This window comes from Nonomuraea sp. NPDC005650 (assembly GCF_040605375.1).
GTDB lineage: Bacteria > Actinomycetota > Actinomycetes > Streptosporangiales > Streptosporangiaceae > Nonomuraea.
This window is the reverse complement of sequence record NZ_JBEXCR010000050.1, coordinates 56,422-99,137: the sequence shown is the minus strand read 5'-3', so window position 1 is coordinate 99,137 and position 42,716 is coordinate 56,422. Positions and strand designations below refer to the sequence as shown.

Genomic DNA, 42,716 nt, shown 5'->3' with positions numbered 1-42,716 from the left:
TGTGACCATCCAGACCCGCGACGGAGGTAGCCGCAGCTCCTCTGATAGACATCAACAATCCAGGTCAGACAGTCCCTGAGCGCGAGCTACACCCAACCGCGTTCCTGGAGTTCGGGGCTGAGCCAGCGGCCCGCTCAGCACCTCGAACAGGCGCTGCATCGGCGCGCCGCCGACTCTGCGGCGCAGGTCACGCAGCGCTTTGGCGGTGGGTGTCACGGCAGGCAAGGCGGTCAGCGAGGTTGTCAGTTTCTGCCAGACCAGCAGGTAGCCGACCTCGGAGAACAGACACATCGCCAGCAGGAAGTAGACCCCGACACGCGAGGGCAGAGCGCGCAGACGGCGCTGAACGCCGCGGGTCTCCTCCAGGACCGCATCGACGAGTTCGACCGGTACGAGCGCGGTCAGCTCCCCCAAATGCTCGGGAGCGAACAATCGCCCGGCCGCTGGGCGGGACGAAGAGTCCGTCTCGACAGCGCGGGAAACAGCAGAGCTGGCATACTCGGCAATCAACGGAGATCCAGTTCTTCGACGGCTGGTTGTGGAAGATCACCGTTCTACTGGATCTCCGTCCTTATGTCCTGAGAACACGTCTTGACAGCACCGCGAAAGCCTTAACTACCTGGCCTTGGGCCTTCCCCCTGAGGTGTGGACACCTTGAATGCCGGATGATGGACATCCGGAGGCAAGGAGTTCCACGTGGCGATGAAGTCGTATCCGCCGGAGTTCAAGGCGGACGTCGTCGCGTTGTACCTGTCTGACCCGTCCCGCACCTACGCGTCGGTGGGCCGGGACCTCGGCGTGCACCCCGAGACGCTACATCTATGGGTGCGCGAGGCCCGCGCGAACGACACCGCCGGAGCCAAACAGAGGAAGAGGCAGGCCAAGGAACCGGCTGGCGGCCCGCTATCCTCCGACGACGTGCTAGAAGCCGAGAACAAGCAGCTCAAGGCCCGGATCCGGGAACTGGAGCTGGAACGCGACATCCTCCGCAAGGCAGCCAAATATTTCGCGGGCGAGACGTGCGCCGTGAGGCGTTGACGGTCCGTACGAAGGTGCAAGACCTTCGTCGTCCGTCCTGTCGTGGCAGGGCGGGGAAGCTGAGGGCAGCTCGATCCGGGTGATGCTGGGGAGGGCGGCAAGCGGCCCTGACAAAGCCGGGACGTGCCAGTACTGCCAGATGGTGCGGGTCCGGTGAGCAAGGCGGAAAGGAGTACGCGAGGAACCGTCGTCATTACGTCCCTCAACGCGAGACCGGCTCGAACCTGGTGGATAGGGGCCGGGAGCGGTGCGCACCCGCCTGTGCGGTGCCAAAAACTTGTCCATGGCATCTGGCCTGGCCTTCTATCCTCGGCACTCGTGTTTCTACGCCTGCTGTATCTGCTGATGGTCCGGTTGTTCGGCTGGTTGACGCTTCTCACGCGGGACGACACCTCCAAGGACGTGCAGATCTTGGTGCTGCGTCATGAGGTCGCCGTCCTGCATCGTCAGGTCTCCCGGCCACGACCAGACTGGGCCGACCGAGCGCTGCTGGCCGCGCTGGCGCGACTACTGCCCACGCAGCTACGTCTCCATCGGATCGTGACGCCGGGCACCTTGTTGGCCTGGCACCGACAGCTGGTCAGCCAACGCTGGACCTACCCGAACGCGACCGGGCGTCCGCCGATCCCGGACGAACTGCGTGAGCTGGTCATCCGGCTGGCCAGAGAGAATCCACGATGGGGGCACCGGCGGATCCAGGGCGAACTGCTCGGCCTCGGCCATCGGATCGGGGAGGGCACCATCCGCCGCATCCTCACCGCGGCCGGCCTCGGCCCAGCGCCACGCCAGACCTCACCGACCTGGCGACAGTTCCTCACCTCCCATGCCTCCGGCATCCTGGCCTGCGACTTCCTGCACATCGACACCGTGTTCCTCAAACGCCTGTACGTCTTCTTCGTCATGGAGATCGAGACACGCCGCATACACCTACTGGGCCTCACCTCCAACCCGACCGGCGCTTGGACCACCCAGCAAGCCCGGAACCTGCTGATGGACCTGGACGAGCGCGCCGACGCCTTCAGGTTTCTCATCCGAGACCGTGACGGCAAGTTCTCCCGCTCGTTCGATGAGGTGTTCACCGCCAATGGCGTGCGGGTCATCAAGACGCCCGTCCGGTCGCCACGAGCGAACGCGTTCGCGGAGCGGTTCGTGGGAACGCTACGCCGTGAGTGCCTCGATCACCTACTCATCCATGGTGAGCGGCACCTGCGTAAGGTCCTGGCCGAGTACGAACACCACTTCAACCATCATCGCCCGCATCAGGGCCGTTCGCTTCGCCCGCCGTTGCACGATCCCAGCAAGGTGATCGACATGACTTCCCGGATCCACCGTCGAAGGACCGCCGCAGGCCTGATCAACGAGTACCACAGAGCAGCCTGATCACCCGGCAAACGCCCAGCTCAGCAGCAGTGTCCGCGTTTTGGCACCGCACAAGCTCCCGCCTGCACGCCGACCGCGACGGCAGCCCCATCGCGCTGCCCGGCATCCCGCCCGGCGTCATCTCCGCGCTGTCCCTGGCGCCTGACGCCTCCTTCGCGGTCGTCCTGATCAACTCCGCGGCGAGGCCGGCGGAAATAGCGGTCCTGGATCTAGCCCGCCACGAGTTCCGCTACCTCACCGACACCCGCCCTCCGGCACTGCACGTCATCGACCCCGTCGCCCCCGAGCTGATCACCTACCCGGCTCGCGACGGACGCGACGTCCACGCTCTGCTCTACCGGCCGGACGGCCCCGGCCCTCACCCGGTCCTGCTGTCCATCCACGGCGGTCCGGAATCCCAGGAACGCCCGCTCTATGCTCGCTCTGGTCTCTACCAGCATCTTCTCCATCAGGGCATCGCCATCCTGGCCCCCAACTTCGCCGGATCCACCGGCTACGGCACCGCGCATCAGAAGCTCATCTACTGCGACTGGGGCGGCATCGACCTTGACGACCTGGACCACGCCGTCAAGTACCTCCACACCCTCGACTGGACCGACCCGAACCGCCTCGCCGTCATGGGCGCTTCCTACGGTGGTTTCGCTGCTCTGTCCTGCCTGGCCCGTCTCCCCTACCCCTGGGCTGCGGGCGTCTCCATGTGCGGTCCGAGTAACCTACTCACCCTGGCGAAGGCGTCGCCCCCCACCTGGAAGACCTTTGTCGCCACAGTCCTCGGCGCCCCTGACACGCGCGCCGAACACCTCCTGGCACGCAGCCCCGTCACCCACGCCGACGGCATCAACGCTCCCCTGTTCGTCCTCCAAGGAGCCCATGACCCACGCGTCCCCCAAGCCGAATCCGACCAGATCGTCGCCCAGCTGCGCGAACGCGGCGTCGAAGTCCGCTACGACATCTACCCCGACGAAGGACACGGCTTCACCAACCGCGCCAACGAACTGACCGCGTACGAGGCCATCAGCGCGTTCCTCCACAACCATTTGATCACCACCACGGCCGACCGCCCCGAACCGCTCCATGTGGGCTGAAAGCTCCAGATAGAACAGTGCCCACCCGTAAGACCGGACGGGCACCGCTGCGAGTCCTCCTGCAAGGGAGGATGAGCCTGATCGTGTTCCGCCTAAGAGCTGTTTCTTAGATCTGCTGACTGATCGTGGCGATGTTGTCACGATCAGTTCATGGGACGTGGTGACTTAACGAACGCCGAGTGGGAGCGACTCCAGTCGCTGCTGCCCGAGGGCGGCCAACGGGGCGGGCGATCGAACGACCACCGCACGACGATCAATGGCGTGCTACACCGGGCCCGCACCGGGCTACCCTGGCGGGCCCTGCCCGAACCGTTCGGCTCCTGGATCACGGTCTACAAACGACACCGCCCGGCGTCCAACGCGTATTCCAGGCATGCCATCTGCTGCTCGGTCAACCGACACGGCGACCGAAAGCCCCCGCTCCTCCGTAGGCGACTTCGACGTAGTACCAGCCGTTTTGTCAGGGCAGGGAGCCGAGACGGTAGTGCGGCCGGCTTGACACCAATGGTGTTTCGGCGCATATGCCACTTACGCGCGCGGGTTGGTCAGATACGCGTTAGATTGCCACGAACGGGCTGTGATACGCCGACAAGGGCGCCGGAATCGCTAAAGGATGGGTATGGCTGGCGAAGATCTTCCTGCACTGGTCGGACAGATATGGCCGTACGTAGGCTCCGCCGTGGGGGCCTACGGAGCTGCCGTCCTGGCCAGAGCTCAAGAGCAGGCAGCGGACAGCACCGTGAGTTGGGGGCAGAGAATGCTCCGACAGATCTTCGGCTCCCGCCAGCAGGAGGAGACCCCGCCCGAGATCGTAGAGCTTGGAGACAATCCGGAGGATGAGGATCTCCAGGCAGCTCTACGGGTGCAGATACGCAGGGCTTTGGGAGCAGATCCGGAGCTAGCTGCAGAGATTCGCCAGATGCTGCGCGAAGCGGAGGCTCCTGAACGGGTTCACGTAAAGGCATCCCACGGTGGCGTGGCCGTAGGCGGGAATGTCAACGCGCCCTTTACGACGGGTGCGAATTCGCCGATCGACAACCGTCACATTCATGCGGAGATCAGATCGCCAGCTGAGGTGGAGGCGCGGGATGTCCGCCCTTTTGAATGGCCCCGGTCAACGGTGTTCGTTGGCCGGGACAATAATCTCGATGAACTGGCCGAGGCACTAAGCACCGCGGGCAGGGCAGCAGCGGATGTCCGGCCGATGATCGCGCAGCAGGTCATCTACGGTATGGGCGGCATCGGCAAGTCGGAGCTTGTCCGCCAGTACGGTGCCCGTTATCGAGACCGGTATGAGGTGATGGTGTGGATCACCGCCGATACGCGCACCCGGATCCTGCAGGGACTGGCAGGGCTAGCGGAGACCTTGCATCCGCCGATCACACTGGCTAGTGACACGGAGCATGCGGCCAGGTGGGCGGCCAGATGGCTACAGATGCATGCCGGCTGGTTAGTGGTCTTGGACAATCTGGAAGATCCTGCCGACGCAGAAGAATGGCTCGACCTACTCACCCATCCCAACGGTCACGTAATCATCACCACCCGCCGCGACGCATACTGGGCAGGCGCCCATGTGCATACCCTAGACCTACTCAGTCGCGAGGCGGCTACCCAATTAATTGTTGCGGTGAGTGAACGGACAGACGCAGCAGAGATCGTATATGCCGAGCAGATCGCCCACGAACTGGGATATCTACCATTGGCGCTAGAGCAGGCCGCCGCATTCATCTGCCAGGAACGAACATTTAGCCTAAAATACTACCTACAACAGCTGCATGAGCAGCCTAACCGAATGTACACTCAGACAGCGTTCGGAACGAGAGCCGAGCGGACAATCGCGCGCTTATGGGAACTACATTTGGTCGCACTCCAATACTTAGACCGAACCCATAATCTGAATACCGAACACGTGTTGCGGATTATAGCGCATCTTGCACCAGACAATGTCCCGCGTGTGGTGCTGGAACATGCCGCAACAGAAGAGATCTCAGAAGAGCTGCGGATCCTCACCTCCTATAGCATGATCAGCCGTTCAGGAGAAGGACACACGGAAACAGTCAGCATCCATAGGCTTCTCCAAGCAGTTGTGCTCCTCCGGTTTACCTACGACAACTCCTGTCAGGAAGAAGCCAGGGAGGCCGCCCTTTACGGCCTGATCGATAGTGTGGCCGGCAATTCCGCAGATGATCCGTCCGGATGGCCGCTCTGGAAGAAGCTGATACCGCATATCGACGCTCTGTGCTCCAGGTTTGAAAGCGGAAACGAACCCGAGGGATTAGGTGTTCTCCTTAACGGGGCAGGGATTTTTGCCCTCAGATCCCAGGGCCACTATCAGCAGGCTTACGCCTACGCCACCCGGGCACTAGCCATCGCTGAGGCGATACTTGGTAGCGAGCACCCGAAGCTGACGGTCTGTCTGGGAAATCTCGCTGAAACCCTACGCATGCTGGGAAGACCGGCAGAGGCGTTAGCCATGGCGAGGCGAGCCATGGCAATCACCGAGACCGTATTCGCCTCCGATCACACGGAGCCTGTGGTCTTACTGCTGCGTCTCGCTGCGATCATGCGCGACCTCGGTAGGCCAGGCGAGGCGTTGCCCTTGGAGCAGCGGGCACTCGTCATCACGGAGAAAACGCTCGGTCCTGACCATCCGGATGTAGCAGGGCCCATTGGAAATCTTGCCACGACTCTACGCATGCTGGGACGACCGGGAGACGCAGTTCCCTTGTTTACCCGTGCACTCACAATCAAGGAGGCCGCGCTAGGCCTTGAGCACCCGAGTGTGGCGGTGTGCCTAATGAATCTTGCTGGCAGTCTTCGAGAGTTGGGCAGGCCCGGAGAATCAGTGCCATTAGAAGAGCGAGCGCTGACCATTTTGGAGAAGGCGCTCGGCCCTGATCATCCAGATGTGGCAGGATGCCTAGGAAACATGGGATTAAGCCTGCATAGCCTAGGCAGGGTACACGAGGCGGTCCCACTGTTGGCACGCGCACTTGCCACAACCGAGGCAGCGCTAGGGCCTGAACATCCACGCGTAGCGCTCTCTCTGGGGAATTTGGCGGTAAGCCTTCGAGAGTTGGGTAATCTTAGCGAGGCGGTGCCGCTGGAGGAGCGAGCGCTAAGTCTCACCGAATCGGCCCTAGGCTTCGATCACCCACGGGTTGCTATCCGGCTAGGCAACCTGGCGTTGACTTTTTATGAGCTAGGAATGCCAGAAAAAGCGGTGCCATTAGAGGAGCGGGCCCTAGCCATCATGGAGGCTGCACTTGGTCCTAGCCATCCATCAGTCGCTATCCGGCTGATGAACCTAGCGGCAAGCTTGAGGGATGCAGGTAGACCAGAAGAAGCAACACCACTGTTTCTGCGGGCGCTCGCCGTCTCAGAGGCGACCCTTGGCCCCGACCATCCTCAAACAAGAGCCGCGAGGGATTGGCTATCGCCTTGACGTACTCATCGGTGAGCCAGGGGCACACGTCTTGCCCGGAGGCCATTCCCGTCTTACATGGATGAAGGTCGGTGGAGCGCCGGCGTGGTTCCACAGGGGGTACCGCAGTGACACAGCAGCTCGTACGGTCATCACCGACCAGCACTCCGTTAAGAACGGAACCATGATCTACAGCGGACGGCTACCACGGTTGTGAAGTATCTCCGCCGGGTTCAATTCCGAAGCGTTCTAGTAGGTCGGCTTCCTCAGATCTTCCATTGTCTTCTAGAAGCTTCTTCAATGCGCTCAGGGCATCCGCCCGGCCCGCTACAGCAGCGTGACGCAAATCTCTCTCTATGATATCTAGGTCACCCTCGACCTTGTATCGAGAAACTAGATGCACAAGAGCAGAGACGTTGCCAGCCTCTGCAGAACGACGCAACCATGTCTGAGCGTCGCTAAATCGCCCCATATTCTCAAGATTCGTAGCCATGTCTTTAATGGCAGCGTCGTAGCCTGCGTCGGCAGCCCGGCGCAACCACGACTCCGCTTCCTCGGCACTGCCACTCTTTTCAATCCGCTTAGCCAGGAAGTACATGGCGTTCGCGTCACCAGATACCGCCGAACGACGTATCCAATTTTCGGCTTCATCACTATGTCCTGTTCGGTCCCACATACCCACTAGACCCCAGAGAGCATCAGGCACGAGCTCCCCTACGCGTCTCCACAACGTTTCCGCAGCTTCGGTGCGTCCGGCATTCTCCGACGCAATAGCTGCACCTATCATTTCCAAATAGTCCATGCGTTCAACAGGCGGCTTTGAGTCGACCACCTTACCCCACCAGATCTTAGCTTCATCTGTCCTCCCAGTTGACTCCAGTAGATTGGCTAGCTCAGATTGAGCATACAAATCACCGATGTCCGCGGCACGTCTTAGCCATTCCTCGGCCTCACCTATCCGACCCAGCCCTCGCAACCTCTGAGACAGAGAGACCATGTCGAGCGCACCGGAGACGCGAGTAGCGCTAATAGCACGACGGACCCAGTAATCCACAACATCATCATTTCCTTCGTCCACCATAAAATCGGCTAGATCCCACATTGCGAATACTTTTCCCGATTCAACCCATCGGTACCAGATTTCGAGATCGTCCTCCACCGATCCATGCCGATCCATCATTGAGGTTAGCTGCCACCTCAGGCCGACTTCTCCCTCCTCAATGGCCCGGTGCAGACAGGCTTCAGCTTCCATAATTCGACCAGACCTCTCCAGGAGATCAGCAAGTTTGGCAATAGCGGAAGTCTCACCAGAATCGACCATCTCGAACAGCCGCTCTATAGCATCTTCGTTTCGCCCAATTTTCTCCAAGATTTTGATTAGATCCCGAGCCGCATCAGTATCTCCACCGTCAGCCGCCTGACGCAGCCAAACGATAGCTTCCTCAATTCGCCCGATTCTTTCGAGATGTACAGCAAGCTCACGCGCGGCGAACGGATCTCCACTCTCCGCAGCGAGCTGATATAGTCGAGCAGATACCTGGTACAGCCCTCGATCAGCGGCCGAACTCGCAATTCGAATCTGATCCTGAGAGTTCGTTGTGTGTTCGATGAGGGCAGTCCACATGCCAGCGGGAACAATCAGCGAATCACGCGCTTCAGTACCGTGTTGTTCAAGATAATCGGCCAAACGATAACCTGAGATCCCCATGCCCGCCGGAGGCGGAACTGGTTCAAGTGCACGAATCGCACCCTTAAGCGCTTTTCCGGCATAGGACAGAGCAGGTGAAAACCAGTTAGTTGGAGCACCGGCCCGTTGAAGATCGGTGAGATAGTTCTGCGTGGCGGCATCGAGGAGCTCGACAGAGAGCAGCCCCTCGTACCCGAGTCTACGCGCATCTATGGCCGCCGTGATCAACGCACGGCCGTATGCATCCCCACCTTCATCATAGTAGTGCTTAAGGAGGTCGGGTGCCCCCGCAAGGGCTTGAATAATCTGATTAGACGCCCCCTCCCTATGCGCCGTAGTGGTCGCTTTAGACAACACGATATCCGTTCTTGCCAGCTGCCTCAGCCTAGCCATTTCTGCTGCTGTGAACTCATTTGCAACCCTAATTGGCTCCACTCCCCTGAGCATAAGGCGCGGGCGCAAGTATGGATCTGGGCTGCCCGGATCGGGCTCGTTCATGATCCGAGTCCAGTAATCTGGCCAAAGTGTTGTTATGGGGATGATCTTGGCCCCCTGCCGGAGCACGTTGAATAGACGTCCAAACGCCTCGCAACCGATGGGCTCTTCGATGTAGTGGCGGAGCTCGTTAAGCCAAAGGACTGTTCGGGATGGAATACCTTGATCCAGCACATCCGAAAGGTCTGCAGCAGTACGGGGATACAACAGGTTCCATTCAGGAAGCTTGGCCATCACAGCCTCGTACGCCGAGCGTGTCTTCCCGGTGGAAGAGCCTCCTTGGATTACCACCAGTCGCCCGGAGGAGTTCTGCGCATCGAGTCGATTGCGAATTTGTTCGTCATGGTCACGCGGGATGTACTCGGGCAGCGGCCCGCCTCCAATTGCCTGATGTATCCCGAGTTCCGCCGCATCCCAGTCCGTTATAGGTGGCGCAGATAGCCGAAGCTTTCGATCAAAAGCCTGGCGAGCGGCCCGCAAACCCGAACGGTCAGCGTCCAGTTGCTCCAACAGCTCCAGATACGCTGTCCTCCAGCCCTCCAGATCGGCCAGTTCTTCAGCCACGGGGTGACCATGCTCTTTGGCATGACGGAGGCAGGTCAGGATGAAAGCGGTGACGTTGCCCCATTCCGGACGTGTTGGCCGCTTCTCGCTGATCATCCCAGCGATAGTGCCTCGACGCAGCGGGCCTGCAGGTTTTCCGTCCAGGCCCATGGTCGTTGCACTCAACCGTTCCAGCCCCCGTATCGAGAGCTGGGCAACCCGCAGCAGCGCACGCAGCCGGCGAGCGAAGCTCAGCCGAGGGTCACCAAGGCTGCCATCCATCGATTACTCCTCCGTCGGTCTAGCTTGCTGTCTGGGAGTGTCCGGCGTCACCGGACACTGTGATCGGGCAGTGTAGGGCGGCACCTGCATGGTGACCATGGCCCGTCCGGATGTGTCTTGGGTGTTCGCCGGTCAACCGCAACCTCCTCCACGCTTGAAGCATGGAACCGAGCCTCCCGCCCTCCTCACATAGCAGGTGGGTATCTATGACTGCCGCTGGCACGGCCGCCACCGCGACAGCGGCTGGCTGGTGGGCGGAGCCCCGGATGGGCCTTGCCATGTTCTTCGTTGAGATCACCATCATTTTCGTCGTGGGCGGAGCCGCACTATTCGGTTCTGAGCGTGTTAGTGAGCGCGCCTTTCGCCTGCTACGCTTTGCCGCCAATCGTTCCGAGCCAACCTCATTGCCGGGTCGTCGCAGACCTCTTCGGAAGCGATCATGAAGCGCCATCGTCATAACGTCGTTTGCCAGAAGCTGATCATGTAATGCTTACAGATTCGGGCAAGGATGATCTCTATGCACTGATAGACGCAAAGTGGCCCAAGGCGACAGATACAACCCGTGCGGTATCCGGTCATAAGACTCCAGGCCGCCCGGAAGCTCGGGTCCGCTTGCCACCGAGTGACGTGATAGCCAGCCTCCCCAGTTGCGGGGATATATGCGGGATGATCTTTGAGACAGCGTAGGCAGCGTGAGCTATCCGCCCAGTTCAAACTATGCAAGCCAGCCGTAGAGCCACCACTCTCCCAATGCGCAGGTCATCTACCTGCATGAACATCGGAGCGTGACATTATCCATCACCGTCCGAGATGGAGCGCCGCGGACTTTTGATCCCCAGGCACGACTCCCCGCGCATCGTCGCTCGCATCCTGTATGCCACCATGACCGTTGCCCCCGCCCCGAGGGTGCCCCTGCCGATCGAGGACGATGAGTGTGCACCGGATATGCATGCTTTGTCCGGTAATCATGGTCGAACCTTTGCTTCGTCTGCTGTCCGAATCAGGGCCTGATCACAGGTATTTAGAAAGGTGACAGGGATCAGGTGGCCCGGGTGATCGGGCCGTACCAACATGACACCACCTCGCCACAACGCAACACCACCGAACGACATCATCGGCCGTGCATCGCGACCGCGGGCCATACCGTCTAGCACGACCGACGGCGCTCAACTGCCGATCGATGAGACCCATCAGCAGCGACCGCACGGTCATTCCGGGCCGACGTGCTGAAACGGCTCTCTCATCTCGCCTGCACGGGTGGGTGCGTTCCTGCGCGCCAGATCCGCCCTTACTCGGTGGCGCCTCCGAGAAGCAATACGCGGTGAGATGGCGGCGACGCCGCGTGGAGACCGCCGGCGCCCCGGCCCGGCGTCGACCGTCGGATTCGGCCTTGACCGTCGCCATCCAGGTGGGCGTCGATACGCCCTGTCCGGCGCGGCCATCAGTGCGGCGGGTGACGACCACAGGCGTGCTCGCCCGATCACGCCACCGCATCGGCCACGCCGGACGGGAACACGACGACCCCGGCGCTCCACGCCATACAGGCGGCGGCACGGGCAACAGGATCGCCGTGCGCCCGTGTCCAGCGATTGTCGGGGCCGTGGCTGAGCGGGACATCGCGGGATGAGTGCTCGGAACAGGACATCCAAATGCGCGCCCTTTGACCAGGGCGACCAGTCCTTCACCAACCGCTTGGGACGGGGGCAGCAACCCTGCGCCGTGCGCCACCCCGCTCCCCCTGCTCACCGCCACACCAGCCCTACCCAACAGCACCGAAGAGAAGAGGACAGGCACCACGATGGCCGAGGGACGCACGTTCAAACGCTGTTCCTGCCGCGACAGCGACGGCAAGGCGCTCGGGCAGAAATGCCCCAAGCTGCGCCGCTCCGACGGCGGGTGGAGCTACCGGCACGGCATCTGGAACTACCAGATCGAACTCCCGCCCGGACCCGGCGGCAAGCAGCGCGGGCCGCTGCGCCGCGGCGGCTTCGCCACCCAGGACGCTGCCAAAGACGAACTCGGCCACGTGCGTGACCTGCTCGCGCTGGCCGACCCGCGTGAGCCCGCCACCCGCACCCAGATCGCCGACCTGATCAAACGCACGCTGGCCGAGAGCGACACCCTCCCGAACGCGGAGACCATCCGCCGCAAGATCAAGACCGGGCAGCATCTGACCCAGGAGATCACCGTCGAGCAGTGGCTGGCGGAGTTCCTCAACCGCAAGCGGAAAATCGAGGAGACCACCCGCCGCTCCTACGAGGGCCACATCCGCCTCTACCTCACGCCTTATCTCGGGCGGCTGCGACTGGATCAGCTCAAGGTCAGCGACATCGCGTTGATGTTCGAGCAGATCGAGGAGTTCAACGACACCATCGCCGAACGCCGCGCCGACCCCGACCCGACGGTCCGGGCGAGCGTCAAATACCGGCGGCCGATCAGCATCGCCACCATGCACCGCATCCGCGCCACCCTCCGCCACGCGCTCAACATGGCCATGCGGCAAGACCGGCTGATCGACTTCAACCCCGCTGCCGTGCTGGAGATGCCCGCCCACACCCGGCCCAAGCCGCTGGTGTGGACCGACGACCGCGTCCGCGCCTGGCAGCAGGACTACCGCAGGTACCGGGAGAGGGAGAAGCAACGCCGGGGTGGACGGCGGGTCGATCCGATCGACGCCTACACCAGCGTGACCCGTCCCTCCTCGGTCATGGTGTGGACGCCCGCCCAGACCCGCCTGTTCCTCGAAGAAGCACGACGTCACCGCCTGTTCGCCCTCTACCAGCTCATCGCGCTGCGCGGGCTACGCCGGGGCGAGGCGTGCGGGCTGCGCTGGAAGGAGGTCGACCTCGACGGCCAGGCCTTGACCGTGAACTGGCAACTCGTCCAGCTGGCCTGGGAGGTTCATGAGGGCACCCCGAAAACCGACGCCTCGGTCCGGACCATCGCACTGGACACCGACACCGCTCAAGTGCTGCGCGCCCACCGGCAGCAGCAGCTCCAGGAACGACTGACCATGGGCGAGGCGTGGACCGGCAGCGGGTTCGTCTTCACCCAGCCCGACGGCAGCCGCCTGCATCCCCAGCACGTCTCCGACCAGTTCCTCTGGCTGGCCTACCTGGCCGGCCTGCCACCCATCCGGCTCCATGACCTCCGCCATGGCGCCGCCTCGCTCATGCTGGCCGCCGGAGTGGAGATGAAGGTGGTACAAGAAACCCTGGGACACACCTCCAGCGCCTTCACCGCCGACACCTACACCTCCGTCTACCCGCAGGTGGCCACGGCTGCGGCCGAGAAGACCGCGGCCTTGCTGTTCGGCAAGGAAGACCAGGCCGAACCCGGGCAAGTCATCTCGCTGAGGAGCTGACAGTCGGATTAAGCATCCGGCCCCGCAATCGCCACCTGCTCGTGGCGAGGCGGGGCCGCTGCTCTTCCCGCAGCAGTCGGAGACGGTGAGTGGATCATGGTGTGTGCGGGGTTGGTGCGCGCGAGCACGCACGGAGCACGCAACCGCTAGACGAAAATTCTAGAACGCATCCGATCCCGCAAAACCGCAGGTCAGGACATGATCAAAGCGCGCCCTGTAGGATTCGAACCTACGACCTACGGATTAGAAGTCCGGTGCTCTATCCAGCTGAGCTAAGGGCGCTCCCGCCTTATTGTGCATGATCCGGCGACATGTCACGCACACGTTTTCGTCGTGTCAGCCTGTCAGCCCGATCACACCCCACATGAACAGCGTCCCCAAGACCGTAGCCGCAAGGGTCCAGCCGGTGGATCGGCGGGGTGTGTGGGCCTCTGGGAGGATATCGGAGGTGGCCAGGTAGAGGAGGAAGCCGGCGAAAAGGCCCAGGTAGGCGCTCAGGACGCCGGCTGGGATGGTGATAAGGGAGGTCAGGGTGGCGCCGGTCAGGGGGGCCAGGGCGTCCAGGAGGAGGAGGGTGAGGGCGCGGCGGCGGGCGTTGCCGTAGAGGGATGTGACCGTGTACGTGTTGAAGCCGTCCGTGAAGTCGTGAGCGATCACTCCTGTCGCCACAGCCGCCGCCAGGGAGGCGTCCGTCTGGTACGCGGCGCCGATGGCGGCTCCGTCCAGGAGGCTGTGGACGACCAGGGCGGCGCCGGCGGCGAGGCCGACGCCGGCGTGGGCGTGGCGGTGGGTGGCGTAGTCGGTCTCGTGGGCGTCGTGCATGGCCATCGAACGTTCGGCGATGTGGATGGACAGGAACGCCAGGGCGAACATCAGCATCGGCAGCGGCACGCCGAACACCCGCAGCCCGTCGTGGGCCAGGGCCTCCGGGAGGAGGTCGAAGGAGACCACGCCGAGCATCACGCCCGCGGCGGCGCCGAGGACCAGGTGGCGGCGGGGACCGACGCGGGCGGCGACCAGACCGCCCAGGAGGGTCACGAGGAACGCCGCCAGAGCGAGCAGGATCGGCATGGGAGTCCACGTTAGAGGGCCGGGCCGCGTCACACGAGCTGCGAAAAAGGCCGGGCGGGGGTAGGGCAAAAGGGTCTAAGCTCTCGTGGCATGGTCGCGACGCTCCTGCATGAGATTCCACTGCAGGGCGGGGACGTGACTGACGGGGTGGTACGGGTCGGTGACACCGTGCGTAGACCGGCCAGTACGTCGACACCCGCCGTGCACGCGCTGCTCCGGCACCTCGAGGCCCGCGGGTTCGAGGGGGCGCCGCGGGTGGTGGGGATGGACGGGCTCGGGCGCGAGATCCTCACGTACGTGCCGGGCACGACCGGGTTGCGGCTCGAGAGCGTGAGCGATGACGCGCTGGCCGGGCTTGCGGTGTTGCTCCGGGAATATCATGACGCGACCGTCGGGTTCCCGCTGTCCCTGAAGGGCTGGGAAGGCGGGTCAAATGACGACAAAGCGCCAGAAGTCATCGGACACTGCGATTTAACGCCAGAAAACGTGATATTTCGCGATGGCAGGCCCCGCGCGCTGATCGACTTCGATCTGGCCCGACCCACCACGCGCCTCTTCGACATCGTCACCACGCTGCGTCACTGGGCCCCCATCGCCGACCCCGTCGACCGGCCGCCGCTCCTCCGCAACCTCGACGTGGGCGAGCGGCTGAGGCTGTTCTGCGACGCGTACGAGGTGCCGCCCCGCGACCGCCGCCGCCTCCTCGACCTGTCCAGGATCCGCTTCCACCGCTCCTACGAAGTCATGCGAACCCGCGCCTCGGCGGGCGGCAACTGGGCGAAGATGTGGGCGGGCGGCGCCGGCGAACGCATCCGCCGCGCGGCGGCCTGGCTCGACACACACGAAGACGAGCTCCATGCCCACCTGGTGTGACCCGCTGGGGCTCGCCCTCGGGGTGGCCCTCGACCGGCTGATCGCCGACCCGCAGAGCGCCGCTCATCCGGTCGCCGTGTTCGGGCGTGTCGCCGCGAGCGTGGAGAAATCCCTGTACGCGGACAAGAAGGCGCATGGAGTGGCACATGTCGCCATCTGTGTCGGGGGCGCGGCCGCGCTCGGTGTTCTCGCACAGCGGATCCCCCACGCGCGTACCGTCGTCACGGCCGTCGCCACCTGGGCGGTGCTCGGCGGCACCACGCTCGCCCGCGAGGGCGAGTACATGGCGGACGCCCTCGAACGCGGCGAACTGGAACGCGCCAGGGCCCGGCTCCCCCACCTCTGCGGCCGCGACCCCTCCCACCTCGAGGCCAAGGAACTCGCCAGGGCCACGGTCGAGTCGCTGGCCGAGAACACCTCCGACGCCGTCGTGGCGCCGCTCCTCTGGGGCGCGGTGGCGGGCGTGCCGGGGCTGCTGGCGTACCGGGCGATCAACACGCTGGACGCCATGGTCGGCCACCGCTCCCCGCGCTACGAGCGGTTCGGCTGGGCGGCGGCCAGGCTCGACGACGTGGCGAACTACGTACCGGCCCGGGTGACGGGGCTGCTCACGGTCCTGACCGGGCCGGACCCCGGGCGTGCCCTGGCGGTGCTCAGGCGGGACGGCCACCGCCACCCCAGCCCGAACGCCGGCAGGTGCGAGGCCGCGTTCGCCGGGGCGCTCGGCGTCACCCTGGGCGGCACGAACGTCTACCAGGGCAGAACCGAGCACCGCCCGACCATGGGCGACGGGCCCGAGCCTGACGTCAAGGACATCCGCCGCGCGGTACGCCTCACGCGCGCCGTCAGCCTGGCCGCCGCCGGAGCGGCCGTGCTGACGGCTTGGGCCCTACGGAATCGCCGCAAATAGGTCGTCTGGGTCGCCGGGAGGATTGCGAACGGCCGCGCAATTGCTATTGATTGCTTTTCACATTACGCGGTTGAGATTGAGCACCAGCCAGACCACGAATATCGCGAGGACGGTGATCCCGAGCATCGACCTCGCGGCGTTGTTCGCGACTACCTTCCTGGCTGTGACCTGCTTGGCGCTCTGCTTCCAGACCTGACGCATGATGATCATCGTCTGGAAGCGGCGACCGAGGGCGAACACGGCGAGCGCGATGATGATGAATAGAATGACGCGACCGTCTGCAGGTTCCACGGAGATCCCCCCTGTGGGCCGTGAAGCTACTTAATCCCCCGAGACATTTGAGAAAACAGGATACTCGGACGGGCGCGGTTTGTAATTAGAATTATGGGCCGTCCGTGATCCGGCCGGCCTCCTGGAGGCGGGGCCCGGGCGGGGTGGTTCGGCTGGGCGCGCGTCGCCTGCGTGCCGTCCGCACTTCGGGCTTCCACCCTTTACGCTCACGGCGGCCGGCCCCACCCTCCGCACATGGCCAGGCTCTGTCCAGGGAGACGGTTACGAGGTGTGCGGGGCCGGGCGCCGTTACGCCGCCCTCTGGGCCGACGGCCGGGAAACCTCGTGACCGGTCGAACCCGGAAGAAGCCGGGCGGTCATGCGTCGAGCCGCCCGGTGGGACGGGAGCCGGGTCAACTGCTGGTCCAGATGCGCCCACCGAGGAGCTTGCGAAGCTGCGGCGCCTTGAACTGGACGATGGTCCTGGCGGTCTTGGGCGGGTCATGCTCCCACAACGCCTCGATCCGCCGGCCGACGGCACGTACGGGCCGGGGCGCGGGGCGGGGCAACGGGCGAGGCGAGGGGCGGGGCGGATGCGTGGATCCGAGCCGGAAGCTATGCACTCCTTTGGGCTTCCGACCGGGCGGTTCGCGGTACGAGTGCATCAGCGTCCGACCGGCCGGGTGGCGGCACGCCCTGCACCGCGATCCGGCACGAGCGGCCTGCCTCGCTTCACTCCTGGGGGAAATCATGATGGACGAGTCAGAATTTTCCGAACCGCTCACGCGAGACCTGTGCGGCACGATGCCCGTACACCGCCGGTTGCTCAACGAGAGCATGTCCTACCGCGCGCGGCGAGCGTCCATCGAGAACCAGGCGACGCAGTACAGGCTCGGCAACCGCATGGTCAGCCGCACCGGCGTGATCAGCATCCCCGTCGTCGTGCACGTCGTCCACAACCCGGCCCGCCCCGAGCAGAACCTCGGCGCCGACCAGATCCACAGCCAGATCGAGATCCTCAACCAGGACTACCGGGCCACCAACCCCGACGTGACGCAGGTGCCGCCGGTCTGGAAGTCGCTGGTGGCGGACACGATGATCGAGTTCCACCTCGCGACCCGTGGCCCGAACGGGGAGCCGACGGACGGGATCGTCCGCGTGGAGACCCAGCGGATGGGCTTCACCCACGACGACCTGGTGAAGGCGAGCGCCACCGGCGGAGCCGACCCTTGGCCCAGCGACCAGTACCTCAACATGTGGGTGTGCCAACTGACGGGTGGGCTGCTCGGCTACGCGCAGTTCCCCGGCGGGCCGCCGGACACGGACGGCGTCGTCATCCGCCACTCCGCCTTCGGGAGCACGGGCACCGCGACGCCGCCCTTCCACCTGGGCCGGACCGCGACGCACGAGATCGGCCACTGGCTGAACCTCTTCCACATCTGGGGGGACGACGGCGAGGGGTGCAGCGGTGACGACAAGGTGGCCGACACCCCGAACCAGGCCGGCAACAACACCGGAATGCCGACCTTTCCCCATATTTCATGCAACAACGGCCCCAACGGCGACATGTTCGTGAACTACATGGACTACACCGACGACCCCGGCATGATGATGTTCACGAGCGGCCAGTCGCTGCGGATGAACGCCTGCATGGAGGGCCCGCGGGCGTCCTTCCTGGTCCCGCAGTTGGCCGGCCGGGCGGAGGAGCGCGTCCCCGTGGGCGTCACCTCCCCCGGTGAGACGCGGCTCACCGGGAACGGGTCGCAGCGCGACCTGGAGCAGCTGCTCCGAGAGGTGCTGAAGGACACCCGCGCCGCGCTGAACGTGGTGGCCGGCGACCGGCACGTCCGGTGAGCGTCATCACGATGAACGAGGAAGCGCCGAACGTCGTCGGAGCCTGGACGCACTCCTTCGAGGAGGACACCGACGCGGTGGCGGTGTACCGTCCGGACGAGTACCCGTTCAAGCCGTCGCGGCAGCCGCGGCGCGGGATGGAGTTCCGCTCCGACGGGACCTTCGTCGAGTGGCTCCCCGGGCCGGACGACCGGCCCAGGAAGATCATCGGCCACTGGGAGCGCCAGAGCGCCGACCGAATCCGGATCACCTTTCCCGGGGGTTCGGGCCGGCCGTTCGTCCTGACCGTCGTGTCCCGCGAGGACGACCAGCTCGCCTTCGCGAAATGAGCCCCCGCAAATGAGCCCGCGCGAAACGAGCCTCCGCGAACGAGCCGTCGCGAAACGAGTGCTCAGGAAATGAGTCGTCGCGAAACGAGCCCTGGAGGACACCGGTGAAGTACGGCAAGGTCGCGGCCGGGGAAGTGCCCGGCCTCGAATGGGCCCGGCTGGGCGACACCCTGCTGTGCTGGACCGAGGACGACGACCGCTGGCCCGCCGGGCTAGCCCTGGAGGAGCCGGCCGCGCAGGCCCCCGGCCTGTATCTGGTGACCCAGGTGGGCCGGCTGTTCCAGCGCGCGCATCCCGACATTCCCGTCCTGGTCGACAAGGGCCGCTACCTCGTGGTCGGGCCGGACCCGGAGCGGGCCGGGGCCGTGCCGTCGCGCGAGGACGTCTGCTACCGGATGCGCCCGCTGACCGGCGGGACCACGGTGTACCGGACCGTGACCCCGGCCCGCCGCGCGCCGGACCCCGCCGTCCGGGACCTGGTGAAGCTGGTGGACGAGGACGCCTACCGGGCCAACCTCCAGGCGCTGGTGGCCCTCGGCACCCGCCACTCGCTGAGCCCCGCGTTCAGGACCGCCGCGGAGCAGGCCCGGGACCTGCTGCACGGGCTCGGGTACGCCACCTCGCTCGTGCCCATCACCGTCGGCTCGGGGTCCAGCCTCAACGTCGTCGCGGAGCGGGCGGGAGAGGGCGCGGAGCCGCGGGGCCGCGTCCTGGTCACGGCCCACATCGACTCGGTCAACGCCGTGGACGGCCCGGCAGCGTCGGCGCCCGGCGCCGACGACAACGGCAGCGGGGCCGCGGGCCTGCTGGAGCTGGCCCGCGTCTTCTCCGGCAGGCGGACCGGGCACGACCTGTGCCTCATCCTCTTCGGCGGGGAGGAGCAGGGCCTCTTCGGCAGCCGCCAGTACGTCAAGGCGCTGGCGCGGGCCGACCGAGACCGCATCCGCGCGGTCATCAACATGGACATGATCGGAACGCTCAACACGCCCGCGCCCACCGTGCTCCTGGAAGGCTCGGAGACCTCACGAGCACTCATCGACGACCTGGCCGCCGCCGCGGCCACCTACACCTCGCTCGCCGTCCAGACCTCGCTCCACCCGTTCGCCAGCGACCACGTCCCGTTCATCGACGCGTCGATCCCGGCCGTGCTGACCATCGAGGGGGCCGACCGGGGCAACGGGAACGTGCACACGGCGAACGACACCCTCGCGCACATCGACTACGGCCTGGCGCTGGAGATCGTGCGCATGAACGTGGCGGCCGCGGCCGCCCTCGCGGAGGTCTGAACGGGCATGCCACGCCGCGTCAAAGTCGAGGGGGACCGGTTCCACGGCCGCGTCCCCGAGGGCGCCGAGTACGTGGGGCGCGAGTTCCCCGGTCATCGGCGCAGCCCGTTCGCCAACCCGCACAGCCTGTCGGAGAAGGGCTGCCGGGTCTGCGGCGGCCGGGTTCACCAGCGGTCCCAGGTGATCGAGCTCTACCTCGCCCATCTCCGCGAGCACCCTGAGCTCGTCGAGCGGGCCCGCCGCGAGCTGCGCGGGAAGGACCTGGCCTGCTGGTGCGACCCCGACCAGGAATGCCACGCGGACGCGCTACTGGCCGTCGCCGCCGGCACAGAGCCGTAACCCAAGGGCCGCAGCCCAAGGGCCGCAGGTCACGGCCGTTCGACGCCCACGGTGATCTCGTTGCCGAGCCGGCGCCCCATCAGCAGCTCCAGGTCGTCACCGCTCCAGAACTTGCCCGGGTCGTACCAGTTGGGCCGGCGACCGCTCGGCAACAAACCCATCTCCTCGTACGTGACCGCCACCACCTCGGCGCAGTACGCGCTCTCCAGCGTCTCCTCCCGGCGGCGCCGCCGGGGCACCCGCCCCCTGGCCCAGCGGGCGGCCAGCCGGGCGGTGGAGGGGAACGGGGTGCCGTCGAGCCGGGCCACCGTGCGCAGGGCCGCGTCCTCCATCTCGGGCGTGGCCTCCGGCTCCAGCTGGCGCAGCCAGGGCCGCTGGCCGTAGCGGCCGACCCATGTGGTCACCGCCTCGCGCAGGTCGTGCAGCTGCACCCCGCGATGGTGCGTGCCCGACCACAGGTCGAGCAGCGACTTGCCCAGCTCGGCGTGCCACATCATCGGCGGCAGGTCCTCGGTCACGATCGCCATGCCCACGTGGTTGACCGGGCTGTTGGTCATCGTCTGGATGGCGCGGTCGGGCACCGAGCGGCCACGGAAGATCCAAAGATCGCCGGTCCTCGTCACAGCAACGGCCTCATCGAGAGTCAGCACACCGCTAGCCTAGGCACATGCGCATGCGCTGGTGGAAGATGCTCGGTCTGGCGGGAATCATGGGCGTGGCGGCCACGGGAGTGGTGATCGCGCGCGCCGAGCGCCGCCGCCGGGCCTACACGCCCGAAGAGATCAGGGTCCGGCTGCGCGAACGCATCGAGGGCGCGCCGCCGCCTGGAGGAGCGGCGGGAGCGTAGCGACCGGAGCGGGGGAAGGCTGCGGCATCCAGGGCGAACGCGTCCAGAGCAGTCAGCCGGAGGGCCGCAGGTCGTAGACGAAGACCACGTCCGGGTAGGCCGGGTTGTCGGTGTAGCCCTGCACCCCGCCCTGGTAGGCCCGCTGATAGTTGACCACCCACGGCACCGCCACGGCCGCCCGCTGGTCGAGCACCCGCTTCGTGGCCTGTTCGTACTGCCGCTGCGCCGCCTGCCTGTCGGTCACGGTCAGCTCGGGAACGGTGTCGAGCATCGCGTCGAGGCCCTGGTCGCGCAGGTAGGTCAGGTTGAACACGGGCGGGTTCCCGCTGTGGAAGACGTTGCCGAAGTAGGAGTAGCCGTCGGCGTAGTCGGGCCACCAATACATGACGAAGATGTCCTGGCCGCGCTTCTTGCCCAGCTCCCACTGGGCGGTCCACGGCATCGGCCGGGCGTCGATCGTCACGTTGAGCGGCTTGAGCGCGGCGGTGAGCTTCACAGCCAGCAGGTGCCAGTCGGTGTCGCCCTCCCCGTACGTCATCCGCAGCCGCAGCGGCCGGCCGCCGGGCCCGTACCCCGCCCTGTTCAGCAGCTGCGCCGCGCCTGCCAGGTCCTGCCGGGGGACGCGCTTGGGCACGTATCCCATGAGCCCTTCGGGGATGATGCCGCTGGCCGGTGAGACGGCCCCCTTCAGGTCCTTGATCAGGCCCTGGTAGTCGACGGCCTTCTGCACCGCGCGGCGCACGCGCACGTCCTTCATGGGGCCGTTCGCGGTGTTGAACAGCAGCATCGCCGTCTGGAACGAGGGCCGATCGGAGGTGCGCACGCCGGGCGCGGTCGAGGCGGTGGCGAACAGGCGGGGGTTCAGCCGCGCCACGAAGCTCACCTCACCGCGCTGCAGCATTCGCCAGGCCCGGTCGGGATCGGGCACGACGCGGAACTTCACCGTGTTGTAGTGCGGCCGGCCCCACCCACCCCAGTACTTGTCGTACGCGCTGAGCGTGAGCTCCTCCTCCTTGCCCTTCTGCCACTTCGTCGCCGTGTACGGCCCCGACCCGGCGTCCCGGCCCGAGGCGAAGAACTTGCCGAGGTCGGGCGCCGCCTGCGTGTCGTAGATGTAGGCCGCGTACGTGGAGGAGGCCACCAGGTCCAGCGGAACGGGGTACTTCAGCGCGAACGTCACCGTGGTGGGCCCGTCGACCCTGATGGACGAGACGGCGTCCCAGATGTAGGAGGCGCCCGCCTTGGCGCTCATGGTGCGCTCGATCGACGACTTGACGGCCGCGGCGTCCAGGACCCTGCCGGTGTGGAAGGTCACCCCGGAACGGAGGTTGAACGTCCACGTCCGGCCGTCGGGCGACGAGCGCCACGACGTGGCCAGCCGGGGGCTGGACTTCTTGGTGACCGGGTTCCAGAAGGTGAGCGTCTCGTACATGTTCTGGAAAGCGACGATCTCGTTGGAATAGGACCTGGAGGGGTCCCACTCGGTCACGATGTCCAGGTTCTCGACATAGACGAACGGGGACTGCCCCGACGGGGCCTGCGGGGACTCCGGAGGCGGCGAGCAGGCCGCGAGGAGCATCAGCGCGGCGGCCGCTGCGAGACGACGGCGCAACGCATCTCCCTCTGTCGGCGATGTACTCGGGAAACCTACTCCAAGATCGATGGGACCAACGCCCAGGTGTCCAAAAGTCCCGAAAAATTGGGCATTTTGATGATCCAATTGCTATCCTCTGAGCTTGTCCCGTCCGGGGTTGCCAGCAGGGGACCGACCGGAGTGAGGTGCGATGGGTCGTAGCCGAACGATCCGCATGAAGATCATCGGACTACTACTGGTACCACTGACCTCCATGGTGGTCTTGTGGGGGGTCATCACCGCCGTCACCGCCACCGAAAGCTTGGAGCTGCGTCAATACAAGACACTCTGGACGAACCTCCGTCTTCCCGCGTACAAACTGATCAGCGAGATCCAGCGTGAACGTCTAGTCTCAGCCAGGCTCCTGCGTAACACGGGGGAAAAGTCCACCGTGGCCGCGCAGCGCACCCGCACCGACGCCGCCAGTGACGCGTTCAGGCAGCTCTCCAGCAAATCCAAGAACCGATCGGAAGAGATCCGCACACAGGTGGACGCGGTGTATACGCAGCTCGACAGGCTCGATGCGATCCGAGGAGAGATCGACACGGGCCTGTCCGACCGTCTGCACACCGTGGAGGCGTACAGCGCGATCAACGACACGCTCTTCGGCCTGCACAAGCGGGTCGCGCTGATCGACGACATCCCGATCTACGAGCAGTCGCGCATCGTCATCGACCTCGGGTACGCCAGGGAGCTGCTGACCAGAGAGCAGGCCGTCGCGTTCGGATCGGCCCAGCCGGCCGAGCGCAGGCTGTTCACCGAGCTCGTCGGCAACCGGCGCTTCCTGGTCGACCAGTCGCTCAACGAGCTCGACCCGAACCTGCGCGACACGCAGGTGGCGCTGATCTCCTCCCCCGCCTATCAGCGGATGCGGATCATGGAGGACCAGATCATCGCCGGGCAGGCGCCGCGGAGCTGGCTCACCCTCACCGAGGGGCTGTCCAACTCGTTCCAGGACTCCCTGATGCAGGCCAGCTCGGTGCTGAACACGCGGACCGAGCCGATCGCCGACCAGGTGCTGAGCAGGGCGCTCCTGCTGGCGGGGACGGCGCTGGGGCTGGTGGTCGTGTCGATCGCGTTCTCGCTGCGCATGGGCAACCGGCTGTCGAAGGAGCTGGGCGCGCTCCGGCTGGCCGCGCTGGAGGTGGCCCAGGAACGGCTCCCCCACGTGGTCGCCAAGCTCCGCAAGGGCGAGAAGGTCGAGATGCCGGAGCTGTCCGTGGCGAGCACCACGGTCGAGATCGACGACGTGGGCCAGGCGTTCTCCACCGTCCAGCAGACGGCCGTCGAGGCCGCCGTCGGCCAGGCGCAGCTCAGCGAGGGCGTCGGGCACGTGTTCCGCAACCTGGCCAGGCGCAGCCAGACGCTGCTGCACCGCCAGCGCATCCAGTTGCAGGACATGCAGCACCGGGCCACCGACCCCGACGCGCTGGACGACCTGTTCAAGCTCGACCACCTGACCACCCGGATGCGCCGCCACGCCGAGGGCCTGATCATCCTGTCGGGCGCCACCCCCGGCCGCGGCTGGAGCCGGCCGGTGCCGCTGCTCGACGTGGCCCGCGGTGCGTCGGCCGAGGTCGAGGACTACCAGCGGGTCACCGTCGAGCCGATGTCCGGCCAGCGTCTGGCCGGACCCGTGGTCGGCGACGTGATCCACCTGATCGCCGAGCTCATCGAGAACGCCACCGTCTACTCGCCGAAGCACACCCCGGTCATCGTGCGCGGCGAGGTGGCGGCCCGCGGCTTCGTCTTCGAGGTCGAGGACCGCGGGCTCGGGATGAGCGCAGAGGAGCTGGCCGAACTCAACGAGCGGCTGGCCAGCCCACCGGAGTTCGACCTGGCCGACAGCGACCGGCTCGGCCTTTTCGTCGTCTCCCGCCTGGCCGCCAGGCACGACATCCGCGTGACGTTACGCGGTTCACCATATGGAGGGACCACCGCGATCGTGTTGATCCCGGAAGAGCACGTGGCCGAGGCAGAACCGGAGGCTCACGTGAAGGAACCCGCTCGACCCATGCGGGTGGTGCGAAGTGAGTGACGAACGCTGGCTGGACGAGGACGCGGGTCCTATCGTCCCGGCCTACCTGCTGACCAGGGGCCGTACGGTCCCCGCGAGCGAGGCCATCGACCTCATCGCGGTGATCATCACGGCCGGCGGCCTGGCGCCGCCCATGGGCCTGGGCCCCGAGCATCTGATCATCATGCAGAAGTGCACCAAGCCGACCCGGCTCGTGGACGTCGCCGCCGAGCTGAACCTGCCCATCGGCGTGGTCCGAGTGCTGGTCGGCGACCTGCACGCGCAGCAGCTCGTGCAGGTCGAGCACCCGCCACCCGCGCCCGACGCGAAGGTGCTGCTCGAGGTGATCAGCGGGCTGAAGGCGCTGTGACCATCCTGCGGTTGAGCCGTCCGTACACGGCCGCGAAGATCGCGGCCGTGATCCCGGCCAGGGCGGCCGCCCCGAAGACCCACTGGTAGCCGCCCACGCCCTGATGGGCGGCCAGGATGGCGGCGATGGCCGCGCCGGCCGTGCTGCCGCCCACGATGCGTACGAGCGCGTTGACGCCTGCCGCGAGGGCCGTCTTGGCCGGGTCCACGTGCTCCACGGCCATGGTGCCCAGCGCCGCGTAGCCGACGCCGAGGCCGATGCCCATCAGTGAGGTCGCGACGTACAGGTGGGCCGGGCTGCTGTGCGCGACCACCAGCCACAGCCCCGCCAGCCCCGTGACCGCCGAGCCCGCCGCCACCATGGACGAGGCGTGGAAGCGGCGCATGATCCGGCCCGCGAACAGCGAGATGACCAGCATGAAGAGCGTGCTCGGCAGCAGGAAGAAGCCCACCTGGAGGGTGGAGGCGCCGAAGCCGTAACCGGTCTCCACCGGTACCTGGGCGAAACTGGACGTGCCCGTCATGAGGGTGAAGAACGAGAACCCGAGCAGCATCGAGGCCACCGTCGCGCCGATCGTGCCCCGGTGGACCAGCATCCCCATCTCCACCAGCGGTTCGGCCACCCGGCGCTCGACCGCGACCCAGAGCGCCGCCAGCACCGCCGCGGCGGCGAACAGGCCGAGCACGCCCGGCGAGGTCCAGCCCCACGAGCCGCCCTCGCTGATGCCCAGCAGGAGCGCGACCAGCCAGGCGGCCAGCAGCGCGGCACCGGCCAGGTCGGGACGGCCCTTGACCGCGGGAGCGGTGTCCCGTACGAGGATGGCCACGATCACGGCGGCCACCAGCGAGATGCCGCCGGTGATCCAGAAGACCAGGTGGAAGTCACCGGACGCGAGCCCGGCCAGGATCATCCCGCCGCCGCTCCCGAACCCCATGGTCGCGCTGATCACCCCGATGCCGGTCGCGAGCTGCTCCCTGGGCAGCACGTCGCGTGCCACCCCGATCGACAACGGCACCAGCGCGGCCACGGCTCCCTGCAGCACCCTCGCCACCATCAACCAGGTCAGCGAGGTCGCCAGCGCGGCCATGACCGAGCCGACCACCAGGAGGGCCAGGGCGCCGAGGATCATGGGGCGCCTGCCGTACATGTCGCCGAAGCGGGACAACAACGGCGTGGCCACGGCCGCGACCAGGAGGCTCAGCGTGAGCGTCCAGGACACGGCGGAGAGCGAGGCGTGCAGCTCCCGCTGCAGCACGGGAAGCAACGGGACCACGGCGGTGTTCTGAAGAGCGGCGATGGAGGCCGCGAAAGCCAGCGCGACCACCCCGGGCCACGGGCTCTTGGTGGACGTCGTACGTGCCGCGGATGCGACGACTGTCGCCATGTCGGCTCCTTTAGCTAACTTAGGTAACTAACAGGCACAGATAATACATACGTAAGTTAGGTAAGCAAATCGGTATGGACGAAGATCTCAACAGGACGGTGTCGGCGTTCCGCTCATTGGTGACCGCGCTGAACCGCGCCAAGACGCACGACCGCCTGACCGAGGCCGCCGGCGTCCGGCTCGACCGCCCCGACGTGAAGATCCTCGTCCACCTGCTGGACGCGGGCGAGCCGCGCAGGATCGGCGCGATCGCCGAAGGGCTGCAGGTGGAGAGCCCTCACGTGACGAGGCACGTCGCCTCGCTGGAGCAGCGCAAGCTGGTCGAGCGGGTACGCGACCCCGACGACGGCAGGGCCTGGCGCATCGCGCTCACCGAGGAGGGGGCCGAGGTGGCCGGCAAGTGCCGCCGGGTGACCACCGGATGGTTCGAGGGCGCGCTCGCGGACTGGTCGGCGCAGGACCGGGCGGAGCTGTCCAGGCTGATGGACAAGCTCTCGGTCGACCTCTGCGCCCACCTCAAGGCCCTTATGGACTGAGCAGCACGTCCTCGGCCCGGTGGCAGGCGACGCGGCGGCCCTCCAGGTCCCTGAGCTCCGGCGCCTGCTCGCACTGAGGCGCGGCCAGCGGGCAGCGCAGCCGGAACGGGCATCCGGTCGGGGCGGGCACGGCCTCGGTCCGGCCCCTGGCCTCGGGCGGGGCGCCGCCCAGCTTCGGCACGGCGTCGCGCAGGGCCCGCGTGTAGGGGTGGGCCGGGTTCGCGAGCAGCTCGGCCGTCGGCCCCGACTCCACGACGCGGCCCGCGAAGAGCACGTGCGAGGTGCGGCACAGCCGGTCCACGACGGCGAGGTTGTGGGTGATGAGCAGGCGCTCGGTGTCCAGGGAGGCCAGGAGGTCGAGGATCCTGGCCTGGACGGTGACGTCGAGCGCGCTGGTGGGCTCGTCCAGGATGAGCAGGCGCGGTCCCACCGCCAGGGCTCTGGCGATCACCACGCGCTGGCGCTGGCCGCCGGAGAGCTGGTGGGGCCGGCGGGTGGCCACGCCGGGGTCCAGGCCGACCTGTTCGAGCAGGTCCTTGACCCGGTCTCGCGCGCCGCGCGGCAGGGCCTCGGCGACGGAGGTGCCGACGCGCATCCTGGGGTCGAGGGCCTCGGCCTGGAACACGGGCTGGACGTCCTTACGGAACTTCCGCATGTCCGCTTTTTTCAGCGTTTGGTCGCCGTACCAGATATTTCCGGACATGGGGGCGAGGAGGCCCAGGAAGGCGCGCGCCAGGGTCGTCTTGCCCGAGCCGCTCTCCCCTATCAGGCCGACGCCGCCCTCGGTGATGTCCAGGGTCACCTCGTGCACGACCGGGGTGCGGCCGTACCCGAGGGTCACCCGCTCGGCCCTGAGCATGGTCACGGCAGCGCCTCCAGCAGCTCGCGCGTGTACGGATGGGACGGCTCGGCCAGCACCCGCGCGGCCGGCCCCGACTCCACCACCGCGCCGTCCTTCATGACCAGCACCCGGTCGGCGATCGTCGAGACCAGGGCCAGGTCGTGGGAGACGAGCAGGAGCGCCAGCCCCCGCTCCTCGCGCAGCCTGCGCAGGACGCCGACCACCTCGGCCTGCACGGTCACGTCCAGCGCGCTCGTGGGCTCGTCGGCGAGGATCACCTCGGCGCCCAGGGCGATGGCCAGCGCGATGGCGAAGCGCTGGGCCTGGCCGCCGGAGATCTCGTGGGGGTAGCGGCGCAGGATCTCGCGGTCGAGCATGACCGCTTCCACGGCCTCCGCCATGATCTCCTCCAGCCGTCCCTTCCCTGCCGCGGGTCCTGAAGGGGTGCTGTCCTTCGGGGAAGGTCGGCGTGAGTCCGCGGGTCCCGAAGGGGTGCTGGACCGGCGCGAGTCCGCGGGTCCTGGGGAGGTGCCGTCCTCCTGAGGAGCCGAGGACGGGGCGGGCTGCGGGCGTGGAGCCGGGGGCCTGCCGACGCCGTGGAGCTTGAGGGCGCGGCGCATGAGGACGCCGAGGCGGGTGGCCGGGCTGAGCGCGGCCTGCGGGGTCTGCATCACGAGCGCCACCCTGGCGCCCCTGATCCGGCGGAGCTCGCGCGGCGACGCCTTGAGCACGTCCAGGCCGCACACCCGTACATCGCCTGAAATATCGGCATCCGGGGTGAGGCCCAGCAGGGACATCAGCGTGGTCGACTTGCCCGAGCCGCTCTCCCCCACGATCGCCACGCACTCGCCCTCGCGGACGTCCAGCTCCGGCACGTCGGCCACGACGCGCCCGCCGTAGCGCACCCGGAGGTCGCGCACCTCGATCATCTGACCGCCCTTCGCGGGTCGAGCGCGTTGCGCAGCCCCTCACCCAGGACGTTGAACGCGAAGGCCGTCACCAGGATCGCCAGGCCGGGGAACGTGACCACCCACCAGTTCGTGGTGAAGAGCGTCTGCCCCTGCTGCACCATCAGCCCCCATTCCGCCGTCGGCTCCTGCGCGCCCAGCCCCAGGTACGACAGCGCCGCCGAGGTCAGGATCACGCCGCCGGCGTCGAGCGAGAGCTGGACCAGGACCGGCGTGAGCGAGTTCGGGAGCACGTGCCTGAGCACGATCAGCGGCGCGGGCACGCCGAGGCACCGCGCGGCGTCCACGTAGCCCCGGGTGGCGATCGAGGCCGCCACGGACGCGGCCAGCCGGGTGTACCAGGGCCACCAGGTCACGGCGATGGCCAGGATGACCGTGTTCACGCTGGGCTGGAGCACCACGGCGAGGGCCAGGGAGAGCAGCAGCGCGGGGAAGGCCAGGAAGACGTCCGTGATCCGCATGATCACGTCCCTGATCCAGCCGCCCGCGTACCCGGCGACCACGCCGAGCGTGACCCCGACCAACGCCGACACGGCCAGCACGGCCACGGCGATGAACAGGGAGGTGCGGCCGCCGTACAGGACTCTGGTGAGCACGTCCCGGCCGGCCTGGTCGGTCCCGAACCAGTGCGCGGCGCTCGGCGGCTGCAGGTTGTCCACCGGATTCACCTGGTCCACCGGGTACGGCGCGAGCCACGGCGCCAGGATCGCGGCCAGGACGACCAGCACGATGAGCAGCGCGCCGAACGCGGCGAACCGGTCGGGGATCCTGGGCAGGAAGCTGCGCCGCAGCGGCGCCTCGACGCTCGTCATCGGGTCCTCGTTCGCGGGTCGACGAAGCCCTGGAGGAGGTCCACGACCAGGTTGGCCAGCACGTACACCAGGGCCACCAGGAGCGTGACGCCCGCGATGGCCGGGGTGTCCAGCGACTTGATCGACTCGGCGGCGTAGCGGCCCAGGCCCGGCCAGTTGAAGACCGCCTCGACGAGGAAGCCGTTGACGATCGCGTACGCGAAGACCAGGGCGATCAGCGACAGGACCGGGTTCAGGGCGGGCCGCAGGGCGAACCTGGTCAGGATGGACGTCTCGCCGAACCCGAGCGCGCGCTCCAGCGTGGTGTGGTCCTGGCCGGACTCCTCGATGAGCGCCGCCCTGGTCATCTGGGCGATCACGCCCGTGGGGTAGGCGGCCACGACCAGCGCGGGCAGCACCAGGTGCTGGAGCGTGCTGGTGAAGATGGGCCAGTTCCCGGTGATGAGGGCGTCGACGATCGTGATGTTCGTCCAGAGGGTGAGCGGGCTGGTGGTGTCGAGCGAGGAGTCGTACTCGCCCGCGATCGGGAACCAGCCGAGGTTGCTGGCGAAGACCGTCTGGAGGGCCAGGGCCAGCCAGAAGACCGGTACGGAGACGGCCAGCATGCTGCCGAACCGCACCCCCAGATCCGGAAATTTCGTCTTATAGCGGGCGGCGAGCACTCCGACCGGAATGCCCACGACGACCGCGATGAGCAGGGCCGTGCCGACCAGCTCCAGCGAGGCGGGGAAGGCCACGTAGAGGTCGTCGAGCACCGGTTGCCGGGTGCGCAGGCTGACGCCCCAGTCGCCGGTGAGCAGGTCGCGCACGTAGTTCAGGAGCTGAACCGGGATCGAATCGTCGAGCCCGAACTGCCTGCGCGCCGCGGCGAGCTCCTCGGGCGTGGCCTTCGGCCCGGCGAACGCGACCGCCGGATCCCCCGGCACCAGCCGCATCACGACGAACGTGAGCACGACCACGCCGGACACGACCAGGAGGGCCTGGCCGAGCCGGCGGGTCAGATAACGCAACATCGTCAGCCGGCGCGCTTCTTGAGGTCGTAGAAGAAGACCACGTTGGGATAGGCGGGATTGTCCACGTATCCCTCGACGTCGGACGTCAGCGCGCGCTGGTAGGTCTGCACGTACGGCACGGCCACCGCCGCCTGGTCCTGGATGATCTTCTTCTGCAGGTTCTGGTACGCCTGGTCGGCCTTGAGCTGGTCAGTGGCCGTGAGCTGCGGCAGCGAGTCGATCTCCGCGTCGATGGCGGAGTCCTTCAGGTACGACAGGTTGAACTGCGGCTTGTCCGCGCTCTTGAACACGTTGACGAACCAGGAGTAGGCGTCCGGATAGTCCGGGTACCAGTACATGACGAAGATGTCCTGGCCCTGCTTCTTGCCCAGGTCCCACTGCGCGCTCCAGGTCATCGGCCTGGCCTGCAGCGTCACGTTCATGCCCTTCAGCGCCGAGCTGAGCAGCGTGACCAGCAGCTTCTGGTCGTCGTCGCCCTGCGCGTAGGTCAGGGTGAGCTTGAGCTCGGGGTTGTCCGGGCCGTAGCCGGCCTCGGCGAGCAGCGCCTGCGCCTTGGCGAGGTCCTGCTTGGGCTCCATGTCGTTGGCGTGGCCGAGCAGCCCCTGCGGCACCAGGCCGCCGGCCTTCTGACCGGAGCCCTTCAGCGCCGCCGCCAGGCCGTCGTAGTCGATCGCGTACTGGAGCGCCTGCCGGATCTTGGCGTCCTTCGTCGGCCCCGCGGCGGTGTTGAACAGCACCAGCAGGTTCTGGAACGACGGCGAGGAGGAGGTCTGGACGTTCGGGGTCGTCCCGGCCTGCTGGAAGAGCTGCGGGTTCAGCCGCTGGACGAAGTTGACCTCGCCCTTCTGCAGAAGCTGCCAGGCCGTGGTGATCTCGGGGGTGACCCGGTAGGCGACCTTCCTGTACTGCTCCGGCTTCCAGCCGCCCCAGTAGCCCTCGTACGCCTTCAGCGTGAGCTCGGTCTCCTTGCCCTTCTGCCAGGAGTCGATCGTGTACGGGCCGGTGCCGGCGTCCGACTTGCCGTCCTTGTCCACGGCGTTCACGTCGTAGATGTAGGCGGCGTAGCCGGAGGAGGCCACGAGGTCGAGCGGCGTGGCGTACTTGAGCGTGAACTTCAGCGTGGACGCGTCCACCGCCTCGATCTTCTGCACCGCGTCCCAGATGTAGGCGGCGCCGCCCTTCTTCTCGATCGTCCGCTCGATGGCCTTCTTGGCGGCCTCGGCGTCGAGCGTGCCGCCGGAGTGGAACTTGACGCCCTGCCGCAGCTTGAACGTCCACTCCTTGCCGCCGTCCGCCGAGGTCCACTCGGTGGCCAGGCGCGGCTCGGCCTTCTTTTCCTGGGAGTTGTACCTGGTCAGGCCCTCGTAGATGTTCTGCATGGCGACGATCTCGTTCGAGTACGAGGTCGCGGGGTCCCAGTCGGTGACCACGTCGAGGTTGGGCACGTACACGAACGTGCTGTCGTTGGCCTGCGCGGCCGGGGAGGCCGCCGGCTGACTGCCGCTGCTCGCCGCCGGCTTGGGGGTCCCACCGGCCCCGCGCACCTGGCCGCCCGCGCACGCGGATGCGGTCAAGGCCAGGACACCGGTGACCCCGGCGACGAGCAGACGCTGATGCCAGCGCATGGAGGGGGATCCTTTCGATCTGTCACCGGGCGAGTGGTCCGGCGGCTTTGACGTGTACCCGCACGGCGGGCTCGGAGAGGTAGCTCAGCGGCACCTCGAGGAGGTCCACGATCTCTACGCCGGAGGGATCCGCCCCCGCCGCGACGGCTCGCGCCATCGCCTCCTCTTTAGCCCTTTCGATCGCATTTGCCCGGCTATCTCCCGCTGGCAAGATCGTATCTACTCTGCCACTCGCGAGTGCGATGGCGGCGCCCACGGCGTTGGCCACTTCGGCGTGCTCGGGGCGTACGACCCGGCTCGCGCCGGGGATGGCGTCGGGCAGCAAAAAGGCCCCGCCACCCACCGCGACCAGGGGTCTGTCGGTCTTGCCGAGCGCCATCCTGTCCACGGCGTCGATGACCATCCCGTCCGCGACGGCCACCGCCCTTTGCAGGGTGTCTGCCATTCTTTCCGACATGTCACCCGAGTCGTGCGCCTGGACGGCGGCCTCGATGCGCTCGCGCCACCCGGCCGCCTCGCGCGGGCTCCGGCCCGCCGCCACGGCCGCGTCGGTCATCGTCACCGTCGAGCCGCCGAACACGAGGGCCTCCTTGACGATCCGGTAACCGACCGAGTCGGGACCGATGCCCGGGTTGCGGACGACCGTGCCGCCGCCGAGCGCGATGGCCAGGATGTCGGGCATGCGGAAGTTGGTCAGCACCCCGCCGATCTCGACCGCCGCCGCCGACTCCCTCGGGAAGCCGCCGACCAGCACGCCGAGGTCGGTGGACGTGCCGCCCACGTCCACGACGATCGCGTCCGCCACCCCCGACAGGTACGCGGCGCCGCGCAGGGAGTTCGCCGGACCCGAGCCGATCGTCGAGACCGGCAGCCGGGCGGCGTGCTCCAGCGTCATGAGCGTGCCGTCGTTCTGCGCCAGGTACGGCCTCGCGCCCAGGCCGCGTTCGGCCAGCGCGGTGACCAGGGCCTCGGTCACGTGGGCCGCGACGCCGTACAGGGCAGCGTTGAGCACGGTGGCGTTCTCGCGCTCCAGCAGCCCGAGCGAGCCGATCTCGTGGCTCACCGAGACCGGCAGGCCGTACTCGGCCTTGACCAGCTCCTCGACGGCGCGCTCGTGCTCGCCGCTGGCCGGGCTGAACACGCTGGTGACCGCCACGGCGTCGGCCTCCACGCCGTCCAGGAAGCGGCGGACGGCGTCGAGCCCCGGCGAGCCGATCTCGCGGCCGTCCACGTAGTGGCCGCCGGGGACGATGGCCTCCCCCGCCGAGACGGCGGCGCGCAGGTCGCCGGGCCAGCCGGAGAGGGGCGGGACGGAGGTGGTGGCGGGCGCGCCGAGCCGCAGCACGGCGACGCGGCCGAGGTTGCGCCGTTCGAGGATGGCGTTGGTCGCGTGTGTGGTGCCGAGCATGACCCGGCCGATCCGGTCCTGCCCGTTCCCGAGCTCGCCGAGAACCGCGTCCAGGGCGGCCCGCAGCCCTTCCGTCACGTCCGGCGTGGTCGGCCGCTTGGCCTTGGCGATCACCCGGCCGTCGGCGTCGAGCACCACCGCGTCCGTGTTCGTGCCGCCGACGTCGATCCCCACCCGCAGGTCAGCCATGCGCCGTCAGCTCCTCGACGGGAACGTAGTCCAGGTCGTAACCGAACGCCCGCGGCCCGGCCGTCTCCAGGCCCTTGGGGGTGCGCCAGAGCGGGTCGCACGGCCAGGCGAGCACCGTGACGCGCTGGCCGTACCTGAGCCCCTCGGTCTGGATCGCGGCGGCGGTCTCGGTGTCCACGACCGTGATGAGGTCGGGCACCATGGCCCGCACCCGGCCGTCCTCCAGGGCGACCAGGTTCTCGTTCTGCAGCTCCAGGGTGAGGCTGCGGCCCCGGTCGTCGCCGGTGCCCTCGATCGTGGCCGTCCCCCTGACGAACCCGCCCGTGGTGCGCCGCTCCACGTCCGTCAGCTTGCCGGTGATCAGCCGGGCTGCGCCCAGGCTCCCCTGGAGCGCGCCGAGCGGGTCCGCCGCGCCCTCCGTGGCCCTGCCGACCTCGATGGCGCGGGTCACCGTGCCCTCGATGACCGCACCCTTGGCCCGTACGGCGGTGAGCACGTAGTCGGCCATCAGCGCGCTCGACCCCGCGGCCACGCAGACGGCCCTGGCGAGCCGTTCCGACCAGAGGCCGTCGACGGGGCGGATGGTCACCACGTTCCCGACGATGTCAGACATGATCACCAGGTCGGCCGGGAGCCCCGCCACGTACATCGACACCATCTGGACCTCGGGAAAGGCCCGCCCCATGCCGTCGGCGTCGAGCAGCGGCAGGCCGAGCTGGGCGGCCCAGGCGACAGGCGCGACCCCGTTGGAGCCGCCGATCTCGGAGGACATGATCGCGCTCGGGGGGCGGCCGAAGAGACGTTCGATCTCCTCGGCGATGCGCTTGGGCTCGTCCGCGCTGTGGATCATCTCGTGGCTCACGGTCGGGGCCCCGATCCCGGACAGCGGCACGATCAACGCGTCGTCGTCCAGCTCGTCCAGCCCGATCAGCGGCACCTCGCCGTACTCGCGGACGGCCCCGATCGCGGCCAGCGACCCGGTGCGCACGTCACCCCCGCCGCCGGTGCCCAGGACGGCACACCCGCGGGCGAGGGCCGGAATATCGCTCTCGTCAATATTCATATGGCGACACAACCAAGCACACTTCATCTCATTTAGCCAGTCCAGGACATGTGCTGGCGCCTTTGCCCGAGCCCTTGATACACCTGGGGTCGGAACGGGAGGGCTCATGCGGATTTCGGTGGCCACCGACAGCAAGGACGGGGTGGCCGAGCGGGTCGTGTCGGAGCTGCGCAGGCGGGGGCACGAGGTGCTCACCCACGGCGCGCTCAGCGACGAGGAGCGCGACGACTGGGCGTGGGCCTCCGAGCTGGCCGCCCGCGACGTGCGCGAGGGGCGGGCCGACCAGGCGGTGGTCTGCTGCTGGACCGGCACGGGCGCGTCGATCGCGGCGAACAAGGTGCCCGGGATCCGCGCGGCGCTCTGCGTGGACGCCTACACCGCCGCCGGGGCCAGGAAGTGGAACGACGCCAACGTGCTGGCGCTCAGCCTGCGGCTCACGTCCGACGTGGTGCTCGACGAGATCCTGGACGCCTGGCTGTCAGGGCGGCCGAGCACCGACTCCGCCGACGTGGCGAACGTCTCCCATCTCGACGAGATCTGACTAGCGTGTACGGCATGGACTTACACTGTACGCATTGCGGTGAGGAAGGGCTGGAGCCCGGGTTCGTCATGGACTCGGGCGAGAGTTCGTCGGGCTTCGCCAAGTGGGTCGAGGGCGCGCTGGAGCGCGGCATCTTCGGCGGCGCCAAGCTGATGGGCCGGCCCAAGTGGGAGATCGACGCCTACCGCTGCCGATACTGCTACCACCTGGAGCTTTTCGCGAACCGCCGCGCGTGAGCACGGCCGGTCGTCCGTCGCGAGCCACGGCCGAAAAGCGGGGCGGTTTCGCCGGGGCGCCGCGCGTGAGTGTGACCAGTCCCGGCCGAGAGGCGGAAATCGTCGGCATCGCCGTTTAGGGTGCTTGCCATGACCGACGTGCTGCTCCGCGGCGGGCTCCCCTGGGGGCTCGGCGCCCCCGCCGACGTTCTCGTCCGCGACGGCCGGATCCACCTCGTCGCCCAAGGCGTCGAGGCACCGGGCGCCCGGATCGTGGACATCGCCGGGCAGCTCGTGCTGCCCGGTCTCGTCGAGGCGCACTGTCACCTCGACAAGACCCTCTACGGCGGCCCGTGGGTGCCCCACTCGGCCGACGACACGCTGGCCGGGCGCATCGGAAACGACCTCGGCCGCCGCGCCGAGCTGGGCGTGCCGAGCGCCGAGCGGATCGCCGCGCTGCTGGCGCTCATGAGCGCGGCGGGCACGACGCATGTCCGCACGCACACCGACATCGACCCCCTGGTGGGGCTGCGGGGCGTGGAGGCCGTGCTCGAAGCGGCCGCCTCCTCCCCCGTCGACGTTCGGCAGGTGGCCTTCCCTCAGCACGGCGTGCTGATCAATCCCGGCACGGCCGAGCTGCTCGAAGATGCGCTGAAGAGCGGCGTGGAGGCGGTCGGCGGCCTCGACCCTGCGGGCATCGACCGCGATCCCGTACGCCACCTCGACCTGGTCTTCGGCCTGGCCGAGCGCTACGGCGCCCACCTCGACCTCCACCTGCACGACGGCGGGTCGCTGGGCGGGTGGGAGCTGGAGCTCATCACCGAGCGCACCAGGGTGCTGGGGCTGGGCGGCCGGGTGACGGTCAGCCACGCGTACGCGCTGGGCCAGCTCGACGAGTCCTACCAGGACCGCCTGGCCCAGGGCTTCGCCGAGGCGGGCGTCGCCATCGCGACCGCGGCCGTCTACAGCTTCCCCGTGCCGCCGATCAAGAAGCTGCGGGCCGCGGGCGTCACCGTCGCCTGCGGTCACGACGGCATCCGCGATCTGTGGGGCCCCTACGGCAGCGGCGACATGCTGGAGCGGGCGATGCACGTCGCCTACCGCAGCACGTTCCGGAGGGATGAGGACATCGAGCTGGCGTTGGAGGCCGCCACCTACGGCGGCGCCCGCGCGCTCGGGCTGGAGTCGTACGGCCTGTCCCCGGGCGACCGGGCCGACCTGGTCGTGGTGCCGTGCGGGGGCGCGGCGGAGGCTGTGGTCGTTCACCCTGCGCGCACTCTGGTCATGAAAGACGGCGTCGTCCTGCACAATTGACCGGCGGGACCATCGAAAGGCAGGCAAGTGCTCTCTATTCACCAGCGGATCGCGGCAGAGCTGGGCGTACGCGACGGCCAGGTGCAGGCGGCCGTCGAGCTGCTCGACGGCGGCGCCACCGTGCCGTTCATCGCGCGATACCGTAAAGAGGTCACCGGCACCCTCGACGACGCGCAGCTGCGCACGCTCGAAGAGCGCCTGCGCTACCTGCGCGAGCTCGAGGAGCGCAGGGCGGCGATCCTTGAGTCGATCGAGTCTCAGGGCAAGCTGGACGACGAGCTGCGCGAGCAGATCATGGCGGCCGAGACCAAGGCCAGGCTCGAGGACATCTATCTGCCCTACAAGCCCAAGCGGCGCACCAAGGCGCAGATCGCCCGCGAGCTGGGGCTGGAGCCGCTGGCCGACCAGCTGCTCACCGACCCCACACTCGACCCCGCCGCGACGGCCGAGGGCTTCGTCACCGAGGGCGTGGCCGACGCGGGCGCGGCGCTGGAGGGGGCCAGGGCGATCCTGATCGAGCGCTTCGCCGAGGACGCCGACCTGATCGGCGGCCTGCGCGAGCAGGTCTGGAGCCGCGGGCGGCTGGTGTCGAAGGTTCGCGAGGGCAAGGAGGAGGCGGGGGCCAAGTTCTCCGACTACTTCGAGTTCGGCGAGCCGTTCACGAAGCTGCCCTCGCACCGGATCCTGGCGATGTTCAGGGGCGAGAAGGAGGAGGTGCTGTCGGTCACGCTGGAGCCGGACGACAGCCCCGACTACGAGCTGCGCATCGCGTCCCGGTTCGGCGTCTCCGACCATGGGCGGCCGGCCGACAAGTGGCTGGGCGAGACCGTCCGCTGGGCCTGGCGCACGCGCATCCTCGTGCACCTCGGCATCGACCTGCGGATGCGGCTGTGGCAGGCGGCCGAGGACGAGGCGGTGCGGGTCTTCGCGGCCAACCTGCGCGACCTGCTGCTCGCCGCCCCCGCCGGGAGCCGGGCGACGATGGGCCTCGACCCCGGTCTGCGTACGGGCGTCAAGGTCGCCGTGGTCGACGCCACGGGCAAGGTCGTCGAGACCGCGACCATCTACCCCCACGAGCCCAAGCGGCAGTGGGACCAGTCGCTGGCCGTCCTGGGCGCGCTCGCGCAGCGCCACGGGGTCGAGCTGATCGCCATCGGCAACGGCACCGCCTCCCGCGAGACCGACAAGCTGGCCGGTGAGCTGGTCAAGCACATGCCGTCGATCACCAAGATCGTCGTCTCGGAGGCCGGGGCCTCGGTCTACTCCGCCTCGCCTTACGCCTCGCAGGAGCTGCCCGAGCTCGACGTGTCCCTGCGCGGCGCGGTGTCGATCGCCCGCCGGCTCCAGGACCCGCTGGCCGAGCTGGTCAAGATCGACCCCAAGTCGATCGGCGTCGGCCAATACCAGCACGACCTGGCCGAGTCCAAGCTCTCCCGTTCGCTCGACGCGGTGGTCGAAGACTGCGTCAACGCCGTCGGGGTCGACGTCAACACCGCCTCGGCGCCCCTGCTCACGCGCGTGTCCGGCATCGGTTCCACGCTGGCCGAGAGCATCGTCCGCCACCGCGACTCCAACGGCCCCTTCAGGACCCGCACTGCCCTCAAGAACGTGCCCCGGCTCGGCCCCAAGGCGTTCGAGCAGTGCGCGGGCTTCCTGCGCATCCGCGAGGGCGACGACCCGCTCGACGTGTCGAGCGTGCACCCGGAGGCCTATCCGGTGGTCCGCCGCATCCTCACCTCGGCCAAGACGGATCTCAAGTCGCTGATCGGCAACACCGCGGCCCTGCGCGCGATGAAGCCCGACACCTTCATCGACGAGACGTTCGGCCTCCCGACGGTCACCGACATCCTGCGCGAGCTGGAGAAGCCCGGCCGCGACCCGCGACCCGCCTTCAAGACCGCCGTCTTCAAGGAGGGCGTCGAGAAGCTCTCCGACCTGGCCTCGGGCATGATCCTGGAGGGCGTGGTCACCAACGTCGCCGCCTTCGGCGCCTTCGTCGACATCGGCGTCCACCAGGACGGCCTGGTCCACGTCTCGGCCATGTCGCGAACCTTCGTGAAGGACCCGCGTGACGTGGTCAAGCCCGGCGACATCGTCCGCGTCAAGGTCCTCGACGTCGACATCCCGCGCAAGCGCATCTCCCTGACCCTGCGCCTGGAGGACGAGACCACCGCCCAGACACCCGGCGACGGCTCCCGCCGAGGCGGCGGCCGTGGCGACGGTGGCCGTGGAGAGGGCGGGCGCGGAGAGGGCGGGCGCGGAGAGGGCGGGCGCGGAAACGGCGCCCGAGGTGAGGGTGCTCGCGGCGACGGTGCTCGCGGCGACGGTGCTCGCGGCGACGGGAAGGGCAACGGCGGCCAGCGCGACCGCTCCCAGGGCCGCGGCGACGACCAGCGCGGCCGCGGGGACGGCGGGCGCCGCGGCGGGGGCGACCAGCGTGGTCGCGGCGAGGGCCAGCGCGGCGGCCAGCGCCGCCAGGACCGCCCGGCCCCCACCGGCGCCATGGCCGAAGCCCTCCGCAAGGCGGGCCTCACCGACTGATCCACCGACCACGCCACCGGCCCCTCCCGCGAGATCCACTTCCGCGGGAGGGGCCACGGCATCTCACCCCACGGGGATGAGCCCCTCCGCCTCACCGTCGGGCGCCGGCGGTGGGCCGGGGCTATACGGTCGAGGGGTGAGCACGACAGCCTTCACCACCGCCATCGCCCAGGCCCGTGACCTCCTCAGGTGGCGCTCGCCGCTGCGGACCGAGCTGTGGGCGGCGCGGCTCGCCGCCGACCTTGAGCCGGACCAGGTGGAGCCCTTCCTGGGGGAGCTGATCGAGGACGGTGGCGCGGAAGGACGGCTCACCCTCGCGGCCCTGGCGGCGGTCAACCCGGCGTCCGAGGCGGGGGCGGTCTCCGAGGCGGGGGCGTATGTGCTCGCCGCTGATGGTGTTGTGGAGACGCTTCCCGGGTGGGTGCGGCGGATGGGACGGGTGACGTGCGAGGGCGGCTGGTACGGCAAGGCGGACCCGTACGGCGAGCAGGTGCTTGCAGCCCTGTCCTTTCGCTACGAGAACGGCAAGGAGCCGCACCTCCTCGTCGTCGGCATCGACCAGGCGAGCGGCGGTCTGGCCGTTGACGCGGTGGTCGAGGAGGTGAAGTTCCTCGACGATCTGGGTCTTCGGGCCGAGGAGCCGGGGGCGGTGGCGGGGCGGGTGCTGGACGCGTTCGAGCTGGGTGACCGGATCATGGGGGCGGTGGTCGCCGACACGCTGGCCGCCGTGCGGCCGGTCGCGATCTCCAGGGCCCGCGCGGTGCCCGATCTCGTACGTCCGGCGCCCGATGACACCGTGAGCCGGTTCGACGAGTTGCCGGATCAGCCGGGGGCGCGGGAGGCGTTCGAGAAGCTTGCCGAGTTCGTGGGAGATCGTCCTTTGTGGTGGAGTCCGGCGCGGGTCACCCAGTTCCTGACGTCATGGTTGCCGAGGGAGGCCATCCTGTCGGAGGCGGGGATCGCGGCGATGCCGGACGTGGTGCGGGCCTGGAGCCGGTTCTCCGGAGCGCATCCCGCGGTGCTCGCCCAGGTCGAGGCGGACGCACCCCGGCTGCCCGCGCTCATGGCCGACGAGTCCCTGGCGAGCCTCGGCAAGCGCATCGCCAGGAACCGCCTCTGACGCCGATGTTCCGGTGATCCCGGGCTGCGACTCCACGGAGAGGCGCAACCCGCCGACGTTCCAGTAACCCCCCGTTACGACCGTTCGAAGAGGCGCAACCCTCCAGTACCCCCCGGCTACGACCGTTCGGAGGGGCGGAGCCCGTCGATGGCGAAGGCCAGCAGCCGCTCACCCTGCGCGGGCGTCGTCTGCTCGCCCGCCCACGCGAGCGCGTTGATCAAGGTGTAGAAGTCCGAGGCGGTGGCGTCGGGGCGTACGGCGCCGGCCGCCTGCGCGCGTTCGAGCAGCCGTTCGCCGGCGGTCAGCACGGCCTGGCAGGCGGCGTGCAGCTCCGAGGTCTCGTCCTCGATGCTGCGCATGAGCGAGGTGGCCAGCCCCCGATACATCGCCGCGTGCGCGATCCCGGCACGCGCCCAGCTGATCAGCGCCTCGCGGGCGTCCGGCTGGTCGAGGAGGTCGCGGGCCGCGCCGGCCAATGCCTCCATGCGGTCGCGCATCAGGGCCTCGAGAAGTGCCTGCCGGGTGGGGAAGTGGCTGTAGAGCGTGCCGTTCGCCACCCCCGCGCGCCGCGCGACGTCCTCCAGCGAGGCCTCCACACCGTGCTCGGCGAACGCCGCCGCCGCTTCGGCGAGCAGCCGTTCGTAGTTGCGGCGCGCGTCGGCGCGCATCGGGCGCCGGGGCGCCGGGCCGGTGGTCGTCATGGACACTCCCAGGTTGCTTAACTTGAGACTATCTCAATATATTTCTTGAGACAGTCTCACTTTATCGCTCCCTCCGAAAGGAGCCCTGGTGAACCTCGCCGACCAGCCCATCCTGGTGACCGGCGCCACCGGACGCCAAGGTGGTGCCACCGCCGCCGAGCTGCTGGCCTCCGGCCGGCCGGTACGCGCCCTCGTCCGCGACCCGGACGCCCCAGCGGCCCGGGCGCTGAAAGCGAAGGGCGCCGAGCTACGCGTCGGGGACCTCGACGACACCGGCTCGCTCGCGGAGGCGGCGGCCGGCGCGTACGGCGTCTTCGGCGTCACGCCCGACGACGACGACCTCGACCGGGAGATCCGCCGCGGCCGCACCCTCGTCGACACCGCCGCCGCGGCTGGAATCTCCCACTTCGTGTTCGCCTCGGTGGGCGGCGCCGACCGAGGCGCCGGCCTGCCCTACTGGGACAGCAAATGGCAGATCGAGCAGCACATCCGCGCGACCGGCCTGCCCGCGACGATCCTGCGACCGGTCCGGTTCATGGAGAACCACACCATTCCCGGCCTGCCCCTCGGCGGAATCGCCGGCGGCGAGCTCAGGCACCTCTTCGACCCGGACACGCCGGTGCAGCTCATCGCCGTCACCGACATCGGCGTCTTCGCCCGCCTCGCCTTCTCCCGCCCGCAGGACTACCTCGGGCAGGCGATCGAGATCGCCGGGGACGAGCTGACCCCCAGACGGACGGTGGAGCTGATCAGCCAGAGCGTCGGGCGCGAGATCACCTACCGGCAGTTCCCCATCGGCTCTCTCGGGCTCGGCCCGGACGCCGAGGGCGCCTTCGCGGACGAGCACGGACTGTGGCGTGCCGACATCGCGGCGTTGCGCGAACTCCACCCCGGCCTCCTGGACTTCCGCGCCTGGCTCCGGAAGGGCGGCACCGAGCAGATCCGGGCCCTGCTCACCTGAGCTGCGCGGCCGCGCTGGACAGCAGCATGTCGAGGGCCGTGGAGTAGGCGCTGTCGTTCATCTGGGCCACCAGTAGCGGCGCCGTCGCGGCGATGTTCGGGTGCGTACGGGCGGGCAGCCGCGCGTACGTGGCCTGCCACACCTCCTCGTCCGCCTCCCTGGCCGGTTTGGGCAGGGCCAGCGTGGCGGCGTCGAGGATGGCGAAGGCCAGACTCTGGTCGATGAACGCGTGATAGATCCGCACCGCGTCCCCGTCCGCGAACCCGGCGCCGCGCAGGATGCCGAGCATGGTCTCGTCGCCGGCCACCTCGTTCGGCCGCCCGGTGACCCGGCTGGCGGTCAGCACGGCGGCCTGCGGGTGCGCCAGGTACGCGTGGTAGATGCGCA

Annotated in this window: 37 protein-coding genes, 1 tRNA gene and 2 pseudogenes (1 of these 40 running past the window's edge); 22 read left to right on the top strand and 18 right to left on the bottom strand. The window is 68.0% G+C overall.

Features of this window, described 5'->3' with window-relative positions; genetic code table 11:
- Positions 1 to 51: 51 nt before the first annotated feature.
- Positions 52 to 510 (bottom strand): transposase domain-containing protein, encoded by a 459-nt coding sequence (locus ABZS69_RS54945; protein ID WP_355389259.1) that lies wholly within the window; start codon positions 508 to 510, stop codon positions 52 to 54.
- Positions 511 to 696: 186 nt separating this feature from the next.
- Here ABZS69_RS54945 and ABZS69_RS54940 point away from each other — a divergent pair.
- The 5 genes and pseudogenes from ABZS69_RS54940 to fxsT form a co-directional block, all read left to right on the top strand.
- Positions 697 to 1,014, top strand: a pseudogene (locus ABZS69_RS54940) (transposase); the annotation flags it as partial.
- 342 nt (positions 1,015 to 1,356) lie between these two features.
- On the top strand, positions 1,357 to 2,418 hold the full coding sequence (locus ABZS69_RS54935; protein ID WP_355389257.1) for an integrase core domain-containing protein: 1,062 nt from the start codon (positions 1,357 to 1,359) through the stop codon (positions 2,416 to 2,418).
- Between the two features lie 29 nt (positions 2,419 to 2,447).
- Entirely contained in the window at positions 2,448 to 3,503 is a 1,056-nt protein-coding gene (locus ABZS69_RS54930) for a prolyl oligopeptidase family serine peptidase (RefSeq protein WP_355389255.1), read from the top strand.
- Positions 3,504 to 3,653: 150 nt separating this feature from the next.
- A pseudogene (locus tag ABZS69_RS54925) lies at positions 3,654 to 3,845 on the top strand (transposase); the annotation flags it as partial.
- Positions 3,846 to 4,122: 277 nt separating this feature from the next.
- Entirely contained in the window at positions 4,123 to 6,948 is a 2,826-nt protein-coding gene (gene fxsT, locus ABZS69_RS54920; protein ID WP_355389253.1) for an FxSxx-COOH system tetratricopeptide repeat protein, read from the top strand.
- A gap of 181 nt (positions 6,949 to 7,129) precedes the next feature.
- On the opposite strand, the gene ABZS69_RS54915 is transcribed toward fxsT, so the two are convergent.
- Positions 7,130 to 9,934, bottom strand: a complete 2,805-nt coding sequence (locus tag ABZS69_RS54915; protein WP_355389251.1) for a hypothetical protein — start codon at positions 9,932 to 9,934, stop codon at positions 7,130 to 7,132.
- A 1,798-nt stretch (positions 9,935 to 11,732) separates the two neighbouring features.
- Here ABZS69_RS54915 and ABZS69_RS54910 point away from each other — a divergent pair.
- Positions 11,733 to 13,298, top strand: coding sequence for a tyrosine-type recombinase/integrase (locus ABZS69_RS54910; RefSeq protein WP_355389249.1), 1,566 nt, complete (start codon positions 11,733 to 11,735; stop codon positions 13,296 to 13,298).
- A 208-nt stretch (positions 13,299 to 13,506) separates the two neighbouring features.
- On the opposite strand, the gene ABZS69_RS54905 is transcribed toward ABZS69_RS54910, so the two are convergent.
- Positions 13,507 to 13,580, bottom strand: a tRNA-Arg gene (locus ABZS69_RS54905).
- A 54-nt stretch (positions 13,581 to 13,634) separates the two neighbouring features.
- Positions 13,635 to 14,369, bottom strand: coding sequence for a permease (locus ABZS69_RS54900; RefSeq protein WP_355389247.1), 735 nt, complete (start codon positions 14,367 to 14,369; stop codon positions 13,635 to 13,637).
- Positions 14,370 to 14,459: 90 nt separating this feature from the next.
- Between ABZS69_RS54900 and ABZS69_RS54895 the strand changes: the two genes are divergently transcribed.
- The gene (locus ABZS69_RS54895) at positions 14,460 to 15,242 is read left to right on the top strand and encodes a phosphotransferase (RefSeq protein ID WP_355389245.1); all 783 of its coding nucleotides are present in this window, start codon (positions 14,460 to 14,462) and stop codon (positions 15,240 to 15,242) included.
- Complete coding sequence (locus ABZS69_RS54890; RefSeq protein WP_355389243.1) at positions 15,226 to 16,152, top strand: cobalamin biosynthesis protein; 927 nt, start codon at positions 15,226 to 15,228, stop codon at positions 16,150 to 16,152. Before ABZS69_RS54895 ends, ABZS69_RS54890 begins: the two co-directional genes overlap by 17 nt.
- Before the next feature lie 57 nt (positions 16,153 to 16,209).
- Here ABZS69_RS54890 and ABZS69_RS54885 read toward each other — a convergent pair whose 3' ends face one another.
- Both ABZS69_RS54885 and ABZS69_RS54880 read right to left on the bottom strand, forming a co-directional pair.
- Positions 16,210 to 16,443 carry a hypothetical protein gene (locus tag ABZS69_RS54885; RefSeq protein ID WP_355389242.1) on the bottom strand — a complete coding sequence of 78 codons (234 nt, stop codon included), beginning with the start codon at positions 16,441 to 16,443 and terminating at the stop codon, positions 16,210 to 16,212.
- Between the two features lie 392 nt (positions 16,444 to 16,835).
- Complete coding sequence (locus tag ABZS69_RS54880; RefSeq protein ID WP_355389240.1) at positions 16,836 to 16,991, bottom strand: hypothetical protein; 156 nt, start codon at positions 16,989 to 16,991, stop codon at positions 16,836 to 16,838.
- Between the two features lie 181 nt (positions 16,992 to 17,172).
- Between ABZS69_RS54880 and ABZS69_RS54875 the strand changes: the two genes are divergently transcribed.
- The 4 genes from ABZS69_RS54875 (at position 17,173) to ABZS69_RS54860 (ending at position 20,230) form a co-directional block, all read left to right on the top strand.
- Complete coding sequence (locus ABZS69_RS54875; RefSeq protein ID WP_355389238.1) at positions 17,173 to 18,276, top strand: zinc metalloprotease; 1,104 nt, start codon at positions 17,173 to 17,175, stop codon at positions 18,274 to 18,276.
- An 11-nt stretch (positions 18,277 to 18,287) separates the two neighbouring features.
- Entirely contained in the window at positions 18,288 to 18,605 is a 318-nt protein-coding gene (locus ABZS69_RS54870) for a hypothetical protein (RefSeq protein WP_355389236.1), read from the top strand.
- 104 nt (positions 18,606 to 18,709) lie between these two features.
- The gene (locus ABZS69_RS54865; protein ID WP_355389235.1) at positions 18,710 to 19,891 is read left to right on the top strand and encodes a M28 family metallopeptidase; all 1,182 of its coding nucleotides are present in this window, start codon (positions 18,710 to 18,712) and stop codon (positions 19,889 to 19,891) included.
- Between the two features lie 6 nt (positions 19,892 to 19,897).
- Positions 19,898 to 20,230 (top strand): DUF4326 domain-containing protein, encoded by a 333-nt coding sequence (locus tag ABZS69_RS54860; RefSeq protein ID WP_355389233.1) that lies wholly within the window; start codon positions 19,898 to 19,900, stop codon positions 20,228 to 20,230.
- A gap of 29 nt (positions 20,231 to 20,259) precedes the next feature.
- Here ABZS69_RS54860 and ABZS69_RS54855 read toward each other — a convergent pair whose 3' ends face one another.
- Positions 20,260 to 20,877, bottom strand: coding sequence for a hypothetical protein (locus tag ABZS69_RS54855; RefSeq protein ID WP_355389263.1), 618 nt, complete (start codon positions 20,875 to 20,877; stop codon positions 20,260 to 20,262).
- A gap of 20 nt (positions 20,878 to 20,897) precedes the next feature.
- Between ABZS69_RS54855 and ABZS69_RS54850 the strand changes: the two genes are divergently transcribed.
- Positions 20,898 to 21,077, top strand: coding sequence for a hypothetical protein (locus ABZS69_RS54850; RefSeq protein ID WP_355389265.1), 180 nt, complete (start codon positions 20,898 to 20,900; stop codon positions 21,075 to 21,077).
- A gap of 52 nt (positions 21,078 to 21,129) precedes the next feature.
- Here ABZS69_RS54850 and ABZS69_RS54845 read toward each other — a convergent pair whose 3' ends face one another.
- A complete protein-coding gene (locus ABZS69_RS54845) occupies positions 21,130 to 22,689 on the bottom strand; it encodes an ABC transporter substrate-binding protein (RefSeq protein ID WP_355389231.1) in 1,560 nt (519 codons plus the stop codon).
- A 235-nt stretch (positions 22,690 to 22,924) separates the two neighbouring features.
- Between ABZS69_RS54845 and ABZS69_RS54840 the strand changes: the two genes are divergently transcribed.
- Positions 22,925 to 24,748, top strand: a complete 1,824-nt coding sequence (locus ABZS69_RS54840) for a nitrate- and nitrite sensing domain-containing protein (protein ID WP_355389229.1) — start codon at positions 22,925 to 22,927, stop codon at positions 24,746 to 24,748.
- Positions 24,741 to 25,097 carry a DUF742 domain-containing protein gene (locus ABZS69_RS54835; RefSeq protein ID WP_185067699.1) on the top strand — a complete coding sequence of 119 codons (357 nt, stop codon included), beginning with the start codon at positions 24,741 to 24,743 and terminating at the stop codon, positions 25,095 to 25,097. Before ABZS69_RS54840 ends, ABZS69_RS54835 begins: the two co-directional genes overlap by 8 nt.
- On the opposite strand, the gene ABZS69_RS54830 is transcribed toward ABZS69_RS54835, so the two are convergent.
- Positions 25,075 to 26,481, bottom strand: a complete 1,407-nt coding sequence (locus tag ABZS69_RS54830; RefSeq protein ID WP_355389227.1) for an MFS transporter — start codon at positions 26,479 to 26,481, stop codon at positions 25,075 to 25,077. The two genes, ABZS69_RS54835 and ABZS69_RS54830, sit on opposite strands and share 23 nt — an antisense overlap.
- 74 nt (positions 26,482 to 26,555) lie before the next feature.
- Here ABZS69_RS54830 and ABZS69_RS54825 point away from each other — a divergent pair, with 74 nt between their 5' ends.
- A complete protein-coding gene (locus ABZS69_RS54825) occupies positions 26,556 to 27,017 on the top strand; it encodes a MarR family transcriptional regulator (RefSeq protein ID WP_355389225.1) in 462 nt (153 codons plus the stop codon).
- Here the strand turns inward: ABZS69_RS54825 and ABZS69_RS54820 are convergent.
- The 7 genes from ABZS69_RS54820 to ABZS69_RS54790 are packed head-to-tail and all read right to left on the bottom strand — an operon-like array spanning position 27,007 to position 34,936.
- Positions 27,007 to 27,876 carry an ABC transporter ATP-binding protein gene (locus tag ABZS69_RS54820; RefSeq protein WP_355389261.1) on the bottom strand — a complete coding sequence of 290 codons (870 nt, stop codon included), beginning with the start codon at positions 27,874 to 27,876 and terminating at the stop codon, positions 27,007 to 27,009. The two genes, ABZS69_RS54825 and ABZS69_RS54820, sit on opposite strands and share 11 nt — an antisense overlap.
- A 2-nt stretch (positions 27,877 to 27,878) precedes the next feature.
- Complete coding sequence (locus ABZS69_RS54815; protein ID WP_355389223.1) at positions 27,879 to 28,787, bottom strand: ABC transporter ATP-binding protein; 909 nt, start codon at positions 28,785 to 28,787, stop codon at positions 27,879 to 27,881.
- Positions 28,784 to 29,638 (bottom strand): ABC transporter permease, encoded by an 855-nt coding sequence (locus ABZS69_RS54810; protein WP_355389221.1) that lies wholly within the window; start codon positions 29,636 to 29,638, stop codon positions 28,784 to 28,786. The genes ABZS69_RS54815 and ABZS69_RS54810 overlap by 4 nt, the downstream gene beginning before the upstream one ends.
- A complete protein-coding gene (locus ABZS69_RS54805) occupies positions 29,635 to 30,651 on the bottom strand; it encodes an ABC transporter permease (RefSeq protein ID WP_355389219.1) in 1,017 nt (338 codons plus the stop codon). Before ABZS69_RS54805 ends, ABZS69_RS54810 begins: the two co-directional genes overlap by 4 nt.
- A gap of 2 nt (positions 30,652 to 30,653) precedes the next feature.
- The gene (locus tag ABZS69_RS54800) at positions 30,654 to 32,276 is read right to left on the bottom strand and encodes an ABC transporter substrate-binding protein (RefSeq protein WP_355389217.1); all 1,623 of its coding nucleotides are present in this window, start codon (positions 32,274 to 32,276) and stop codon (positions 30,654 to 30,656) included.
- Between the two features lie 22 nt (positions 32,277 to 32,298).
- Entirely contained in the window at positions 32,299 to 33,873 is a 1,575-nt protein-coding gene (locus tag ABZS69_RS54795; protein ID WP_355389215.1) for a hydantoinase/oxoprolinase family protein, read from the bottom strand.
- A complete protein-coding gene (locus ABZS69_RS54790) occupies positions 33,866 to 34,936 on the bottom strand; it encodes a DUF917 domain-containing protein (RefSeq protein ID WP_355389213.1) in 1,071 nt (356 codons plus the stop codon). Before ABZS69_RS54790 ends, ABZS69_RS54795 begins: the two co-directional genes overlap by 8 nt.
- Before the next feature lie 106 nt (positions 34,937 to 35,042).
- Here ABZS69_RS54790 and ABZS69_RS54785 point away from each other — a divergent pair, with 106 nt between their 5' ends.
- The 5 genes from ABZS69_RS54785 to ABZS69_RS54765 all read left to right on the top strand — a co-directional run bounded on the left by ABZS69_RS54785 (position 35,043) and on the right by ABZS69_RS54765 (position 40,667).
- On the top strand, positions 35,043 to 35,477 hold the full coding sequence (locus ABZS69_RS54785; RefSeq protein ID WP_355389211.1) for an RpiB/LacA/LacB family sugar-phosphate isomerase: 435 nt from the start codon (positions 35,043 to 35,045) through the stop codon (positions 35,475 to 35,477).
- 14 nt (positions 35,478 to 35,491) lie between these two features.
- Positions 35,492 to 35,713, top strand: coding sequence for a hypothetical protein (locus tag ABZS69_RS54780; protein ID WP_355389209.1), 222 nt, complete (start codon positions 35,492 to 35,494; stop codon positions 35,711 to 35,713).
- A gap of 129 nt (positions 35,714 to 35,842) precedes the next feature.
- A complete protein-coding gene (locus ABZS69_RS54775) occupies positions 35,843 to 37,006 on the top strand; it encodes an amidohydrolase (protein ID WP_355389207.1) in 1,164 nt (387 codons plus the stop codon).
- A 27-nt stretch (positions 37,007 to 37,033) separates the two neighbouring features.
- A complete protein-coding gene (locus ABZS69_RS54770; RefSeq protein ID WP_355389205.1) occupies positions 37,034 to 39,547 on the top strand; it encodes a Tex family protein in 2,514 nt (837 codons plus the stop codon).
- 136 nt (positions 39,548 to 39,683) lie between these two features.
- Positions 39,684 to 40,667: a hypothetical protein gene (locus tag ABZS69_RS54765; RefSeq protein ID WP_355389203.1), complete on the top strand. Its 984-nt coding sequence runs from the start codon at positions 39,684 to 39,686 to the stop codon at positions 40,665 to 40,667.
- A gap of 116 nt (positions 40,668 to 40,783) precedes the next feature.
- Here the strand turns inward: ABZS69_RS54765 and ABZS69_RS54760 are convergent, their stop codons facing one another.
- Entirely contained in the window at positions 40,784 to 41,368 is a 585-nt protein-coding gene (locus ABZS69_RS54760) for a TetR family transcriptional regulator (RefSeq protein ID WP_355389201.1), read from the bottom strand.
- A gap of 88 nt (positions 41,369 to 41,456) precedes the next feature.
- On the opposite strand from ABZS69_RS54760, the gene ABZS69_RS54755 reads away from it, so the two are divergent.
- Positions 41,457 to 42,329, top strand: coding sequence for an NmrA/HSCARG family protein (locus ABZS69_RS54755; RefSeq protein WP_355389199.1), 873 nt, complete (start codon positions 41,457 to 41,459; stop codon positions 42,327 to 42,329).
- Here ABZS69_RS54755 and ABZS69_RS54750 read toward each other — a convergent pair.
- Positions 42,322 to 42,716, bottom strand: partial view of a TetR/AcrR family transcriptional regulator gene (locus ABZS69_RS54750; RefSeq protein ID WP_355389197.1) — the 3' portion only. It continues 301 nt past the right edge of the window; only the last 395 of its 696 coding nucleotides appear in the window; its start codon lies beyond the right edge, outside the window; the stop codon is at positions 42,322 to 42,324. The genes ABZS69_RS54755 and ABZS69_RS54750 overlap by 8 nt on opposite strands.

Excerpts from the sequence above, each read along its gene's own strand:
- fxsT (WP_355389253.1), top strand. The coding sequence starts at position 4,123 with ATGGCTGGCGAAGATCTTCCTGCACTGGTCGGACAGATATGGCCGTAC.
- ABZS69_RS54915 (WP_355389251.1), bottom strand. The coding sequence starts at position 9,934 with ATGGATGGCAGCCTTGGTGACCCTCGGCTGAGCTTCGCTCGCCGGCTG.
- ABZS69_RS54910 (WP_355389249.1), top strand. The coding sequence starts at position 11,733 with ATGGCCGAGGGACGCACGTTCAAACGCTGTTCCTGCCGCGACAGCGAC.
- ABZS69_RS54900 (WP_355389247.1), bottom strand. The coding sequence starts at position 14,369 with ATGCCGATCCTGCTCGCTCTGGCGGCGTTCCTCGTGACCCTCCTGGGC.
- ABZS69_RS54895 (WP_355389245.1), top strand. The coding sequence starts at position 14,460 with ATGGTCGCGACGCTCCTGCATGAGATTCCACTGCAGGGCGGGGACGTG.
- ABZS69_RS54890 (WP_355389243.1), top strand. The coding sequence starts at position 15,226 with ATGCCCACCTGGTGTGACCCGCTGGGGCTCGCCCTCGGGGTGGCCCTC.
- ABZS69_RS54875 (WP_355389238.1), top strand. The coding sequence starts at position 17,173 with ATGATGGACGAGTCAGAATTTTCCGAACCGCTCACGCGAGACCTGTGC.
- ABZS69_RS54870 (WP_355389236.1), top strand. The coding sequence starts at position 18,288 with ATGAACGAGGAAGCGCCGAACGTCGTCGGAGCCTGGACGCACTCCTTC.
- ABZS69_RS54860 (WP_355389233.1), top strand. The coding sequence starts at position 19,898 with ATGCCACGCCGCGTCAAAGTCGAGGGGGACCGGTTCCACGGCCGCGTC.
- ABZS69_RS54850 (WP_355389265.1), top strand. The coding sequence starts at position 20,898 with ATGCGCATGCGCTGGTGGAAGATGCTCGGTCTGGCGGGAATCATGGGC.
- ABZS69_RS54840 (WP_355389229.1), top strand. The coding sequence starts at position 22,925 with ATGGTGGTCTTGTGGGGGGTCATCACCGCCGTCACCGCCACCGAAAGC.
- ABZS69_RS54830 (WP_355389227.1), bottom strand. The coding sequence starts at position 26,481 with ATGGCGACAGTCGTCGCATCCGCGGCACGTACGACGTCCACCAAGAGC.
- ABZS69_RS54825 (WP_355389225.1), top strand. The coding sequence starts at position 26,556 with ATGGACGAAGATCTCAACAGGACGGTGTCGGCGTTCCGCTCATTGGTG.
- ABZS69_RS54820 (WP_355389261.1), bottom strand. The coding sequence starts at position 27,876 with ATGCTCAGGGCCGAGCGGGTGACCCTCGGGTACGGCCGCACCCCGGTC.
- ABZS69_RS54815 (WP_355389223.1), bottom strand. The coding sequence starts at position 28,787 with ATGATCGAGGTGCGCGACCTCCGGGTGCGCTACGGCGGGCGCGTCGTG.
- ABZS69_RS54810 (WP_355389221.1), bottom strand. The coding sequence starts at position 29,638 with ATGACGAGCGTCGAGGCGCCGCTGCGGCGCAGCTTCCTGCCCAGGATC.
- ABZS69_RS54805 (WP_355389219.1), bottom strand. The coding sequence starts at position 30,651 with ATGTTGCGTTATCTGACCCGCCGGCTCGGCCAGGCCCTCCTGGTCGTG.
- ABZS69_RS54800 (WP_355389217.1), bottom strand. The coding sequence starts at position 32,276 with ATGCGCTGGCATCAGCGTCTGCTCGTCGCCGGGGTCACCGGTGTCCTG.
- ABZS69_RS54795 (WP_355389215.1), bottom strand. The coding sequence starts at position 33,873 with ATGGCTGACCTGCGGGTGGGGATCGACGTCGGCGGCACGAACACGGAC.
- ABZS69_RS54790 (WP_355389213.1), bottom strand. The coding sequence starts at position 34,936 with ATGAATATTGACGAGAGCGATATTCCGGCCCTCGCCCGCGGGTGTGCC.
- ABZS69_RS54785 (WP_355389211.1), top strand. The coding sequence starts at position 35,043 with ATGCGGATTTCGGTGGCCACCGACAGCAAGGACGGGGTGGCCGAGCGG.
- ABZS69_RS54780 (WP_355389209.1), top strand. The coding sequence starts at position 35,492 with ATGGACTTACACTGTACGCATTGCGGTGAGGAAGGGCTGGAGCCCGGG.
- ABZS69_RS54775 (WP_355389207.1), top strand. The coding sequence starts at position 35,843 with ATGACCGACGTGCTGCTCCGCGGCGGGCTCCCCTGGGGGCTCGGCGCC.
- ABZS69_RS54760 (WP_355389201.1), bottom strand. The coding sequence starts at position 41,368 with ATGACGACCACCGGCCCGGCGCCCCGGCGCCCGATGCGCGCCGACGCG.